We start from the raw sequence: 54,145 nt of genomic DNA, 5'->3' as shown, positions 1-54,145 counted from the left end.
ACTACTTAAAACCGGCATTCCCCGGCTTATTGCTAAAAAATAGACCCGCTGTTCTTATAGAATCGTTCACTGCTGAATATATGTCGATGGTTTTAACATGCACGCAAGACTGGTCTATGCTGGGTGCCTCGTCCTATGGCTGATACTGAGCGCGCTTGCCGCCCTGTCCATCGCCAGCCGCTCCCTGCTGGGCGCCGAACAGCAATTCAACAGCCAGCTCCAGCAACTGACCGAGCAATTGAAGCAGCGCCTGCTCGCCAATGAAACCATACTCGACAGCTACGCCACCTTCAGCGGCATCGACCACCGCACCGAACACCGCCAGAAACACCCCTTCGTCGCGCAGCTGCTGCGCCGCTATCCGCAGATCACCACGCTGGCCCATATCGAGCGCGTGCCGGCCGGACAGGTCGCCGGCTACGACCGCGCGCTGCAGCGCGATTACGGCGCCGCTTATCGGCTGCGCGGCTTCGCAGGCGGCAGCGTCCGCCTGCCGGAACAGGACGCCTACTTCCCGCTGATGTACGCCGAACCGCAGTCGCAGGCCAATCTGCGGCTGGTGGGGAGGGACGCCTGGCAGCAGCCGCGGCTGCGCGAGGCGCTGCAGGACTGCATCAACAGCGGCCGCGCCACGCTGTCGCGCCAGCTGCGGCTGCAGCCGCAGAGCGACCCCGGCTATGTGCTGCTGCGCGGAGTGGACGACCGCCTCGACGACCAGTTGATCGGCCTGCTGCCCCAGCATTTCGTGATGCTGTTCGTCCGCGCCGATTCGCTGCTGCCCACCGACATCGCGTTGCCGCCGGGCATGGAAGTCGGCCTGCGCCACCGCGACGACCCCTTGCGCCCGCCGGAAGGCCAGGCGCTGCACCTGGGCGGCGCCCATCCCAGCGCGTTGGAGAAATTGCTGTTCCCGCGGCTGGAGACCAGCCAGCTGCTGGGCGGCGGCAGCCAGCCGCTGCGGCTGACGCTGAGCTGGCAGCAAGGCTGGGCGCAGATCGGCTTGTTCGAATGGACGGTATGGATGCTGCTGTCGCTGCTGCTGGGCCTGGGCATCGGCCTGGCCGGCTTCAGCTTCGTGCGCAGCAGCGACAATCGCCGCCAGCGCGAAAGCCAGCTGTTCCACCTCGCCAACCACGACCGCCTCACCGGCCTGGCCAACCGCAACCTGTTCTACGACCGGCTGCAGCACGCGATCACCCGGCTGGACCGCAGCGGAAAGCGGCTGGGCCTGCTGTTCCTGGATCTGGACCGCTTCAAGCCGGTCAACGACACCTACGGCCACGTGGTCGGCGACCGGGTGCTGCAGCTGATCGCGGCCCGCATCCGCGACGTGATCCGCAATGAAGACACCGTCGCCCGCATCGGCGGCGACGAGTTCGTGATCCTGATGGAAGACATCGAGTCCAACCGCGAGGCGGACAAGGTGGCGGCGCGGCTGAAGCAGGCGATACAGATGCCTTACCAGATCGACCAGCACCGGGTGCTGGTCGGCGTCAGCATCGGCATCGCCTACTACCCGGAAGACGGCCTGCTGATAGACGAACTGCTGGCGGTGGCCGACCGCAAGATGTACGGCAACAAGCAGTCGCCCAGCCGCCATTCCGAAACCGTGGACTAGCGCTGCGCGCGCAGCAGAAGCCGCGGCAGCGATTTCCAGCACCCCTGCCGGGACAGTGCATGAAACAGCGGGCCGCCCCGAATGCCGGAGCGGCCCGCTGTTTTCCCTTCGCGGCGCTTACGCCAGCGTCAGCTCCACTTCGATATTGCCGCGGGTAGCGTTGGAGTAGGGGCAGATGCCATGCGCGGCTTCGATCAGCTTCAGACCCGCCTCGCGCTCGACGCCCGGCAGCGACACCGCCAGCTTGGCGGCGATGCCGAAGCCGTGGGCGATCGGCCCGATCGACACCTTGCCGGTCACCGACACCTCGGCCGGCAGGCGCACGCCGGCCTGCTGCGCGGCCACCTTGAGCGCGCCGATGAAGCAGGCGGAATAGCCGGCCGCGAACAGCTGCTCCGGATTGGTGCCGTCGCCGCCCGCGCCGCCCAGCTCGCGCGGCGTGCTCAGCTTCACGGCCAGCGCGCCGTCGCTGGATTCGGCCCGGCCGTCGCGGCCTCCGGTGGCGGTGGCTTCGGCGGTATACAGTACTTTCTGCAGTGGGTTCATCTGGCTCTCCTTGGCGTATCGTCGTTGCGATTGAAATAATATGCTATTAAATAGTGCACTACTTAATTATCAAAACCCTGACGGGTTCATTGCAGCAGCTGGTCCCGCAAATCGCACAGCGATTGCCGCAAACCGGCTATCTGATCCAGCTGCAGACCGCTGCGGCACAACAACTGCAACGGAATCCGCTCCGCCTGCCCGCGCAGCGCGCGTCCGGCTTCGGTCAGCTTGACCACCACCACCCGCTCGTCGCTGGACAGCCGCTTGCGCTCCAGCCAGCCGGCCGTCTCCATCCGCTTCAGCAGCGGCGTCAGCGTCGCCGAGTCCAGATACAGCCGCTCGCCGATGTCGGACACCGAGCGCTCGTCCTGTTCCCACAACACCAGCAACACCAGATACTGCGGATACGTGACGCCCAGCGGCTTCAGGCTGTCGCGGTACACCTTGTTCATCGCCAGCGAGGCGGAGTACAGCGCGAAACAGAGTTGCTGGTCCAGCTTCAGCAGCGCGTCCGGCGGCGGACAAATGTTTTCTTGCTCCATGTCCGCATAATAAATAGTGCACTATTTAATTGCAAGCAATTCATTTAGCGAACCAGGCCTTGCTGCGCCCGCCTTAGGCGGGCGCGGAACCGCGCTCAGGCCGCCACCCGCACCGGGCCGCGTCCCAGATCGGCCAGCGAGCGGCATACTTGGTGCCAATCGCCGAGACTGCGCACGCCCTGCAGGATGACGCGCGCCAGCGGCTCGTTGCACACCGCGGGGCCGAACTGCATCAACATCTCGTGCAATGCGAAACGCAGGGTATGGCTGTCCTGCAACAGCGCGTCCACTTCCTCGTGCACTTCCTGGCTGACCCGCATGTCGCCCAGCGCGTCCAGCTGCACCTGGTGGCGCGGACAAAAGCCGGAGCGGATCAGCGCCAGGTCGTCGTTGATGTCCTCGGCGAACAGCAGCGCGCTGTGCTGCAGGTAGCCGCAGGCGACGATCAGGCTTTCCAGCGAATGCGGAGCAACGGTGGGGCCGCCTACCGGAAGGGTGGTCATTGTGGTTCTCCTCTTGTAGTTGGATTTTGCGGCTATTTGAGCATTGCACCCACTGGCATGACAATGGCTCATCGCCTCTGGTTGCAAGCTTTTACTCGAGATTTACAACGAAATTAAGCACTTGCCGCAGAGACAAACCTCAGCCGGCGTCGTACCATCGAGACACTTCACACCGGCGTCCATCATGCACATCGTTTATCTCCATGGCTTCAACTCCGGCCCGCAATCGCTGAAAGCGGGCGAAACGGCGGCCTGGCTGCGCCAGCACGCGCCCGACATCGTCCTGCACTGCCCGCGGCTGTCGCCGCATCCTGCCGAAGCGATCCGCCAAGCCGACGAACTGGTGTCCGGCCTGCCGGCCGACACCCTGCTGATCGGCAGTTCGCTGGGCGGTTTCTACGCCACCCATCTGGCCGAGCGGCGCGGCCGCCCGGCCGCGCTGATCAATCCCGCGGTGCGCCCGGACCGCGATCTCGAGCGCTTTCGCGGCGAACAGACCAACCCCTACACCGGCGAGGTCTACACGCTGGGGGACGACGACTTGCGGGCCCTGCTGTCGCAGCGTGTGGCGGCGCCGACGGCCGGCCGCTACTGGCTGCTGCTGGGCAGCCGCGACGAGACGCTGGACTGGCGCGAAGCGGCCGTCCATTACCGCCATAGCCGGCAGGCTGTATTCAACGGCGACGACCACCGGCTGAACAACTGGCCCAAGGTATTGCCGGAGGTGGTCGCCTGGGCGCGGCGGCGACTGTCCAGCCAGGCTTGACGCCCTGTCGAACCGCCTCCGCTTGCCGGTCCGGCGCGGCCGGGCGCAGACTATGCCATCCACTCGCAAAGGAAACGCCATGAGCCAAGCTATCGTTTTCGCCGAAACCGGCGGCCCGGAAGTGCTGCGCCTGCAGCATGCGGAAATCGGCCCGCCCGGCCGCGGCCAGGCGCGGGTGCGCCATAGCGCGATCGGCGTCAATTTCATCGACACCTACCAGCGCAGCGGCCTGTATCCGCTGCCGCTGCCCAGCGGACTGGGCAGCGAGGCGGCCGGCGTGGTGGAAGCGGTGGGAGAGGGCGTGGCCGGGCTCGCGCCCGGCGACCGCGTCGCCTATGCCGGCGGCCCGCTGGGCGCCTATTCGACCGAGCGGCTGATCGCCGCCGAGCATCTGGTCAAGCTGCCGGACGGCGTGTCCGACGAAACCGCCGCCTGCGCGATGCTGCAGGGGATGACGGTCGAATACCTGGTGCAGCGCACTTTCCCGGTGCAGCCAGGCCAGACCGTGCTGTGGCATGCCGCCGCCGGCGGCGTCGGCCAGATCGCGCTGCAGTGGCTGTCGGCGATGGGGGTCCATGTCATCGCCACCGTGGGTTCTGAAGCCAAGGCCGAGATCGCCCGCGGCCTAGGCGCCGCCCATGTGATCCTGTACCGCGAGGAAGACGTGGCGGCGCGGGTGCGCGAGATCACCGGCGGCAAGGGCGTGCCGGTAGCGTTCGATTCGGTGGGCAAGGATACCTTCGAGGCCTCGCTGAACAGCCTGAGCCCGCGCGGCATGATGGTGACGTTCGGCAACGCTTCCGGACCGGTGCCGGCGCTGGCGCCGCTGGAGTTGACCAAGCGCGGCTCGCTGTTCCTGACCCGGCCCAAGCTGGGCGATTACATCGCCACCCGCGCCGAGCTGGAGGCCTCGTCCGCCGCGCTGTTCCGCCGTCTGCTGGACGGCACGGTCAAGCTCGCGCCGTCGCACCGCTATCCGCTGGCGGAGGCCGCGCAGGCGCACCGCGATCTGGAAGCGCGCCGCACCACCGGCTCGGTCATCCTGCAGCCCTGATTGCGGGCGCTATTCGACCAGCGGCAACGACGGCCGGCCGCAACCGTCCCGGCGGCGGCCGGCGCCGCAGGCCGCGTCGTCCGCCGCGCAGGACCGCAGGCCGCGCGCGGCGCAAGGCGCCGACGGCAGGCGCTCGTCCACGCAGGCGCGGCGTTGCGCGCCCAGCATGCCTTCGCACGACGCTTGCGCCGCCAACAGCGCTTCGCAGCGTTTGGCGTCGCGCTGGCGCTGGCAGCCGAGAGGCGGGGTGTAATAGGCGAGGCACGCCCTGCGCCTGGCATCCGGCAGATCCAGGCAGCTGCGCAGCCCCTGCAGATGCGCCTGGCAGCGCTGGGGCGCGACCGCGTCGGCGCAGTCGTCCTTGGCTCCCCATCCGGCAAGCGGAAAAGCGAACAGCCCGCACAACAGCAAACCCGCCGAGGCCCGCCTTCCCAGGCTTGCGCCGCGCTTTCCCCCTTGCGTCATCGCCCTGTCCTTTCCCCAGCGGACGTCGAAATCAATCGGATTGGTTTTGCATCTGCTCCTGCCGGCGTTTATCCTGCCAAAAATTGGGCTTGCTGGGTACTGATTTGACATGATCGTCCGGCGGAGGCAGCAGACGGCTGGACTGATGCTGGACCGGATCGAAGCCGATGTCGCCGTTGCGCGCGGCTTCGCGCTGACGCAGATTGCGCAGCCGGCGGTTGTTGCATGACTGATCGCCGTCGCACCCGCGCGCCGACGGCCGGCCCTCGGCATGCCTGCCGGGTCCCGGACCGGGGAAATGCTGCGCCAGCGCGGCCTGCTGCGCCAGCAGGCCGCCCAGCGCCAGCATGATCAGATATCGCTTCATGTCGATATTCTATCCTGTCTGTTGACCGCGCTGCCATCACCGCTCAAGGCGGCGAAACGCAGGACCGGCAAGGCATCGGATGCGGGTCGGCGTCGCAGCGATCGATTGTCCGGTAGGGGGAGATTCGGCCAGAGATATGAAAATATTGCATATTTCCCGCTTGAAACGGCTTCCGCGCCGGCCATTTGTTCCAGCTTAAGCGCAAGCGTTTGCGCGGACGTCAACGAGAACGTCACAATTGTTAACGACTGTATCGCGACGTGGCGGCTTAACATCTGTAAAAACAAGGCGCCCCAGCGCGCGCCATGCCGCGCTAAGCTGGCAGCCGGAACACTAAGGAACAGCATATGGAACACAATAAAATCCTGGTCGTCGACGACGACGCCAAGCTGCGCGAACTGCTGACCCGCTACCTGACCCAGCAGGGCTACATCGTGGAAACGCTGCCCGATCCCAAGGACCTGGACCGCAAGCTGGCGCGCAACCGTCCCGACCTGATCGTGCTGGACGTGATGATGCCGGGCGAGGATGGCCTGGCGGTGGTGCGGCGGCTGCGCGCCCAGGGCGAATCGCTGCCAGTGATCATGCTGACCGCCCGCGGCGAGGACATCGACCGCATCCTGGGCCTGGAAATGGGGGCCGACGACTACCTGCCCAAGCCCTTCAATCCGCGCGAGCTGACCGCCCGCATCCAGTCGGTGCTGCGCCGCCATCACACCACGCCGGCGCTGGCCGCGCTGCACGACGCCGACGACGTGGTGGAGTTCGGCGAATTCGTGCTCAACCTCGGCCAGCGCGAGCTGCGCCGCGGCGGCCAGCCGGTGTCGCTGACCAGCGCCGAATTCGCGGTGCTATCGGTGCTGGTCAGCCATCCGCGCCGCCCGCTGACCCGCGAACAGCTGATGGAGCTGGCATTGGGCAAGGGCAACGGCGAATCGCTGGACCGCAGCATCGACGTGCACATCTCGCGCCTGCGCAAGGCGCTGGAAAACGGCGAAAGCGACAGCCAGCTGCGCTACATCCAGACGGTGTGGGGCTATGGCTACGTGTTCGTGCCGGATGGATCGCCCAGGGAGTAAGCCTTGTTACGCAAGCTGTTAGGCTCCCTGTTCTTCCGGCTGGCGCTGCTGGTGGTCACCGTGGTGATCACTACCCAGCTGTTCACCATCTGGCTGGCCAACAACGAGCGCCACAAACTGCTGGAGCGGCAGCTGTACATCCAGGTGCTGGACACGCTGTCCTTTCTCGAGGACTCGATGACCGGCATGGTGGAGGAGGAGCGGCAAGCCTTCCTCGACAACTACAACCGCCCCGGGCTGCCCAGCCTGCTGCCGTTCAACGCCGACCGCGGCCAGCAGTTCAGCGAGGATCTGCCCAAGATCGGCGCGATGCTGGCGCAGCGGCTGTCGCACGACCTGAACGAGCCGGTGCAGGCGCATTACGCGCGCCGGGCCGACCACAGCGAGCTGTGGGTGCACGTGCACGTGCTGGATCAGCCGTACTGGCTGGTGATCCCCTTCGGCCGCTACCGCGACCGCATGATCAGCCCGATGCTGCAGGCGTCGTTGCTGGCGGCGCTGTTCGCCACGCTGCTGGCGTCCTTGCTGGCCTGGCGCATCACCAGGCCGATCAGCCAGGTGGTGCAGGCCAGCCGCCAGCTGGCCAGCGGCTCGATGCCGCAGGCGATTCCGGAAACCGGCCCGCGCGAGATGCAGCTGTTGGCGCACAACTTCAACGGCATGGCCCAGGCGCTGGACAACGCCGCGCGCGAGCGGCGGCTGATGCTGGCCGGCCTGTCGCACGACCTGCGCACGCCGCTGACCCGGCTGAAGCTGACGCTGGAAATGCAGGAAGCCAGCACCGACCAGCACGACATGCTGTCCGACATCGACGAGCTGTCGCGCATCGTCCGCCAGTTCATCGATTTCGCCCGCGCCGAGGAAACCAGCCGGCTGGAGCCGGTGGCGCTGGCCGATCTGGCCGCCAGCGTGGTGGCCCGCTTCCGCCGCGAGAGCATGGACGCGCGGCTGGACATCCGCGACGAGATCGAACTCAAGGCCGACGCGCTGGCGCTGGAGCGGCTGCTGAGCAATCTGCTGGAGAACGCGCGCCGCTACGGCCGTCCGCCGGTGGTGATCCGGCTGGAGAAAGCCGGCGGCGACGCCATGCTCAGCGTGATCGACCACGGCGACGGCATCCCGGCCGCGCTGCGCGAAACCGCGCTGGCGCCGTTCGAGCGGCTGGCCGAGCACCGCGGCACCGACGGCGGCAGCGGCCTCGGCCTCGCCATCGTTTCGCGGGTGGTCAAGCAGCACGGCGGCGCGCTGGAGCTGACCGACGAGGACGGCGCCTTCAAGGTGGCCATCCGCCTGCCGCTGGGCGAGGCGCTCAGCGAAAGCGCAGCATCATCCACAAGCCAGCCAGGCTGAGCCCCAAGCCGGCCAGCCTGCCCGGCGACAGGTTCTCGCGAAACAGCCAATAGCCTATCGGCAGCAGCAAGGCGGTGCTCAGCACATTGGAGCTGAGCGCCGCGTAGCCCAGGTTCCAGCCGGCGCGGTAGGCCAGCAGGAAACCCATCTCGATGCCCAGTATCCCCAGCGCCACGCCCAGGCTGCTCCAGTTCAGCGCCGACATCCCGCGCTGCCCCGCCGGCAGCCACCACATGCCCGCCAGGCACAGCGACATCGCCAGGCCGTAGCTGACCGCCAGCGAAAAGAACGGGTTCAATTCTTGCGGCAGCTGCTTGATCGACAGGTGGTAGACGACGGAGCCGGCCACCGCCAGCAATAACGCGGCGAAAAACATTTTCCTCTCCTTGCGGCGATTCACAGTCGGACCCATGCTAAACATTCGCCGCCGCTATAGGTAGACTGGAAAATCCGGCAACTGCTATAAGCAATTCATATGACCAGCGACATCGATACCGCCTTGCTGCGCGCGCTGGCGGCCGTGGCCCGCCTCGGCAGCATCAACCGCGCCGCCCTCGAACTGGGACGGACCCAGCCGGCGCTGAGCTTGCAGCTGCGCAAGCTGGAACAGCACTGCGGCCAGACCCTGCTGCAGCGCTCCACCCGCGGCGTGACGCTGACGCCGGCCGGCCAGGCACTGCTTCCCTACGCCGAGCGCATCGTCTCTCTGGCCGAACAGATGGTGCCCGGCGCTCTGGCCATGGAGCCAAGACGCTGCCGGGTCGGCCTGATCGAAGATGTGATCAGTCATCATCTGCCTCAGGTGCTAGCCGATTTTTCCGCCGTTCATCCATCGCTGCGAGTGGAAGTGCGGGCCGCGATGGAAACCGAGCTAAGCGAGGCCTATCGCCGGAACGATCTGGATCTGCTGATCGCCAATCCGCTGCAATGCGGCTTGAGTGAAACGCCGAAGTGGGTGGTGGAATGCCCATTGCGCTGGATGGCGCGGGACGGGCGCATGCCGGAAGGAAATACATTGCCCCTGGTGATGTTCTCCGCGCCATGCAGCTGGCGCGACGCCATGCTGGACGCGCTGCGCCTGAGCGCGCGGCCATTCCGCATCGTATTCGAAAGCGCGAGCCAGCTTGCCGTCCAGGCCGCGCTGGAAGCAGGCTTGGGAGTAGGCGCTTTGCTGCCCAATGCTGTCGGCGGCAGGCTGGCGCCGTTGCCGGATGATTATCTGCCGCCCTTGCCCTCGGTGCCGCTTGCCCTGTATCGCCGAAAGGAACGAAGCGACGACTCCGGCCTGGAACGCTTGAGCCGCCTGTTCTTCCACGAGTTGAGCCGGCTATCCGCCTAGCGCCGCCCGTTCAGCGCCAACACGCCGGCCAGGATCAGCGCCGCGCCCAGCAGCATCGCGGCGTCGATGGCTTCGCCGAGGAACAGCGCGCCCCACAGCACGCCGAACACCGGCACCAGATAGGTGACGCCGCTGGCGCGGGTCGCGCCCAGCCGGTTGATCAGCCGGTAGAAAATCAGATAGGCCAGCGCGGTGCAAAACACCGCCAACAGCGCCAGAGCGATCCAGGCTTTCTGCGGCGGCGGGCTCGCCGGCCAGTCATGCCACGCCAGCGGCAGCATCAGCAGCGCGCCGCTGGCCAAGCCGCCGCAGGCGGTCACCAGGGGCGGCATGCCGGGCAGCCAGCGCCTGGCCATATGCCCGGCCCAGCCGTAGCTGGCGGTCGCCCCCAGCATTGCCAGCACCGGCGCCAGCGAGCGGACCTCGAAGCGCGCGCCATGGCCGGCCATCAAGGCCAACACTCCGGCCAAGCCCAAAACCAGGCCCACCGCCCGCCGCGAAGACAGCCGCTCGCCGGCTAGCGGCCACGCCCACAGCGCGGTCATCAGCGGCGTGGTGGCGTTCAGCACCGAGGCCATGCCGGCCGACAAGGACAATTGCGCCCAGGCGATCAGGCTGAACGGCAACGCGGTGAAAAACACGCCGACCACGGCAATGGGCAGCCAGTTGCCGCGCCACAGTTTCCATTGCCCGCGCCACAACAGCAGCGGCAGCAACAGGCAGCCAGCCAGTCCGACGCGCAGCGCGATCAGCGGCAGCGGCCCGAAAGCCGGCGCGGCGACGCGCATGAACAGGAAAGACCCGCCCCACAGCGCCGCCAGCAGCGCGAGCCAGGCGAACTCCCGCCGCTGCCCGCTCACGCCGTCGCCTCCTCGCGGCTGAGCCGCGCGCTTTCCCAGCCTATCAGGTCCAGCTTGCGCTCCTCGCCCCAGCGGTAGCCGCCCAGCGCGCCCTCGGCGCGGATCACCCGGTGGCAGGGAATCAGCCAGGCCACCGGATTGGCGCCCACCGCGTTGCCCACCGCGCGCGCGGCGCCCGCACGGCCCATTTTTCCGGCCAGCTGGCCGTAACTGAGCAGGCCGCCGTAGGGCACGGCCAGCAATGCCCGCCACACCTGGATCTGGAAATTGCTGCCCTGCACCCTGAGCGCCAGCGGCGGCCCGCCCGCCTCGGCCAGCGGATCGAACAAGCGGCCGCACAACGCGCGCCCCTGGCCGGGAACGTGGCGCAGCGCGGCGCGCGGCCATTGCGCGCGCAGCCAGGCCTCCGCCTCCTCGTCTCCGGACACAAACTGCAGCGCGCACACGCCGCGCGCGGTCTGCGCCAGCAGCGCCGGGCCGAAACGGGTGGCTTCGACGCTCCAGGCGATGTCCAGGCCGGCGCCGCCCTGCTGGTATTCGCCGGGCGTCATCGCCTCCAGCGTGACGAACAGGTCGTGCAAGCGGCTGCTGCCGGACAGGCCCAGCTCGTGCGACAGCGGCAGCAGCGGCGCGCCGTCCGCCAGCCGCGCCTTGGCCGCCTCGCAGGTCAGCTGCTGGATGAAGCGCTTGGGGCTGACGCCGGCCCAGCGGCTGAACAGCCGCTGCAGCCGCGATTCCGACAAATAAAGCGCGGCGGCCACATCGGCCAGTTGCGGCTGCTCGCCGGCATGGGCGACCAGGTAGCGGATCGCGTCGCAGACGCGGGCGTAGTCGCGGCCGGCTTCCTCGTCGGCATGCAAAAGGGCGTCCATTTCACTCGCTCCGGTTCAGCCGCAGCGCGTAGCAGCCATGCGCGGGGAAGCGCAGCATCGCGAACGCGATCTCCGGCCGCGCCTCCCAGCGCGCCAGCATCGCCTCCGCCTCGCCAGTCGGCAGCAACGCGGCTTCCAGCATGGTCTGCCCGTCGTCGTAAGCGCGCAGCGCCACGCCGTCGCCGAGGTAGGCCTTATCTCCGGCTCGGCCCAGCAGCGCCGACAGTCCGGGCAAGGCGGACGGCTGCGGCTCGCCGGCCAGGAAAACCGGCCCGTACTCGCGGTAGGGCCCGGTTTGGCGGAACGGGCTGTAGCTCGCCAGGATCAGCGCCTCGCCCCGGCGGGCGCGGCGCAGCGCGTCGCGGCACGGTTCGCCGCCGGCCGCCGTCAGCCGCCGCACCGGCTGGCCGAGCGCGTCGACGCCTTCGCGCCGCGCGCGCTCGACGAAAGCCGGGTCCAGGGTTTCGAGTTGCCAGGCCATGGCGCTCTCCTTCGTATCATTGCGATGTCCGAAGTCTATGGCGGCGCGCGCCCGGCGGCGACCCGATTCTTGCCGTTCCCGCTTCCCTGTCAGCCGGCGTGCAGCAGCGAGTACTGGATCTCCGACAGCGCCTGCGGCACGCGAATGAAGGACAGCGGCTGTCCCAGCAAGCGCGCCATGTGCGAAGTGGAGAACAAGCCGCACAGCTCGTGGTGGCCGTTGGACGGATTCACTTCCACCACCAGCGCGTGCTGGCGGCCCAGATGCTGCATGGTGGCGACCAGTTGGCCAACATTGGCCGCCGCCACGTCGGCCAGGCTCAACGCGTCCAGCCTCCCGCGCGGCGTCATCACATCGGATACCTGGATATCGGCGTAATGCTTGCCGTGCTCCTTCATGCACTGGATGGGCCGTTCGCCCAGCAGGTCGACGGCGGTGACCAGGCCGAGCAGGCTGCCGTCGTCGTCGTGGACGAACAGCAGCCGGATGCCGTGGCTGACCATGCGCTGGTGGGCTTCGCGCAGATCGGCATCACCGCGTATGCCTATCGGATTGACCAGCTTCAGGTCGGTCATCACGCTCAACGCCGGACTGTCCACGCCTATCGGCGGATGGGGCCGCTGGTCCAGTCTCACCAGGTCGGTGGTGCGCGGCAGAGTCAGAGTGGGCAAGGGAGAAAAATCTTTAGCCATGACGGCTCCTCGCAGGGCGACTCGAAAAGGCGACAACGGGCCGGCCCGCCCAGTGCGGTCGACCCTGTTTTCAACTTAGCGGAACTTTGCGTTTACTATTGGCCTCATTAGTATGTTTGTTCTACTTTTGTAAAGATCCATGAAGCATAACGCCACCCACCAACAGCATGCCGTCAGAGTTCGCCAACGGACGCTGGCCTGGATGCTGCCCGCCGCGCTGCTGATGGCCGGCCAGGCCCAGGCCGAAGCCTGGTCCCATCCCGGCTGGCAAGACAGCGCCGACACCCGCGTCAAGGCGCAGGCGCTGCTGCAGACGCTGAACGCCACCCTGCTGAGCAACCCCAGCGCCACCCGCACGCTGCAGCAATGGTGCGGCGAGCACAAGCTGGCCGCCGAGGCCCGCATCCGCGCGCTGCGCGACACCGCCACCCGCAAGCCGGCCGACGCCGAGATCCGCCGCCAGCTGAAGGTGGGCGCCGACGAGCCCATCGGCTACCGCCGGGTGCAGCTGGCCTGCGGCGACCGCGTGCTGTCCGAGGCAGACAACTGGTACGTGCCGTCGCGGCTGACCGCCGAGATGAACCGCCTGCTGGACACCACCGACACCCCGTTCGGCGCCGCGGTCAAGGCGCTGGACTTCACCCGCCGCACCGAAAGCGCGAAGCTGCTGTGGTCACCGCTGCCGCAGGGCTGGGAAACCCGCCCGCTGCCGGCCGGCGACGCCAAGCGCGGCCTGGACATTCCGGAACAGGTGCTGCAGCACCGCGCCGTGCTGTACAAGGACGGCAACACGCCGTTCAGCCTGGTGGTGGAAACCTACCGCCGCGATCTGTTCGCCTTCCCCCTGAACCCGCGCGAAGGCAGCCGATGAAGGCCCCTGCGATCGCCGCCGCCTGCCTGGCGGCGCTGCTGCTGAGCCCGGCCGCCCAGGCCGACCGGCTGGACGACATCCTCGCCCGCGGCGAGCTGCGCGTCGGCACCACCGGCGACTACCTGCCGTTCAGCAGGCTGGACCCCGCCAGCGGCGAATACCGCGGCCTGGACATCGACATGGCCGCGGACCTGGCGCGCGCGCTGGGCGTGAAGCTGCAACTGGTGGCCACCAGCTGGCCGACGCTGATGCGCGACCAGTGCGACGGCAAGTTCGACATCGCGATGAGCGGCATCTCCATCAGCCTGGAGCGGCAGAAACAGGCGCTGTATTCCGCCGCCTACCTGAACGACGGCAAGACGCCGATCGCCCGCTGCGACAACGCGGCGCGCTTCCAGACCCTGGAACAGCTGAACCGCAAGCAAACGCGGCTGGTGGTCAACCCCGGCGGCACCAACGAGCGCTTCGCCCGCCAACGTCTGCCGGATGCCAGCTTGACGGTTTTCCCCGACAATAACCGCATTTTCCAGCAGATCATCGACGGCAAGGCCGACGCGATGGTGACCGATGCGGTGGAAACCCGCTACCAGCAGAAGCTGCATCCGGAGCTGTGCGCCGTCCATCCGGACAAGCCTTTCGATTTTTCGCAAAAGGCTTATCTGCTGCCCAACGACTGGCGCTGGAAAGCCTGGGTCGACCAATGGCTGAGCCAGCGGATGCAGGACGGCGGCTTCGCCCGGCTGTCCGCCAAATGGCTGGGACAATGACGCCAGCCATGAAAAAACCGCCCGGAAGGGCGGTTTTTCATTTTCGGGCCGCACGGTCCGAAAACAGACTATTAGCGGGCGCCAATCAAGGCATGGCCTGGCGCACCAGCGCCAGCATCCGTTCGCTGGCGCCGCGGTGGGCGTCGCGGAAACGCGCGGCGCCCTGGCGCATCGCCTCGCCGGCGGCCGGATCGGCCATCAGCGCCAGGGCCGTCGACACCAGTTCGGCCGCGTCGCCCACCTGGCGGCCGGCGCCGGCGGCCAGCGAATCGGCGGCGGCCTGCTGGAAATTGAACACCGACGGGCCGAACAGCGCCGGCACGCCCATCTGGGCCGGCTCAATCAGATTGTGGCAGCCGTAAGGCAGCAGGCTGCCGCCGATGAAGGCGACGTCGCAGGCGCCCAGGTAGCCGAACATCTCGCCCATGCTGTCGCCCAGCCATACCCGGGCGTCGGCGGCGATGGCGGCGCCGTCGCTGCGGCGCTGCGGCTTCAGGCCACGCTCGGCGGCCAATCTCTCCACCTCGTCCCAGCGTTCTGGATGGCGCGGCACCAGCACCAGCAGCGCATCGCCGACCGCGTCGCCGGCCGACTGCCAGGCGTCCAGAATCAGCGCTTCCTCGCCGTCGCGGGTGCTCGCGCACAGCAGCGTCGGCCGCCCGCCGGCGCGCGCGCGGAAGCCGGCGGACAGATGACGTTGCGCTTCCGGCACGTCGATATCATATTTGCTGCTGCCGCAGACCGAAACATTCCGTGCGCCCAACTTCGTCAAACGCTCAGCATCTTCCGGCGTTTGTGCGGCAACTGCGGTCAATTTCGCCAAGGCCGGCGAAATCAGGCCGGAGATCTTGCGATAGCCGTTCAGCGATTTTTCCGACAATCGGGCATTGGCCAGCAATAGCGGCACGCGCTGCGCCGCCGCCGCGTGGATCAGATTGGGCCAGATCTCGGTTTCCATCAACACGCCGCAGCGCGGCCGGTAGGCGCGCAGAAAATCGGCGGCGGCCTGTGGATAATCGTAGGGCAGGTAGCGGATCTCGGCGTCCGGATACAGCTGCTCGGCGGTGGCGCGGCCGGTCGGCGTCATCTGGGTCAGCAGCAGCGGCGCGTCCGGCCACTCGCGGCGCATCGCGGCCACCAGCGGCTGGGCGGCGCGCGTTTCGCCGACCGACACCGCGTGGATCCAGATCGCGCCGGTGGCCTTGGGCGACAGGGCGCCGCCGAAACGTTCGTCCCAATGCTCCAGATAGGCGGGCGCCTTGCGCGCCCGCTTCTTCAGATAGCGCCGCACCAGCGGCGTCAGCGCGCGCCACAGGCCGTTGTACAGCGCCAGCTGCCAGCTCATGTCCAGTCCCGCCGCGATTGCAGCGCCGCCAGCACTTCGTCCACAGTCGGACACTGGCCGATATTGCCCAGATTGGTCGCCCACGGCGTTTCCACCACGCCGGTCTGCTGCGGATCGGTATCGGTGTAGATGGCGGCCACCGGCACGTTCAGCGCGTTGGCCAGGTGCACCAGGCCGGTATCCACGCCTATCACCGCGCTGGCGTGGCCCAACAACCCGGCGGCTTCGCCCAGGCTCATCTTCGGCGCCACCACCGCGGCCGGCAGCTGCGCGGCCAGCCTCTCGGCGCGCGCCTTTTCCTTGTCGCTGCCCCAGGGCAGCACCGTCACCATGTCGTGATGGGCCGACAACGCCGTCCCCAGCGCCACCCAGCGCGCTTCCGGCCATTCCTTGGAGGCGCGGCTGGTCGCATGCAGCAGCACCGCGTAGCGGCCGCTGAGCATCCAGCTGGGCCGCTCGCCGGGCCGGACGCCGAATCGCGGCTGGCCTTCCGGCTCGTAGCCGAAGCTGAGGCCGAACAGCAGCCGGTTGCGCGCGATCGCCGACAGCTTGCGGGAAACCTTGTGCTTCTTGTCGTAAAACAGGCTGGCCAAGGCTTCGCGCGCGCTGCCCCAACCCAACCCGGCCAGCGGCGCGCGCGCCCAGCGGGCGGGAATCGCGCTCTTCAGCAAGCCCTGGCTGTCCAGCACCAGATCGAAACGCGCGTCGCGCAGCTTTTGCTTCAGGGCCTTCAACTCGCGCCAGGCGGCCGGCTGCCACAGGCGACGGCGCCAACTGCGCCAGCTCAGCGTCAGCACCTCGTCCACCTGCGGGTGCAGGCGGGCGATGTCGGCGAAGCTTTCCTCGGTCAGCCAGCTCAGGCGGATATTCGGGTAATGCGTCTTCAGCTCGGTGATGGCCGGCCAAGTGTGGATAAGGTCGCCCATCGACGAGGTGCGCACAATCAGCACATTCATCATGGCGCGCATTGTACCCGAGCGGGGCTGTGGTTAACCACGTAAAATCCCTCGTGACGGGATGTGGATAAGTGGTTGTGAATAAGTCCGGCCTGATTTATCCACAATCCGCCCTGCCATTGCTCTATGCAATAATCCAATGCCTATCAACAGGACAAACCTATGAAGCAAAGGCTTTTTTAGCAATTGTCCACAGCAAAATGGCACCTTCAGCAGTTTCATCATTTTATAGTTGCGTTAATGAAAAACCGCTGAGGCAGGCCATACTGTTCGCAAAAAAAGTCGTGCACAAGGCAGTCTGCAAAACCGGCCCAACAACTGTGGACAACCATGGGTCTGCAGAAACCGGTGAAGTTATCCACAACTGGCCACCCGATTGCGAGCACGCCTGACAACAGGTTTTGAAATGCTTCAATGTATTGAAAGTTAAAGGATAAATTCACTTATCCACATAAAAAAGCAGCCTTCTACCAGTTTCATCATTTTATAAATGGGAATACATGAACAGATGCGAGTAGCAGTCAGCGCGGTGCTTATCACCAAGAATGCAGGCAAACAATTGGAACAATGTCTGCAGAGCTTGAGCTTTGTGGACGAGATCGTGGTTGTGGATTCCGGCAGCAGCGATAGCACATTGGCAATAGCTTCCGCCTATCAGGCTAAAGTTATCCACCAGGAATGGCTGGGATTCGGTCCGCAGAAGCAATTCGCGGTCAGTCAGGCCAGCCACGACTGGGTGCTGTGCCTGGATGCGGACGAATATCTGTCCGAAGAATTGTCCTTGTCTATCAATAGGATGCTGGTGAATCCACAGGCCGCAGCCTACCGCTTTCCGCGCTGCAACCGTTTCATGGGACGTTTCCTGAAACACGGCGAGGGCTATCCGGACTGGTCGCTGCGCTTGTTCGATCGCCGCCGCGCGCGCTGGTCCGACGACGCGGTGCACGAATACGTGATCTGCGACGGGCCTGTGGAAAAACTGGGGGGAGACCTGATGCACGAGTCCGGCGAGGACATCGCGCTCTATTTATCCAAGCAGAACCGCTATACCTCGCTGCAGGCGGAACAGCTGTACAAGCGCGGCAAGAAGGTGGGCGCCGGCAAGCTGCTGTTCAGTCCGCTGCTGCGCTTCTTCAAGTTCTATTTCGTCCGCCGCGGTTTCCTGGACGGCTTGCCTGGCCTGGTGCACATCTCGATCGGCTGCTTCAACAGCTATATCAAGTACGCGAAGCTGATCGAGCTCCGCCGGCTGAACAACAAGAGCTGACAAGCTTCCGAGCGACTGGCTGGTGCGCGGCGCGAAATGACATTTGGTTTGCTGGTCGGATTCCCTTAGCATGGGGTTTTGCTTTGGAACCGGCCACATGAACCCCATTCTCATCCGCACCATGACGGAAGCCGACATCGACGCGGTGGCGCGGCTGTGCGGCGATCTGGACTATCCGACTACTTCTGAGCAGCTGGCCTCCCGCTACGCCACGGCGCGGGCCGCCGTCGACAACGAGATCTGGGTGGCGGAGCGGGGCGGCGAGGTGGTCGGCTGGATCCACGGCCACGGCGGCCACCTGCTGCAAGCGGACAGCTATGTCGAAATCGGCGGCATCGTCGTCGATCCCGCCTGCCGCGGCCTGGGCATCGGCCGCTTGCTGCTGGAGGCTTGCGAGCAATGGGCGCAGGCGCGCGGTTATCCGCGCATCCGGCTGCGCTCCGGCATCCACCGCACCTGGGCCCATGCCTTCTACCACCGCATCGGCTACCAGCAGAAAAGCACCGGCATCACCTTCGCCCTCGATCTGCCGCGGCGGGATTGAGCGCGGCCGGCCTATCCACACGCTCGAGGACCATACGCATGCCCATCCGTTTTCCCGCCCCGCTGCGGCCCGGCGACGCCATCGCCGTCACCGCCTTTTCCTCCGGCGTCCATCCGCAGCTGCATGGCCGGCTGGACGACGCGCTCAACGAGCTGCGCGCGCGTGGCTACCGCGTGGCGGAGGGCGAGTGCCTGCGTGGCGAGCAACACGACGCCAGCGCGCCCTCCGCGGCGCGGCTGGCCGAATTGCGGCGTTTCCTGTTTGATCCCGGCATCCGCGCCATCCTGCCGCCCTGGGGCGGCGAGCGGGCGATCGAGCTGCTGCCGGGGCTGGATTTCGCCGCGCTGGCCGAGCTGCCGCCCAAGTGGGTGGCCGGCTTCTCCGACGTGTCCACGCTGATGGCGCCGTTGACGCTGCGCGCCGGCTGGGCCACGCTGCATGGCCCCAATCTGATGGATCTGCCCCTGAAGGATCGGGCATTCGGCAACGAGGCGCTGCTGGCGGCGCTGGAAACCGGCATGCCGCCGGCGCAGGCGCAGCATGGCCGTTACTGGCGCTGGGACGAGCCGGGGCGGCAATTCGCCAACCGGGTGCGGCTGCTGGACGGCGGGAGCGGGAAAATGGAGGGCAGATTGATCGGCGGCTGCCTGGACGTGCTGGCGCCGCTGCAGGGGACGCCGTATTTCGATCTGGACGCGTTCAAGGCGGAGCCGGCCATCCTGTACCTGGAAAACTGCGAGCTCGCGCCCTGCGGCGTTCTGAGGGCCCTGGCGGGCCTGCGGCTGTCCGGCGCGCTGGATGGCCTCGCCGGACTGGTGTTGGGCCGCAGCAGCGGCCCGGACGCGTCCGACGGCAATGCCTTGAGCTATGAGGGGGCGTTGCGGGCGGCTTTGGACGGTTTGCCGTATCCGGTGGCGGTGGATGCCGACATCGGCCACGTGCCGCCGCAATGGAGCCTGCTCAACGGCGCCTGGGCGACGCTGGAGGTGTTCGGTGAGGGGGAGGCCAGGCTGGCGCAGCGCGCGGCGCGCTGAGGGCGTTTACAGCGCCATCCGGTAGAACACCACGCGCTCGGTTTCCTCGAAGCCCAGGGCCAGGTGCGCTTGCTGCGAGACCAGATTGTCCAGGCTGGTGTCGGAAGCCAGCTCGGCGCAGCCGCGGCGGATGGCCCAGTCCTTGGCCGCGGTCAGCAGCAGGGCAGCCATGCCGGCGCGCCTATGCTCCGGGGCCACGTACAGGCCTTCGACGAAAGCCACCGGCGAGCTGGACGCGCCGTTGACGTAATCGACGCGCAGCGCGAGCTCGATCAGGCCGACGGCGTCTCCGCGGCCGTCTAGCCCGACGAAGGCCGCGCAGCGGCGGGCATCGGCGTTCTGGGCGTCGATTTCCTCCTGGTGTCCATCTAGCGGGCAGTGCGGCCACAGCGCGGCGCGCAGGGCCAGCCAGGCGTCGGGATGGGAGGCGGCGAGGACGATGCTCATATCGACTCGAACTCCGGCTGCGGCAGGTGATGGCGCTGCACCAGGATCTTGTCCACCCGGGTGCGGTCCATGTCCACCACCTCGAAACTGAAGCCGTTCCACTCGAAACGGTCGGTGACGCTGGGCACGCGGCCCAGCTGGTACAGGATCACGCCGGCCAGGGTGTGGATGTTGCCGCCGGCCTCGCCGGGCAGCTGGGCCTCCAGCTCGAAGAACTCGCGGAAATGCTCCAGCGACACCATGCCGTCCACCAGCCAGCTGCCATCCTCTCTCTGCACGATCTCGTCGCTTTCTCCGCCAATGGCCGGCAGATCGCCGACGATGGCTTCCATCACGTTGTTGATCGACACCAGGCCTTCCAGCTCGCCGTATTCGTCCACCACCAGCGCGCTGTGGCTGCGCGCCTGTTTGAACTGCTCCAGCAATTGCATCAGCGAGCAGGTGGACGGCACGTACAGCGGCGGCGACAGCTCGGCGGCGAAGTCCAGCGGCTCGCCGCGCAGCAGGCGGTCCAGCAGGGTCTTGGCGTTGAGCACGCCTATCACCTGGTCGGTGTCGCCGCGGCAGACCGGAAAATGGCTGAACGGATGGGCCAGCAGCAGTTCGCGGTTGCGTTCCGGGCCGTCTTCCAGGTCCAGGATCACCACGTCCTTGCGCGGCGTCATCACCGCCGACGCCTTGCGGTTGTCGAGCCGGAAGATGTTTTCCACCAGCTCCTGCTCGGCGCGGTCGAACACGCCCTCGTCGGCGCCCTGTTCCATCAGCGTGCGGATCTCGTCCTCGGTGATGGACGGCTCGTCGCTCTTCTTCGCGCCCAGCAGGCGCAGCAGGCCGTCGGTGACGCGGCTGAACACCTGCACCAGCGGCGCGCTGGCGCGCGACAGCAGCAGCATCGGCCGCGCCAGCGCCATCGCCACCCGTTCCGGGTTCAGCAGCGCCAGCCGCTTGGGCACCAGCTCGCCCAGGATCAGCGACAGGGTGGTGATGAACAGCACCATCAGCGCCACCGACAGCGGCTTGCTGTACGGCGCCAGCGGCGGGATGTCCAGCAGCGCGCCGCGCAGGTGCTCGGACAGCGCCGCCTCGCCGTAGACGCCGGACAGGATGCTGATCGAGGTGATGCCGATCTGGACGGTGGACAGGAAACGGGTGGGCTCGGCGGCCAGCGCCAGCGCGGCGCGGGCGCCCTTGTGGCCGTCTTCGGCCTTTTGCAGCAGCCTGACCTTGCGCGAGGAGACGATGGCGATCTCGGCCATCGCGAACACGGCGTTCAACAGGATCAGGCCCAGCAGCAGCAGGATTTCCACGATGAGAGCGGGGGAGCGGAGGAGCTACTAGCTTAGGGCAAGCGGCCCGCCGCGCAAAGCGGCGCGGCGGGTCGGTTTCAGAACAGGGCGCTCTGCGCGGCCGGCATCGCTTCCCAGCGCACCGGCTGGCGGCCGCGGGCGATCAGCCAGGCGTTGACCTGGGAGAAGTGGCGGCAGCCGTGGAAGCCGCGGCTGGCGGACAGCGGCGACGGGTGGGCGGCGGTCAGCACCAAGTGGCGGCCGGCGTCGATGCGCTCGGCCTTGGTCTGCGCCCAATTGCCCCACAGCAGGAACACGCAGCCGGGGTTGTCGCGGTTGACGGCGTCGATCAGCGCGTCGCTGACCGCCTGCCAGCCGAACTTGCCGTGGCTGCCGGCCTTGTCGCGTTCGACGGTGAGCACGCTGTTGAGCAGCAGCACGCCCTGCTGCGCCCAGTGGCTGAGGTCGCCGCAGGCGGGAATGCCGTGGCCGAGGTCCGCCGCCAGCTCTTTGTAGATGTTGCGCAGCGACGGCGGCACGCGCGCGCCGTCCGGCACCGAAAACGATAGGCCCATCGCCTCGCCGTCGCCGTGGTACGGGTCCTGGCCCAGGATCACCACCTTGACGTCGGCCGGCGCGGCGAAGGTCAGCGCGTTGAACACCAGGGGCGGGGGCGGAAAAATCGTCTTGCCGTCGCCTTGCTGCTGGGCCAGCAGGCGGTCGATTTCAGCCAGGCGGGCGGCGATGGCGGGCTGGCCCAGCACCGTTTCCCAGGCAGGGTGGACGCGGGCGAGGGCGGGAGCGAGGTAGGTCAGAGAAGACATATCGGGTTCTTTGCTATGGATCGCCAGGCGGTTAACGTGGCTTGGAAAGATGGCTGCGCGATTCGTTCCAAAACAAAACACCGCCCAGGGGCGGTGTTTGTGGGGCGCGTCATCCCAAGGGGAGACGCGCCGTCCAGTCCAGCATCAATACCGGGCGACCGCCGGGTCCACCTGGGTCGACCAGGCGTCGATGCCGCCCTGCAGATTGATCACGTTGTCGAAGCCGGCGTTCAGCAGGAACAGCGCCACCTGGGCGCTGCGCATGCCATGGTGGCAGATGGCGACGATGGGCGCGTCGTCCGGCAGCTCGCTCATCCGGATCGGGATCAGATTCATCGGGATGTGCACGCTGCCTTCGATGTGCGCCAGCTGGTATTCCCAGCCTTCGCGCACGTCCAGCAGCACCGGGCGCGCGGCTTGCGGATCGGCCAGCTGCGCCGCCAGCGCCGGAGCGGTGATTTCGCGCAGCATGATCAGAAGCTGAAACGGGCGGGTTCCACCGCCTCGAATTTCCGCAGCCGCTCGACACAGGTCTCGAACAGCGCGGTTTCGCGGAAGCTGGTGTCGGTTTCGCGCTCGATCAGCTTGCAGGCCATCACCGGCAGATCGCCGGCTACCAGGATCAGGCGGCCGCCGACGGCCAGCTGGTCCTTCAGTTCTTGCGGCACCACCGGCAGCGAGCCGCCGACCACGATCACGTCGTAAGGCGCTTGCTCGGGCAGGCCCAGCACGCCGTCGCCCTCGACCAGGGTGGCGTTGGCGATGCCGGCCTTCTTCAGGTTGGCGGCGGCGCGCTCTTTCTGCGCCGGATCGATTTCCACGCTGACCACCTGCTTGCCCATCTTGGCCAGCAGCGCGGTCAGATAGCCGCTGCCGGTGCCGATTTCCAGGATCTTGTCGCTAGGCTGGATGGCGGCGTCCTGCACCAGGCGGGCTTCCATCTTGGGCTGCAGCATCTTGCTGCCGTTGGGCAGCGGCAGTTCGGTGTCGACGAAGGCCAGCTGGCGCTGATTGTCGGCGACGAAGTCCTCGCGTTTCACGTGAAACAGCAGATCCAGCACGTTGGTATCCAGAACATCCCACGGGCGAATCTGTTGTTCGACCATGTTGAAACGGGTTTTTTCGAAATCCATCAACTTAAACTCCGGAGGGCTGGGAGTCCGCTCCGCCCATGGAGGACAGCGTCGGCGGCAAGGACTCGTGTGATGACGATAACTTGCGATTATCCCATATTTGCCTTACCTTCACACGGCATCGCTAGGGGTCCTGCGCCTGGCGTTCGGCGCAGATGGCTACCAAAGTGTAGGCCATCGGGCCGGATGAAGGAGCGCGGGTGAGAAATACCCTTGGAACCTGACCCGGATAATACCGGCGTAGGGAAGCGTCACCTGCCATACCGGCCCATTCGGGCCCGCAGCCGGCCATGCCGGACCGCTCCTTGCGCCGCTTCATCGTTTTTGGAGACCCGCCCGATGAACGCGCCCGTGAACAAGCAGATGGTGGTGGACGCCGCCGCCATCCAGCCTTTGCCCAACTCCCGCAAGATTTACGCAGCAGGCAGCCGCCCGGACATTCAAGTGCCGATGCGCGAGATTCGCCAGGCCGACACGCCGACCCAGTTCGGCGGCGAAAAGAACCCGCCCATTTTCGTCTACGACACCAGCGGCCCCTACAGCGATCCGGCCGTCCGCATCGACATCCAGAGCGGTCTGGCGCCTTTGCGCGCCGGCTGGATCGCCGAGCGCGGCGATTGCGAGCAGCTGGATGGTCTGTCCAGCGAATACGGCCGCGCCCGCGAGGCCGATCCCAAGCTCGCCGAGCTGCGCTTCAACCTGCAGCGCAAGCCGCGCCGCGCCAAGGCCGGCCGCAACGTCACCCAGATGCACTACGCGCGCCGCGGCATCGTCACGCCGGAGATGGAGTTCGTCGCCATCCGCGAAAACTTGAACCGCCGCGCCTATGTGGAATCGCTGCAGGCCGCCGGCAACCAGCGCGTGCTGGACTTGATGACGCGCCAGCACCAGGGCCACAGCTTCGGCGCCAACCTGCCGGAGGAGATCACCGCCGAATTCGTGCGTGAGGAGATTGCCGCCGGCCGCGCCATCATTCCGGCCAACATCAACCACCCGGAATCCGAGCCGATGATCATCGGCCGCAACTTTCTGGTGAAAATCAACGGCAATATCGGCAATAGCGCGGTAACGTCGTCGATATCCGAAGAAGTGGACAAGATGACCTGGGGCATCCGCTGGGGCGCGGACACCATCATGGACTTGTCCACCGGCAAGAACATCCACGAAACGCGGGAGTGGATTTTGCGCAACAGCCCGGTGCCCATCGGCACCGTGCCCATCTACCAGGCGCTGGAAAAGGTGAACGGCAAGGCCGAGGACCTGAGCTGGGAAATCTTCAAGGACACGCTGATCGAGCAGGCCGAGCAGGGCGTCGACTATTTCACCATCCACGCCGGCGTGCGCCTGGCTTATGTACCGATGACCGCGGGCCGGATGACCGGCATCGTGTCGCGCGGCGGCTCCATCATGGCCAAGTGGTGTCTGGCGCATCACCGCGAGAACTTCCTCTACACCCACTTTGAAGAGATCTGCGAAATCATGAAGGCCTACGATGTGGCCTTCAGCCTGGGCGACGGCCTGCGGCCGGGCTCAGCCTGGGACGCCAACGACGAGGCGCAGCTGTTCGAGCTGAAAACCCTGGGCGAGCTGACCGAGATCGCCTGGAAGCACGACGTGCAGGTGATGATAGAAGGCCCGGGCCACGTGCCGATGCAGCTGATCAAGGAGAATATGGACAAGGAGCTGGAGTGGTGCCGCGAGGCGCCGTTCTACACCCTGGGGCCGCTGACCACCGACATCGCGCCCGGCTACGACCACATCACCTCCGCCATCGGCGCCGCGCAGATCGGCTGGTACGGCACCGCGATGCTGTGCTACGTGACGCAGAAGGAACACCTGGGCCTGCCCAACAAGAATGACGTCAAGGAAGGCATCATCACCTACAAGCTGGCGGCGCACGCGGCCGACCTGGCCAAGGGCCATCCCGGCGCGCAGATCCGCGATAACGCCTTGTCCAAGGCGCGCTTCGAATTCCGCTGGGAGGACCAGTTCAATCTGGGCCTGGACCCGGACAAGGCGCGCGACTTCCACGACGAGACGCTGCCGAAAGACAGCGCCAAAGTCGCGCACTTCTGCTCGATGTGCGGCCCGCACTTCTGCAGCATGAAAATCACCCAGGACGTGCGCGAATACGCGGCCAGCCAGGGCATAGGCGAGCAGGACGCGCTGCAGCGGGGCATGCGGGAAAAGTCGATCGAATTCGTCAAAGGCGGCGGCAAGCTGTATGACAAAGTCTGATTGCTGAGCGTGTTTTGGTATTTTTTCAGATTTTAGTGGCATAAAATGTCTGCGGGCCGGCTGATTAGCCGGCCCGTTTTTCATTTGGATCGCCAACACATGCTGAAATCGTTTTTTGCCGCCGCCGAAACCGGCGGCGCCACCGTGGCCACCCGTCTGTCGAATCCGCGCCTGAAGCCCGGCGAAACGCTGCGCGGAGAAGTGAGGGTCTGCGGCGGAGCGGTCGACCAGCGCATCGCCAAAATAGAGCTGCTGCTGCTGGCCGAGGCCGCAGGCGATCGCGGCGGCCGGGAAACCCTGCTGTTGGCCAGCCTGCAGGTCAGCGGCCCGTGCCGGATTCCGGCCGGCTGCGAATGGCGCTTGCCGTTTCTGCTGCCCTTGCCGGAGGCGACGCCGGTCAATTGCCATCCGGCCCTGGACGGCGAGCCGCTGGTGTGGGTCCATACCGACCTGGCCTTGGGCCAGGCGCCGGACGCCGGCGGCAGCGACCGGCTGCAGGTGTTGCCGCCGCCGCGCATGGATGCCCTGCTGCAGGCATTTTCCCGGCTGGGATGGGAATTGGCGGACGCCGCAGTGGAAGCCGGCATCGCCTATGTCGGCGGCGTCGCCGGCTCGCTGGGTTGCTACCAGGATTGGGTGCTGAGGCCGCGCGACGCCGGCTGGAACTGGAGCCAGATCCGGCTGACCCTGGTTCCCGACAGCCATGGGGTTGTCCATGTATGGATGGAAATCGCCGGCGATGGCCGGGACTATTGCCTGAGCCTGAGAATGGAGCCGGGTTGGGAGGCGGTGGACTGGACGGCGGAGATTCGCGCCAGGCTGGGCTTGTAAGCGCGGCACACCGGCCGATGGGGCTGGTTTGGCTTTCGCCGCGGAACAGAAGCGGCGGCGGCGGTCTAGCATGAGGAGGTGGAGCCAGCTTAGGGAGTCGATGATGGATACCAGCAATCATTTGTTGCCCGGCCTGTTTCGCCAGCTGGGCTTGCCGGACGAGCCCGCCGCCATTCGGGCCTTCATCTCCAGCCACCCGCTGCCGCCGCGCGTCGCCTTGGCCGACGCGCCGTTCTGGACGCCGGCCCAGTCCGCCTTCTTGCGCCAGGCGCTGGAATGCGACGCCGAGTGGAGCGAGGCGGCGGACGAGTTGGCGGTGCTGCTGCAGCAGGGCGAAGGCTGACGGTTGTGGATAAATCCGCTGACGGGCGGCGGCTTGTGGGTAAGTAGAGATTGTCTGTTTCCTCTGTCTGAGGTAAGAGGCCGGGCGGAAGCTGGCCGCTGGACAGGCTGGCCGCCAAGTCCGCGCCGGCGCCGGTCCTGGGTGGACAGATGGCCAGTTTCGCTGCGGAAAAGGTAGTTGCCGGGATTGAATAGCGGCATACCGGCATATAGCTTTAAGAGATACCGTGGCCTTGGGGAGTGGGATGAAACAGACCGATCAGACCCTGCTGGAACAGTTGCGCATCACCGAGTTCGAGATCGAGCAGCGCAAGCATCTGTTCGCGCTGGAGCCGCGCGACGAAATGCTGCTGCACGCCGCCGGCACGCTGGTGGAGTCGCATCTGGAAGAACTGGTGACGCGTTTCTACGAGCTGCAGACCAGCACGCCGGAGATCGCGCTGCTGATCGGCGACGCCGACACCCTGCAGCGGCTGCGCGCGGCGCAGCGCCGCTACGTGGTCGACCTGTTCAGCGGCATCTATGACCTGGAATACGTCAACATCCGCCTGCGCATCGGCCTGGTGCACAAGCGCATCGGCGTCGAGCCCAAGCTGTACCTGGCGGCGGTGGATTCGCTGAAGTTCCTGTTGTCGGATAAGCTCACCGAGCTGATACCGGAGTCCGAGGTGCGGCGGCATACCCTGCTGGCGTTGGACAAGCTGATGATGTTCGACGTGGCGCTGGTGTTCGAAACCTATATCCGCAGCCTGGTGGCCGAGATCGAAACCTCGCGCAACAAGTCGGAGCAGTACGCGCGCGCGCTGGAGGAAAAGGTGGCGACGCGCACCCGCCAGCTGGAGGAGATGTCGCGCACCGATCCCTTGACCGGCCTGCTCAACCGCCGCTATCTGGACGAGACGCTGACCCGGGTGCTGCGCAGCGCGCAGCGCCGCTACGAAAAGGTGGCGCTGGTGTACCTGGACGTCGACGATTTCAAGCTGCTCAACGACAGCGAGGGCCATCAGCGCGGCGACGAGGTGCTGCGCATGCTGGGCGAAATCATCGCCCGCACCACCCGTCTCGAAGACGGCTGCTTCCGCTACGGCGGCGACGAATTCTGCATCGTGCTGCCCAATTGCGACCGCAAGCAGGCGGAGGAGGTGTTTCTCGCCCGCCTGAGCGAGGAGTTGGCGGCTGTTCTGCCCGGCCTGGCCCTGAGCGCGGGCTGCGCGGAAACCGGGCCCGATGACTTCGTGCTGCCGGAAGAGCTGCTGGGCAAGGCCGACCAGCGCATGTACGAGATGAAGCAGCGCCACCGGATGGATCTGGCGGCCGGTTCGGGCAAGGCCGATGAGCCGGCCCGCGAGGATCAGCCTGTCGTCGGCCGCTAGAGCCGGCGCACCTGGTCGCGCCCGGACTGCTTGGCCAGATACAGGGCCTGGTCGGCCTTTTGCTGGGCGTCGGCGAAGTCCTGCTGCCGGCAATGCCATTCGTGCACGCCGGCGGAGAACGCGCAGCGCAGTTCCGGCTGCTTGGGCAGCGGCGCCAGCTGGCGGAAGGCCTGCAGCAGCCGCTCCGTCGCCTGCATCCCGTCTTCGATGTCCGCGTCCGGCATCAGCAGGCAGAACTCCTCGCCGCCATAGCGGATCAGCATGTCGTTGTCGCGGATGCCGCCCCGCAGCACGGCGGCCAGCACCTGCAGCACCGCGTCGCCGGCCGGATGGCCGTAGCGGTCGTTGATCGACTTGAAATGGTCGATGTCCAGCATCACCACGCAGACCCGCTCCACCGACGCCTCCAGCGTGCGCAGCCAGTATTGCAGCGCGCGGCGGTTGCCGGCGCCGGTCAGCGGGTCGAAGTTGGCCGCGTCCTCCAGCCGGTTGTGCTGGCGCTGCAGCACGATGTTGAGGAAGCCTACCGCGCCGCACACCTGGGCGGCGGCGGCGAAGGCCAGCGCCAGCTGGTGCAACTGGTCCAGGCTGTCAGGCGCGGTGGAGGTTTGCAGCCTGAGGTAGAAATCGCTGGCGTCGCGCCAGACGAACAGCAGCGCGCCCAGCAGGAACAGCAGCGCGGTGGGGCTGAAGCGGTTGCGGCTGACCAGGCGCTCGGCGCGCTGGTACAGCCAGGCCGCGGCCAGATAGAGGATGGGGATCTCGGCGCTTTCCAGCGCCAGCATCAGCGGGGGATAAGGCAGCAGCTTGTCCAGCGCCGACACCGCGCCGAAGGCCAGCCACAGCCAGTTGGGCGGCTTGAGGCCGGTGACGCGGGCGATGATGGTCAGCTGCAGCGCGATGCCGGCGTTGCTCATGCCGCTGCCCAGCGCCAGCCGCAGCATCTCTCCCTTGCCGGGCTCGACATAGCCTTCCACCAGCATACCGGCGGCCAGCAGCAGCGAGGCCTGCAGCCAGCGGCGCCGCGCCCGGATGAGGTCGGAGCGCACGCTGTGCTGCCAGGTGATGAGACCGATGCTGGCGACCGCCAGCGAAACCATGATCAGCAGGGAATTGGACATGCGCGCCTGTTGCGGAAGGATGAGGCCATCGTCTCATCCTAGCAAAGGGGTTTTCGCGCTGTCACGGTCAGAAGCGGGCGGTCACCTTGCGGCGCACGCTGTAATCGGGCCGCAGGCTGGCTTCGGCGTCGAGGAAATAGCGGTTGCTGTCCAGCATGAAATGCGGATCGTTGCTGGGCTCGGGGTCGGACCAGCGCTGGAACAGGCTGTCCACCTGGCCGGGAAGCCGGCAGGCGGCCAATTCGGCGCGGAACGGACGCTCGCCGAATACGCGGGCGATCTCCGCCAGCAGCTGCAGGTGCGGGGCGCGGGTGTCGCGCGGCAGCAGCAAGACCAGCAGGCTGCGCACCGGCTCTCCGTCCAGGGCGTCAAAATCCAGTCCGCGCTTCAGGCCGATGAACAGCGCGCGCACGTCGGCCAGGCCGGCGATGCGGGCGTGCGGCAGAGCCAGGCCGTGGCCCAGCGCCGTGCTGCCGGTTTCCTCCCGCTGCTGCAGCGCGGCCTGCAGCGCCGGCGCGTTCAGCGCGTGGCGCTGGCCCAGTTGGCGGGCGGCGTATTCGAACAGCTGGCGTTTATCGGATATGTCGACGTCCAGTAGGATGTCGCTGCCGCGGCAGATGTCGGCCAGGGTTTGCATGGACCTTCTCCTGATGTGGTGGATGCAGGCTCATGCTAGGTCGGCGTGTCTAAATTGAATCTAAATAAACGGCGGCCGGACATCAAAATCTCGTTAACGCTATTCCTTCTTCGGCAGGATGGCGCCCTTGAGCGCCGATGCCTGCTGCTTCAACTTGTCCACCTGCTGCTGCACCTCGGGATTCTGGGCGGCGGCGGAGGCGGCGAGCTTGGCCGCGCCGATCGCGGCGCTGGCCTGGTCCTTCAGTTGGCCGAGCGGCGCGCTGGCGCTGTCCACGCCCTGGTGCACGCTGCCGATGGCGGCCGACGCGGCCTGCTGCAGCTGAGTGGTCTGTTGCTGGTTGCAGCCGGCGAGCAACAGCGCGCTGCCGGCGACGAGCATCACGATACGCATGGTTTTGTCCTAAGGGTTGAAAGATGCTGTTAAAGAGCGGAATGAGGGGGCGCAAGTTCCATTTTGTCGGACAGCCAGGCCGGAATGACATTGGCAATGCGGGCGTTTGGGTTTAAGTTGATGCCTCCCCTTTACCGCCACGGAGTCCCGGATGATCACCGTCAGCGTCACCTATCCCCAGCGCGCCGGCGCGCGTTTCGATTTCGACTACTATCTGCGGCAGCACATGCCGATGGTGCAGCAGCTGCTGGGCAATGCCCTGAAGGGCGCCAGGGTGGACCGCGGCCTGTCCGGCGCCGAGCCCGGCAGCGCGCCCGATTACGTCGCGCAGGCGACGCTGTTGTGCGAATCGACGGAGGCTTTCCAGCAGGCCTTCGGCCCGGTGGCCGCGCGCATCATGGGCGACATTCCCAACTACACCGACATCCAGCCCGTGATCCAGTACAACGAGGTGGCGCTGTGGGACGAGCGCCAGCCCGGCGTCAGCGGCTGGTACGCCAACGCGCAGTAACTCAGGCCAGGATGCGCGCGGCCAGGTCCCCCGGCGCCTGGCCGACGGCCAGCCGCGGCGCGCCATGCCAGGCGGCCATCCGGCGCAGCGCGGCGGAGAGGTCGTCGGCCAGCCGCTGGCTGACGCGAACGCCCGGCTCCAGGTGCAGCGACTTGACCTCGAACACGCCTTCCTTGCGGTGGGCCTTGGCGTCCAGCCGGCCCACCAGCTTGCCGCGGTTGAGGATGGGCAGGGTGAAATAGCCGTAGCGGCGCTTGGGCGCCGGCGTGTAGCACTCGATCTTGTAATCGAAATCGAACAGCTCCAGCGCGCGCTTGCGATCCCACACCAGCGGGTCGAACGGCGACAGGATGGCGGTGTTGCCGCTGTTGAGCTTGTCCGCCGCTGCCAGCTCCAGCTCGTCGGCCAGGCCGGCGTGGACGAAGGCGTCGTGGCTCCAGCCTTCCACCCTCGCCGGGATCAGCTCGCCCTTGTCGGCCAGCGCGTGCAGCAGCTCGCCGTACGGCGCGCGCTTGAGCCGGTAGTAGTCGGCCACCCAGCCGGGCTTGACCACGCCCAGCGCGCGGCAACTGTTGCGCACCATGTCCAGCCGTGCGTCTTCCGGCGGCAGCAGGTCGCGCGCGTCGTCCCAGCCGGGCAGCACCCGCTCGGCCAGGTCGTAGACGCGCTGGAACCCGCGCCGCTCCTTCACCATCAACCGACCCAGCGTGAACAGCACTTCCAGGTGGCGCTTCTCCGGCTTCCAGTCCCACCAGCCGTTGCCCTTGCCGCCCTTGCGCTCGAAATCGGCCGAGCGCGCCGGTCCGCGGGCGCGGATGTGCTCGACGATGGCGTCGATGTCGGCGCGGTGCTGGTCCAGCCAGCGCTGCGAGTATTTCCAGCCCATGCTTTCGGCGTTCAGCATCCGGTGGCGCAGCAGCCGGTAGTCTTCCGTCGGCACGAAACAGGCTTCGTGCGCCCAATATTCGAACAGCGCGCCCTCGGCCAGCAACTGGTCCAGCCAGGCCGGGTCGTAGGCGCCGATGCGGCTGTACAGCACCAGGTAGGGGCTGCGCGCGACCACGCTGATGGTGTCGATCTGCAGCAGCGCCATGCGGCGGATGGCGGCCAGCGCGTCGGCCTTGGCCGCCTTGCGGCGCGGGGCGGCGAGCAGGCCCTGAGCGGCCAGTTGCAGGTGGCGGGCGTGTTGCAGCGACAGATGGAGAGTCATGGCCGAACCGGGAAGCGATGGGAGAAACGACTATACCAGCGGCGACCATCGCCGCGGAATGCCTAAAGCATGACAAGACGGCGCGCTTGTGGCAGGGTGGACAGCCCGTTTTCCACCCGGAGCAATGGCATGATCAGCCATATCGACCACATCGTTCTGACCGTGCGCGACATCGAGGCGGCGGTGGCGTTTTATCAGCGCGCGCTGAAGCTGGAGGCGGTGACTTTCGGCAACGGCCGCCGCGCGTTGCGTTTCGGCAACCAGAAGATCAATCTGCAGACCCTGGGCCAGGAAACCCGCAATCATGCGGCGGTCGGCTCCGGCGACCTGTGCCTGATCGCCGCCATTCCTTTGCCCGAAGTGATCGAGCACCTGAAGCGCGAGGGCGTCGCCATCGTCGAGGGGCCGATCACCCGCAGCGGCGCGATGGGCCCGATCACCTCGGTGTATTTCAACGATCCGGACGGCAATCTGGTGGAGGTCAGCAGCTACCATTTTTGATCTTGCCGGCGCAGGGCCGCGCAGATGGCGGAGATGGGATGGTAACGATGTCGAATGGTTTGGATACTGTCTTTTTTATGTTATTGAAATGATTTGGCGCTTGTCGTTTAATTCAACGTCATTGCCGGATGGCCGGCGATTCAACCCGGACGCCGGACATGTGCCGGCGCCCATTCCCAGGGCGATTTCATGGACAGCAGCAAGGCAGTGATTCAACGCTTCAACCGCGAGGTGATAGAAAACCGCGACATGGGGGCATTCGCCGAATTGGTGGCGCCCGACTTCGTCAATCACTCGGCCCCGCCCGGCGTCCCCTCGGGACCGGACGGCTTCGCCGGCTTCTTCACCGGCATGCTGCACCCGGCGCTGTCCGACATCCGCGTGCACATCCATGAGCAGATCGAGGAAAACGGCAAGGTGGTGACGCGCAAGACCATAGAAGCCACCCACACCGGCGCCTTCTTTGGCCAGGCCGCCAGCGGCAAACGCATCGCCATCAATGCGATGGACATCGTGGTGGTGCGCGATGGCAAGTACGCCGAGCACTGGAGCTGCGCCGACCTGTACGGCGCGCTGGCCCAGATCCGCGGCGCCTGAGCGCGCTCAATCGTCGCGGCCGGCGTTGAGGGCGTCCCGCACCAGTCTGTCGTAGCTGCCATCCTTGCGCATGCCTTCCAGTGCCAGGTCGAAGCGGGTCAGCAGCGCCTGCTGCTGCGAATGCTTGTTGATGGCGAGATAGGAATGGTTGGCCGCCAGCGCTTCCGCCGACAGAGCGAAGCCATGGTAGCCGCCCTCCCGCAGCGCCAGCTGCAGCGGTTCGCGTATGCCGAGCACCACGTCCAGCCGGCCCAGCTTCAACTGCTGCAGATTTTGCTGGTCGCTGTCGCCGTCGAAGGCGGCGAACTTGCCGTCCTTGCGGGCCTGGTCGAAGGCGTCGCCATAGCTCCAGCCGGCCATCACCCCCACCCTTTTGCCGTTCAGATCCTCCAGCCGGCGGTAGGCTTGGCCGCCGGCGCGGGAATAAGCCATCACCACTCGTTCGGTGAACAGCGGCTGGCTGAAGTCGAACTGCTTTTCCCGGCTGGCTGTCTTGATGATGCCGCCGGCGGCGGCGCTGCCGCCGCGCAATTCCTGCAGCGCCATGCGCCAGGAGACGGCGCGCAGGGTGACGGCGATGCCGGCGCGCTCGCAGGCCTTGGCGACCAGCAGCGGGTACAGCCCGGCCGCGCCCGGCTTGCCGGCGTACATCAGCGGCGGGTTGCTGGCGTCGAAATCGACGATCAGGCCGGGCGGCTCGCCGGCGCGGCCGGCGAGGCAGGCGGTCAGCAACAGCAGCGACGCCAGCGCCTTGCGGAAAAACGTCGGCCGCATCGGAACGGGCTCTCGGTGGTGGTCACTGTTGCAGCATAGTCGCTGCGGCGGCCGGGCAAGAAAAAACGGAACCCGCAGGTTCCGTTGCCGCGATCATGCCGGTGGCGCCTTACGGGTAGACGATACGCAAGAGATTGGTGGAGCCCGGGGTGCCGAAGGGCACGCCGGCGATGATCACCATCGGCTTGCCCTGCTCGGCCAGGCTGAGCTTGGTCGCGCAGAAGGTGGTCTTCACCACCATGTCTTCCAGGTTTTCCGCGTCCGGGCCGTGGTAGGCCACCACGCCCCACACCAGCGTCAGCCGGCGCGCGGTCTCCAGCTTGGGCGAGATGCCGAGGATGGGGGTGGACGGGCGTTCGCGCGCCAGCGACAGACAGCTGGCGCCGCTGGTGGTGAAGGCGACGGCCACGGTGACCGGCAGCAGGGTGCTAACCTTGCGCACGCAGGCGGCGATGGCGTCGGTGCGGTCCGGCTCGTCGGCGGCGCTGTAGTCCAGCGCCATCACCTTGCGGTAGTCGGGGGCGTTTTCCACGCGGCGGATGATGCGGTCCATGATCTGCACCGCTTCCAGCGGATACTGGCCGGCGGCGGTCTCGGCCGACAGCATCACCGCGTCCGCGCCTTCGTAGACCGCGGTGGCCACGTCGTTGGCTTCGGCGCGGGTCGGCGTCGGCGCGGTGATCATCGATTCCAGCATTTGGGTGGCGACGATCACCGGGCGGCCCAGGTGGCGGCAGTGGTGGACGATGCGGCGCTGCGCCACCGGCACGTCTTCCGGCGGCAGCTCCACGCCCAGGTCGCCGCGCGCCACCATCACGCCGTCGGCCAGCGTGGCGATGGCTTCCAGATCGTCCACCGCCGACGGCTTCTCGATCTTGGCGACGATGCCGGCGCGCTTGCCGACGATCTCGCGCAGCGCCTTGACGTCGGCCGCGGTCTGGACGAAGGACATCGCCACCCAATCGGCGCCTTCTTCCAGCGCGAACTCGGCGTCCTTGCGGTCTTTGTCGGTGATGGCCGACAGCGGCAACACGGTGTTGGGCAGGTTGAAGCCCTTGTTGCTGGACAGCTCGCCGCCGACGGCGACGCGGGTGACGATGCGGCGCGTATGCATTTCCGTCACCTCGAACGCCAGCTTGCCGTCGTTGACCAGGATGCGGTGGCCGGGCTCCAGCGCCTCGAACGCCTCCGGGTGCGGCAGGGTGGCGCGTTCGGGGCCGCCGTCGGTTTCATCCAGCGTGAATTCGTAGCGGTCGCCGGTTTTCACCGTGGTCGGCTGCGGGAACTTGCCGATGCGCAGCTTGGGGCCCTGCAGGTCCACCAGCACGCCGATCGGGCGGTCCAGCGCTTTCTCCGCGGCGCGGATGGCGGCCAGGCGGGCGCGATGGTCGTCATGGCTACCGTGGCTCATGTTGAGCCGGAAGATGTTGACCCCGGAGCGGGCCAGTTCCAGGATTTTTTCCGGAGCGCTGGATGAGGGGCCGAGCGTGGCGAGTATTTTGGTGTTGCGAAGCATGACAGTCCTTTGCGGCCGATGCGGCCGATTAGCTTGGAACCATTGCGTGTGTCTTTTTGGCCGGCGGCGCGCCGCTTGCCCGGTTGCGGCGATGATGCCACGCCGCCGCGTCCGCTTCCTTGAGCTGGGTCGAACAGCCGGCGTTTCGCGTCGCGGGCCTGGCGGCGAAACCTGCGCCGGCCTTGCCATTCATGCTGCCATATCTGCGTTGTAGCGGCAGGATTACGTGTTGGCGGCCATTTGTTGGCGAAACAACGTTTTGCGACGATGGTCTGAGCGAAGCATCCGCTTTCTAGTTTCGATTATTTTCTTATTTTTTCGTTTTCAAGCACGCGGCTGTAGCGCATGCAAATGCTTGTTGCAGTGCGAAATAGGCGTTTTTCCCATCCATTTGTCCTGAGGCCTTGCCTGTTCTCGCCGCGCGCGCCGGCATGGCGCGCCGTTTTTCCGGAGCGGCAGCGTAAAAATCGGCGCGTGTGAAAATGTAGCGCGGAGCTACATCTTTCAGTGTGTTGATATTAAAGTATTTATTCTTCGTTACGTTCACAGAAATCTCTGGTTGCAGCGCGGAAAATGTATTTTTTTTTACCGGAAGATTGACAAGGTTCTGTTCGGGCCTAGAATTGTCCGCAAATAAAACGAACGTCATAAGCAAAAAAACAAACATTCGCGCAACGTCGATACCCAGGCATGTCCATCATGCCGCCTTACCGGCAAACAGGAGAAAGTCATGACCGATCAGTACGTGCTGGCCCTGGACCAGGGCACCACCAGTTCCCGCGCCATCCTATTCAACCGCGGCGGCGACATCGTGTCGCTGGCGCAGAAGGAATTCCGCCAGATCTACCCGCAGCCGGGCTGGGTCGAGCATGATCCGCAGGAAATCTGGGGCGGCCAGGTGGGCGTGGCCGCGGAAGCGGTGGCCAAGGCCGGCATCGACGGCCGCAGCATCGCCGCCATCGGCATCACCAACCAGCGCGAAACCACCATCGTCTGGGACCGCGAAACCGGCCAGCCGGTGTACAACGCCATCGTCTGGCAGGACCGCCGCACCGCCGAGTTCTGCGACGAGCTGAAGGCGCGCGGCCTGGGCGAACTGATCCGTTCCAAGACCGGCCTGTTGGTCGACGCCTATTTCTCCGGCAGCAAGATCAAGTGGATTCTGGACAACGTGCCCGGCGCGCGCGACCGCGCCCGCGACGGCAAGCTGGCCTTCGGCACCGTCGACAGCTGGCTGATCTGGAACTTCACCCACGGCAAGGTGCACGTGACCGACGTGTCCAACGCCTCGCGTACCATGCTGTACAACATCCACACCCTGGAATGGGACGCCGAGCTGCTGGACATCATGGGCATCCCGGCCAGCATGCTGCCGGAAGTGAAGAGCTCCAGCGAAGTGTACGGCCACACCCACGCCGCCCATCTGGGCCGCGAAATCCCGATCGCCGGCGTGGCCGGCGACCAGCAGGCGGCGCTGTTCGGCCAGCAGTGCACCACGCCGGGCATGGTGAAGAACACCTACGGCACCGGCTGCTTCATGATGCTGAACACCGGCGACAAGCCGATCGAATCCAAGAACAACCTGCTGACCACCATCGCCTGGAAGGTGGACGGCAAGGTGCAATACGCGCTGGAAGGCTCGATCTTCATCGGCGGCGCGGTGGTGAAGTGGCTGCGCGACGGCCTGGGCATCATCCGCCACTCGGCCGACGTCGGCCCGCTGGCGCAGGAAGTGAAGGACAGCGACGGCGTCTACCTGGTGCCGGCCTTCGCCGGCCTGGGCGCGCCGCACTGGAACGCCAGCGCCCGCGGCACCATCGTCGGCGCCACGCTGGGCACCAAGGCCGCCCACATCGCCCGCGCCGCGCTGGACAGCATCGCCTACCAGACCCGCGACGTGTTGAAGGCGATGGAAGCCGACGCCGGCATGAGCATCGCCGAGCTGCGCGTCGATGGCGGCGCCACCGTCAATGAGCTGCTGATGCAGTTCCAGTCCGACATCCTGGCCGTGAACGTGGTGCGTCCCAAGATCACCGAAACCACCGCGCTGGGCGCCGCCTACCTAGCCGGCCTGGCCGTCGGCTACTGGAAGAGCGTGGACGACATCCAGGGCCAATGGCAGCTGGACCGCCGCTTCCAGCCGGCGATGCCGGCCGGCGAAGTGGCCGCCAACGTCAAGGGCTGGCAACGCGCGGTCAACGCCGCCAAGGTGTGGGCCGACGACCAGGACTGACGGCGCGCGGGCCGGCGCAACCCGCTGCCGGCCGTGCCCGAGCGATGACGGCATGGCCCGCCGCGCCAAGCGGCGGGCAACTCAAGATAAAGTTGGAAAGAGACAATCATGAATCCTTTGATGGGCGAATTCATCGGCACCGCCTTGCTGGTGCTGCTGGGCAACGGCGTGGTGGCCAACGTGCTGCTGAAGAACACCAAGGGCCATAACAGCGGCCTGATCGTGGTGGCCTTCGGCTGGGCGATGGCGGTGTTTGTCGGCGTGTTCAGCGTGGCGGCGATCAGCGGGGCCCACTTGAACCCGGCGGTGTCGGTGGCCTTGGCGGTGGCCGGCAAGTTCCCGTGGGACAAGGTGCCGGGCTACGTCGCCGCGCAGATGCTGGGCGGCATGGCCGGCGCCGGCCTGATGTGGCTGATCTACCGCAAGCACTACGAAACCACCGACTGCGCCGACACCAAGCTGGCCACCTTCTGCACCGGCCCGGCCATCCGCAGCCTGCCGGGCAACCTGGTGTCCGAGATCGTCGCCACCTTCGTGCTGGTGTTCGCCATCCTGTCGATGGTGGCCCCCAAGATGTCGCTGGGCGCGATCGACGCGCTGCCGGTGGCCCTACTGGTGCTGGGCATCGGCGTGTCGCTGGGCGGCACCACCGGCTACGCGATGAGCCCGGCGCGCGATCTGGCGCCGCGCATCATGCACGCCATCCTGCCGATTCCCGGCAAGCGCGACAGCGACTGGGGCTATGCCTGGGTGCCGGTGGTCGGCTCGCTGATCGGCGGCGCGCTGGCGGCGCTGGCTTTCACGCTGCCGCTTTGATGTTCTAGTCGTTTCGACGCCGCCGTGTCCGCACGGCGGCGTTTTCATAAGCCAGCGCAAGACTGGCCCAAGCGGGACCGCCGCCGACAGAGCGCGCGGCCCGCCGGAGCGATCCGCCCCTGGGGCGACGCCTTATGGTTGCGCCCGGGATGGTGGATGGCTGTTGTCCGCACCTCAACTCGGAAAGAAGTCCCATGATCAGTCTGTTCAAACCCGCGCCACACCTTCCTCCGCTGCCCGACGCGCAGCAGCACGGCCTGTACCGCCGGCTGCGCTGGCAGATCTTCCTCGGCATCTTCATCGGCTACGCCGGCTACTACCTGGTCCGCAAGAATTTCTCGCTGGCCATGCCTTATCTGGTGGAGCAGGGCTTCTCGCGCGGCGACCTCGGCTTCGCGATGTCAGGCGTCGCCATCGCCTACGGCCTGTCCAAGTTCCTGATGGGCGCGGTGTCCGACCGCTCCAACCCGCGCGTGTTCCTGTCCGCCGGCCTGGTGCTGTCCGCCGCCGTGTTCCTGCTGATGGGCTTCGCGCCGTGGGCCACCTCCAGCGTCGGCGTCATGTTCGTGCTGCTGTTCCTCAACGGCTGGTTCCAGGGCATGGGCTGGCCGGCCTGCGGCCGCACCATGGTGCACTGGTGGTCGCAGAAGGAGCGCGGCGGCGTGGTGTCGATCTGGAACTGCGCGCACAACGTCGGCGGCGGCCTGATCGGCCCGCTGTTCATCCTGGGCATGGGCTGGTTCAACGACTGGCGCGCCGCTTTCTACGTGCCGGCCGCCGCCGCGATCGGCGTCGCCGTCTTCGCCTGGCTGACCATGCGCGACACGCCGCAGTCTTGCGGCCTGCCGCCGGTGGAGGCCTACCGGAACGACTACCCGGAAGACTACAGCGACACGCACGAGCAAGAGCTGACCGCGCGCGAGATCTTCCGCAAGTACATCCTGCCCAACAAGCTGCTGTGGTACATCGCGCTGGCCAACGTCTTCATTTACCTGCTGCGCTACGGCGTGCTGGACTGGGCGCCGACCTATCTGAAGGAGGTCAAGCACTTCTCGGTCGACAAGTCGTCGTGGGCCTACTTCCTGTACGAGTGGGCCGGCATCCCCGGCACGCTGCTGTGCGGCTGGATGTCGGACAAGCTGTTCCGCGGCAACCGCGGCGCCACCGGCGTGTTCTTCATGGCGTTGGTGACCCTGGCCACCGTCGTCTACTGGCTGAACCCGGCCGGCAACCCGACCGTGGACATGCTGGCGCTGATCGCCATCGGCTTCTTGATTTACGGTCCGGTGATGCTGGTGGGCCTGCACGCGCTGGAGCTGGCGCCTAAAAAAGCGGCCGGCACCGCCGCCGGCTTCACCGGCCTGTTCGGCTACCTGGGCGGCTCGGTGGCCGCCAACGCGGCGGTCGGCTACACCGTCGACCATTTCGGCTGGGACGGCGGCTTCGCGTTGCTGATCGGCTCCTGCGTCGCCGCCATCGTGCTGCTGGCGCTGACCACCTGGCATGGCCATCGACAGGGCAAGCTGGCCTCGGCTTGAAGGTGAGGGGCGCGGCCGGCGACGCGGCGGCCGCGCAAAATAACCATTCACACACCAAAAACGCGCAAAATAAAACGTAAAACGAAAATCTTGTGTTGTATTAAGGTTCGTTATTAATTATTCTGGGTAGTAAAGCTGGCAGGGCCAGCCCGGACTTTAGCGAGGTATGCGGTGGAAACTTACGATCTGGTAATCATAGGCGGCGGCATCAACGGCGCGGGCATCGCGCGCGACGCCGCCGGGCGCGGCCTGTCGGTGCTGCTGTGCGAGAAGGACGATCTGGCCTCGCACACCTCGTCGGCCAGCACCAAGCTGATCCACGGCGGGCTGCGCTATCTGGAATATTACGAGTTCGGCCTGGTGCGCAAGGCGCTGCAGGAGCGCGAGGTGCTGCTGAAGGCGGCGCCGCACATCATCTGGCCGCTGCGTTTCGTGATGCCGCACGCGCGCGACCAGCGCCCGGAGTGGATGATCCGCGCCGGCCTGTTCCTGTACGACCACCTGGCGAAGCGCGAAGTGCTGCCGGGCTCGGAAACCGTCAGCTTCGCCAGGCACCCGTCGGGCGCGCCGTTGAAGGACGCGTTCAAGCGCGGCTTCGTCTATTCCGACGGCTGGGTGCAGGACGCGCGGCTGGTGGTGTTGAACGCGATGGACGCCGCCGAGCACGGCGCGAAAATCCACGTGCGCACCGCCTGCGTCGCCGCGCGCCGCGACGGCGAGCACTGGCTGGCCACGCTGGAGCGCGAGGACGGCGGCCGCTTCGAGGTCCGCGCCCGCGCGCTGGTCAACGCCGCCGGCCCCTGGGTGCAGAGCCTGATCGAGGACAAGCTGGCGATGCCGTCCAGCAAGTCCATCCGCCTGGTCAAGGGCAGCCACATCGTGGTGAAGAAGCTGTTCGACCACCCGTTCGCCTACATCTTCCAGAATCCGGACAAGCGCATCATCTTCGCCATTCCGTACGAGAACGACTTCACGCTGATCGGCACCACCGACGTCGAATACCACGGCGATCCGGCCCAGATGGCGATAGACGGCGACGAGATCAACTACCTGTGCCAGATGAGCAACCGCTACTTCCACAGCCAGATCACGCCCGCCGACGTGCTGTCCACCTATTCCGGCGTGCGCCCGCTGCTGGACGACGCCTCCGACAACGCCTCCAGCGTCACCCGCGACTACGCGTTGGAAATGGACCTGAAGGGCGCGCCGCTGCTGTCGGTGTTCGGCGGCAAGATCACCACCTTCCGCAAGCTGGCGGAAGAGGCGGTGGACAAGATCGCGCCGCTGCTCGGCTGCGGCCAGGCCACCTGGACCGCCGGCGCGCCGCTGCCGGGCGGCGACATGCCGGGCGCCGACTTCGGCCGTTTCCTGCAGGGCCTGCGCCAGCGCCATCCGTGGCTGCCGGAGGCGCTGGCCGAACGCTGGGCGCGCGCCTACGGCACCCGCGTCTCCAAGCTGATCGGCAAGGCGGACAGCCTGGCCGGGCTGGGCCAGGAAGTGCTGCCGGGCCTGTACGAGGCCGAGCTGGCCTACCTGGCGGACGCCGAATGGGCGACCCGCAGCGAGGACATCCTGTGGCGGCGCTCCAAGCTCAAGCTGCACCTGCCGGCCAACGCCGCCGAGGTGGTGGACGCCTGGCTGGCCGCGCGCGCGCGGCCGCCGCGCGAGGCGCTGAGCGCCTGAGCGGTTTTCCCGATCTAATTACAGCCCGGTTCGCCGGGCTGTTTCGTTTTCGGCGCCGGCGCGCTAATGCCCTATTAAAAGCTTTCGTTTCACGGCCTTCCGCGCATTGGCTAGCATGGCGCGGATATCGATGAAGGGAGCGAAGATGCGCATTGCCTTGAGCGAGGCCCTGCTGGGCCGGATGCCGGAAATGGAAGTGAGCGGGCTGTTGGCGCTGGATCTGGACGCGGCCGGCTTGCCGGACGCGGAGCTGGCTTTGCCGACGCATGAGGCCGATCTGGACGCGCTGCTGCTGCGCTGGAAGGAAATCTACCGCGCGCTGCCGGGCGACAAGAAGGCGCGCTGTTCGCTGGAGTATCTGGCGAAAGCGGCGCAAAAGGGCAAGCTGCGCCGCATCCTGCCGCTGGTGGACTTGTACAACCAGGCGTCCTTGCTCAGCCTGGCGCCGTTCGGCGGCGAGGACATCGACAAGCTGGACGGGACGCTGCTGCTGGATCTGGCGCGCGGCGACGAAGTTTTCCTGCCCCTGGGCCGCGTCGAAGCGGAGCGCGCGCTGCCGGGCGAGGCGGCGTGGCTGAACGGCGGCCGCGAAGTGGTGTGCCGCTGCCTGAACTGGCTGGAGTCGGACCGCTTCAAGCTGACCGAATCCAGCCGCAACGCGGTGTTCGTCAGCGAGCGGCCGGATGGCGGCTTTCCGTCCGGCGAAGCAGGCATGGATTGGCTGGAGCGGCGGCTGGCGCCGCATGCCGGCCGGCTGCAGCGGTTCCGGCTGAACGCCGCCGGGCCTGCCTTTTCCGCCTGACGGCGGACGTCACAGGCGGAATTTGCCCACCATCTCCTGCATGTGCGTGGACAGCCCGTTCAGGCTGAGCACCGCGCCGTGCAGCTCGCCGGCGGCCTGGGAGTTGTCCGCCACCATCTGCGCCACGGTTTCGAAATTCCGGGCGATGCTGCCGCAGACGCTCTTCTGCTCGGAAATGGCGTCGCGGATCTGGCCGACGCCGCCGCTGGCTTCCTGTACGCTGTCGTTGGCCGCCTGCAGATTGGCCATCACCGTTTCCATGGTGTCGCGGCTCTGCCGGGCGGCGTCCAGGCCGTTCTGCACCGTCGAGCCCACCGACTGCGCGTTCTGGTTCAGCTGTTCCGTCACCAGCTTGATCTCGCTGGCCGCCTTGGCCGAGTTTTCCGCCAATTTGCGCACTTCGTCGGCCACCACGGCGAAGCCGCGGCCCATTTCGCCGGCGCGCGCCGCCTCGATCGCGGCGTTCAGCGCCAATAGATTGGTCTGTTCGGCGATGTCGCGGATCTGGCTGGTCAGATGGCCGATGGCCTGGGTGCTGTCGCGGAAGGCCTGCGACGCCTGGTCCACCTGGCCCATCACCGTGTCTATGGTTTCCGCTTGGCGGCGCAGCCGCGCCACATCGTCCAGGCCGTCGCGGGTCTTTTGCGCGCTGTTGCGCGAGTCGTCGCTGATGCGCGCGGCCTGGTCGGCGATGGTGTCCACGCTGGTGGCCATTTGTTCCAGCGAGGCGGCGTTGCCGGCGATGGCGTCGTTCTGGGTCTCGGCGCCGCGCGCCAGCGCCTGGGCGGAGCAGCCCAGCTCCTGGCTGGTGCCGCCCACCTGCCTGGCGGCGTTGAGCAGCTCGCCTATCAACGCGCCAAGATGGATGCGGACTTTCTCGCTGCAGGCGGCGATGCGGCCGATCTCGTCCATGCGCCCGGGCTGGAACGGCCGGGTGAAGTCGCCGTCGGCCAGCCGGGTCAGGTCGGCGACCACCTGGCGGGCGCGGCGGATGATGGTGGCGTTGATGTAGTACAGGAAGAAGCCCAGCCCCAGCGCGGTGCCGACGGCCATGGCGACGCCCACCCGCCACAGCGCGGCGTTGGCGCTGCTTTCGGCGGCGGCGGCATTGGCCTGGGCGCGCTTGGCCAGCAATTCGCTGGCCTGGGTCAGCAGCTCGGTCGGCGGACGGTCCATGCCGGCCACCTGCTTGTCGCCCACCTTGAAATCGGCGCCGGCCTGCTTGTACGCGTCCATGCCGCGGCGGTAGTCATCGCCCATCTTCTGGTGGGCGGCGACGAACTGCCGCAGCAGCTGCTGCGCCTGGGGATCGGGCACCGATGCCGCCAGCGCGTTGCCCTCGTCGCGGACCTGTTGCTCCTTCTTTTCGAAATTGCCCCAGTACTTGGCCAGCTTGGCCGGATCCTGGCCGCGCAGCAGCGTGTCCTTCCACTCCTGCACCTGCTTCTTGAAGTCCACCTGCATGGTCAGCACCTGCCGCACGCTTTGCTGGTCGGCCGCCACCTGGTCGCGAAAGGTGCGGATGCTGCCCCACAGCTGGAACAGGGAGAACAGCGACGCGCACAGCAGGATGGCGACGACCAGGCCGACGATGGCGGCCAGTTGCCCGGCCAGCGAAGTTTGACGGTCCATGCGAGACCCCAACAAGAACGATCGTGCTCTAGTTGTAGGGTAGATCAGGATGTCTTACGAATATTTACGTATGCATTTCAAGCACTTTCCGTTAATCAGGCGCGGCGGCGAGGCGCCGGCCGCCAGCTGTGGACAAGTCGGCGCGCTGCCGCTTCCTGTGGATAAGCATGCCCAGCCGCGCGGCTGGCCGATGACGCGCGCTGGAGGGGGATCGCTGTGGATAAATTGGAGGATTGCGCGTGGTTGTGGATAACGCCGGCTCGAGGCTTCCAGGGGCGGGGGACGCCCCCGCCTCCGCCTCAGGCCATCAGCTCGGCCTCAGGGCGCGCCGCCAGGTCCGCCAGCCGCGCGATGGCCAGTCCGTCGCCGCCGAACAGGTGGCAATGGCGCGGGTCCGGCGCCAGGAAGCGGCGCTCGCCCGGGCGCGGCTCGGCCTCGTGACCGGGCAGCTTCAGCGCGATGGTCTCGCCCTCGCCTTCGTGGCGCAGGTAGACGATCTGCTGGTCGCCCAGGTGCTCCACCAGCTGCACAGTCGCCGGCAGGCCGGATTCGGCGAAGTACAGGTGCTCGGCGCGCACGCCCAGCGCCAGCGGACCTTCGCCGGCGTCGGCCAGCGGCAGCGCCAGCCGGAATCCGCCCGGCAGCGCCAGCTCCACGCCGCCAGCGTGCTGGTCCAGCGCCCGCGCCGGGATGAAGTTCATCTTCGGCGAGCCGAGGAAGCCGGCGACGAAGCGGTTGGCCGGGCGGTTGTACAGCTCCAGCGGCGTGCCCACCTGTTCGATGCGGCCGGCGTTGAACACCGCGATGCGGTGGCCCATGGTCATCGCCTCCACCTGGTCGTGGGTGACGTAGATCATGGTGCTGCCCAGCTCCTGGTGCAGCCGCGCCAGCTCGATCCGCATCTGCACCCTGAGCGCGGCGTCCAGGTTCGACAGCGGCTCGTCGAACAGGAACACGCCGGGTTTCCTGACGATGGCGCGGCCGATGGCGACGCGCTGGCGCTGGCCGCCGGACAGGGCCTTGGGCTTGCGCTCCAGCAGGTGCTCGATCTGCAGCGTCTGCGCGGCGCGGCGCACCGCGGCGTCGATCTCGGCCTTGCTGTTGCCGGCCAGCTTCAGGCTGAAGGCCATGTTGTCGCGCACCGTCATGTGCGGATACAGCGCGTAGCTCTGGAACACCATCGCCAGGCCGCGGCGGGCGGGCTCGACGTCGTTGGAGAGTTTGTCGTCTATCCACAATTCGCCGGCGCTGATGTCCTCCAGTCCGGCGATCATCCGCATCATCGTCGATTTGCCGCAGCCGGACGGGCCGACGAAGACCATGAATTCGCCGTCGTGGATGTCCAGGCTGACGTCGTGGATCACGGCGTTGCCGTCGTCGTACACCTTGCGGATGTTTTTCAGCGAGAGTCGGGACATCTCAGTGCTCCTGATGGGGTTGGCCCAGGTTCACCGGCAGCCGGCCGGCGGCGGCGATTTCGCCGGCCAGGCAGCGGCTGGCCGCGAAGAGCGCGGCGTCGGCGAAGCCGTAGCTGATCAAGGCCGGGGCGGCGATGTCGGCGGCGGCGTAGGGGTTCCATAATGCCAGATGCAAGTCCGGTTTCCAGCTTTGCTGTTCGCGCCGGCCGTAGCGCTCGCGGGTGGTGGAGGCCAGCACCGTGAACAGGCCGTCCTGCGGCAGTGTCGACCAGTCAAGAGAGGCGCGGTGCTGGAAGCGAACCACTTCCAGCGCGTGGCGCCGGGACAGCACGGCGATCAGCGCGTCCGCCGCCAGACCTTCCTCGGACACGCCGTCGGACGGCGCCTGGTCCTGCACCACCAGACGCAGCCTTTGGCCGGCGGGCAGCGTCGGCGCCTCGCCATGGGCGGTCAGCGCGCGGGTCCAGGCGTCGGCGAACAGCGCCTCGTCGGCCGCGCGCTGCTGGGCGGCGTAGTCGTAATCGTTGCGGCTGGGATAGCGGCGGATCAGATCATCCACCCGCGCGGCGGCCTCGGCCAGGCGCGGCTCTGCCAGTTCGCCGCTGCGCAAGGCGGCGCGCAGCGCGTCGAAGCTGGCTTCCATCTCGTCGGCGAACTGCAGCACCAGCGCCAGATCGGCCCCGGCTTTCAGCGTCTGCACCGCGCCGGCCGGTTGGCCCCAGCGCTCGCGTATCGCCCGCATGTTCAAGGCGTCGGTGATGGCGACGCCCTGGTAGCCCAGCTCCTGCCGAAGCAGGCCGGTGAGGATGGCCGGCGACAGCGTGGCCGGCCATTCGGCGTCCAGCGCCGGAAAACGGATGTGGGCGCTCATCAGCGCCGGCGCGTGGGCGGACAGCGCCTTGAACGGCGCCAGCTCGTAGTCGCGCAGCTCGGCTTGCGGCTTGTCCACCACCGGCAGGTCGAGGTGGGAGTCGGTGTGGGTGTCGCCGTGGCCGGGGAAATGCTTGACGCAGCAGGCGACGCCCTCGGCCAGGTGGCCTTCCATCCAGGCGCGGGCCAGGGCGGCGGCGCGGGCGGGATCGGCGCCGAAGGAGCGCTCGCCTATCACCGGATTGGCCGGATTGTTGTTCAGGTCCAGCACCGGGGCGAAGTTCCAGTTGACGCCCAGGCTCTTGAGGCCGCGCGCCACCGCGCCGCCCACCTGCCGCGCCAGCGCCGGATCGCCGACGGCGGCCAGCGCCATCGCCGCCGGGGCCTGCGGCAGGAAGCGGGTGCGCATCACCGCGCCGCCTTCCTGGTCGATGCCGATCAGGATGTCGTCGCCGAGCGCGCATTTCAGGTCCGCCGCCAGCCGGCGCGTCGACGCCGCGTCCGGCACGTTGCGGCGGAACAGGCAGACGGCGCGCACGCGCATTTTCTGCAGCCGTGCCGCTTCTTCTTCGCTCAACACCGGGCCTGCCACGTCCACCATCAGGCAGCGGCCGGCCAGCAGGTCCAGTTGTTCGTCGCTCAGGGTCATTTCACCGCTCCATCGAATCCGCGCAGGAAATAGCGCTGGGTGAACAGGAATACGATCAGGATGGGCAGCACGGTCAGCACCGCGCCGGCCGCCACCACCCGCGTCTTGAAGCTGAAGGCGCCGGCCAGGTACAGCACGCCGACCGACAGCGGAAACTTGTCCGGGCTGGACATCACGATGGACGGCCAGATGTACTGGTTCCACGCCGACACCGTGGTCAGGATGGTCAGCGCCGCCAGCGCCGGCCGCGCCAGCGGCAGCATGATGCGCCAGAAAATCTGCCATTCCGACGCGCCGTCGACGCGGGCGGCGTCGATCAGGTCTTGCGGCACCGCCTCGAACGCCTGCTTCAGCAGGAAGATGCCCACCGCGCCGGCCAGCGTCGGCAGCACCACGCCGCTGTAGCTGTCGGTCAGCTGCAGCTTGGACACGGTGATGAAGTTGACCAGGAAGTTGACCTCGCTGGGCAGGATCATGGTGGCGAGGATGGCGCCGAACACCAGCCGGCGGCCGGGAAACTTCATGCGCGCCAGCGGGTAGGCGGCCAGCGCGCTGACCAGCAGCGTGCCGGCCACCGTCAGCGCGGCGATGGCGAAAGAGTTGCGGTAGAAGGCCAGGATGTCGATGCTGGACACCGCCTCGCGGAAATGGTCCAGCGTCGGCGCGGTGGGCAGCAAGGGCGGCGGGAAGGCGAACACCTCGCCGTCGCCGGACAAGGCGGTCGCCAGCGTCCACCAGAACGGGTAGACGGTGATCAGCGCGATCGCCGACAGCGCCAGATAGTGGACGGCCCGCGCGGCCAGCCGGTCCGCCCGCGCGCGGACGGCGGGGGCGGCCAGGGTGGTGGAGTGGTTCATCGCGTCTCCTCAGCGGTCTCGCGGTTGCAGGTAGCGGAAGTTCAGCCAGGCCAGCGCGATGCAGAAGACCGACATCACCAGGCTGGCCGCCAGCGCGCGGCCGAAGTTCAGCGACTTGATGCCGAATTCGTAGGCGTAAAACAGCGCGGTGTAGGTGGATTGCATCGGCCCGCCCTTGGTCAGGATCTGCACTTCCTCGAAGGCCTTCACCGCCGCCAGCACCGACATCACCGAGCACAGCAGGATGGTGGGGGCGAGCAGCGGCACGGTGATGCGCCAGAAACGCTGCCAGCGGCCGGCGCCGTCCAGCTGCGCCGCCTCGTAGACGTCGGCCGGGATCGCTTGCAGGCCGGCCAGGTACAGCACCATGTACCAGCCGATGCCGCGCCAGACGGTGATGAACATCACCGCGAACAGCGCGATGTGGTCGTCGCTGAGCCAGCCCACCGGATCGTTGATCAGGTGCAGCCAGCGCAGCGCGGCGTTGAGCACGCCGTCCTCGGTGTACATGAAGTTCCAGATGATGCCGATCACCGACACCGAGGTGACCACCGGCAGGTAGTAGGCGGCGCGGAACAGCTTGATGCCGGGCAGGCTGTTGTTGACCAGCACCGCCAGCAGCATGGCCAGCAGCTGGATCACCGGCACCACCAGCAGGTACAGCGCCGAGTTCTTCAGCGCCGACAAAAACAGCTCGTCGCCGAACAGTTCGCGGAAATTGTCCAGGCCCACCCACTGCGGCGCGTCGATCAGGTTGTAGCGGGTGAAGGCCAAGAAGGAGCCGAAGCCCACCGGCCAGAACGAGAATATGGCCAGCAGCAGCAATGCCGGCGCCAGGAACAGATAAGCCTGCAGCGTGGTCTTGCGAGGTTTGCGCATGCGGAATGCCACTGTGCGGAGAGTGAAACTGCCCGCCGCCGGAAAGACGGCGGGCGCGAAGAGCGGCCCGGCTTACAGCTTGCCGTTCCAGTAGGCGGCGGCCTCGTCCAGCGCCGCCTTGGCGTCCTGGCGGCCGGTCACCGCTTTTTCCACCGCGGCCGACAGCCTGGCCGACAGCGTGTCGGCGTTCTTCAGCGGCAGGAACAGGGTGCGGGTCTTGTCCAGATTGGCGGCGGCGATGCCGACCGCGCGCTCGGCCGGGCCGGCGTTATTGGCCACTTTCTGGAAGTGCGGGTCCTGCGCCGCCTTGCGCGCGGTGGGCAGGGTGCCGGCCAGCTTGGCGAAGGCGAGCTGGTTGTCGGCGTTGGTCAGGTAGTTGCCGAACTTGCCGATCTCCGGCAGCAGCGCCTTGTCCACGTTGCGGGCCACCGCGAAGTTGAACATCCAGCCGCCGGCGGCGATGCCGGTTGGGCCCAGCGGCGCGGCGGCGACGCGGGTGTCGCGGTAGACCTTGGGCGCTTCGTCGCGGACGCGGGTCAGCGTGGTGGGGGTGGATTCCAGCATCGCCAGCCGGCCGCTGTTGTACGCCGCCATCGCCACCTGGAAGTTGTCCTGGGCGAACAGATTGTCCTTCAGCAGCGCGCCGGCCTTGTAGGCGTCGGCCAGCTTCTTGACGAAGGCGACGTGGGCCGGGCTGTTGAACGCCGGCTTGCCGTCCTTGACCACGTCCAGGCCGTTCTGGATCAGCAGCGCCTCGATCTTGGTCGGACCCAGCGTCGGCGCGAAGCCGGCGACGCCGGTCTTGGCCTTGATGGCCTTGGCGTATCGCAGTTCCTCATCGAAGGACTTGGGCGGCTGGTTCGGGTCCAGGCCGGCCTTCTTCAGCAGCGCGGCGTTGTAGGCGATGACATTGGCGCCGTTGTAGTGCGGGAAGGCGTAGACCTTGCCGTTGAAGGTGACGTCCTTCAGCGCGCCGGCCACGTACTGGCTCTTGTCGATCAGACCGTCCAGCGGCTGGATCAGGCCTTCCTGCTGGTAGTCGTAGGCCCAGGGCACGTTCAGGTTGACCAGCGCCGGCGGCTTGCCGGCGCCGACGGCGGCGGTGAACTTGGCCTGGATCACGTCCCAGGGATAGTCGGTCCACTTCACTTCCACATTCGGGTGCTGGGCGTTGTATTTGCCGACCAGCTCCTTGAAATAGCCGTCGAACTTGGGCGACAGGCTCATGGTCCACACCTCCAGCACCGGCTTGTCGGCGGCGTGGGCGAACAGGGATGCGGATGCGATCAGCAGCGACAGGCTCAGGGTCTTCAGTTTCATCGTGCGTTTTCTCCTTTCGGCTTCGCTTATCGGAACCGATAGGCGAAGCGGCCGGCACTGGCAGACCGGCCACTTGGTGGATCAGAAGGTCTTGCTGTATGAGGCGATCACTTTCACGTCGTTGCGGTTGCTTTTGTCGCCGGTGAAGCCGTGCGTGCGCAACTGCGCCGGGTAGACGCCTAGGCTGGCGCCCTTGAGCGGCCCGCTTTGCACGGTGTAGGCCACGCTCAGATCCACCTCGTTGAAGTGGGTGTCGCCCAGATTGGGACGCGCGCTGTCGTATTGGTTTTTGACCTTGCTGGCGTAATTGGCGGATGCGCCCATGGTCAAGCCGGGCACGCCCAGCTTGGCGAAGTCATAGCTGACGCCGATTTTGACCACTCGCATGCCGTCCCAGACAAAGTCGTCGTCCTGGCCCCAGGTCTGGATGAAATTGCGGTTGTCGGAGTTGCCCCACGGCGTCAGACGGAAATTCAATTCGCCGGAGTCGGGCGCGTGGGTGGCGCCGTAGCCGCCCATCAGCGTCCAGCCGCCGGTGGCGTAGCTGAGGCTGCTGCTGGCATGCCATTCATTCTTGGGGTTGGCGATGCCGGACAGCGCGGTCTGGTATTTGCCGGTGAAGTAGTAGCCGGTGGCGGTCAGCTTGTCGGCGCCCAGGGACCAGGTGTAGGACGCGGCGATCTGCGCGTTGCGGCGGTAGTCCTTGCCTTCGCCGAAACCGATGTCGACGAAGTAGTCGCTGGGCGCGTAGCGGAAGCCGATGCTGTGGACGTAGTCCACTTTGCGGCCGTCATTATACGGCGCCCGGTTCTGGTGCCACTGGTTGGTCATGTCGCGGAAACGGCTATCCCACTCATTGCGGAACTGGTCCGCCCAGCCATAGCCGACTTCGAAGTCGCCCAGCTTGTATTTTCCTTCCAGGCCGCGATAGGCATGCGATTGCAGGCCGCCGGACGTGCCAAGCGTGCCTATGCTGATCGGCGTGTAGCCGGCGCGGGCGGAGAAGCCTTGGCCATCGGCGCTCTGGCGGAATTTCAACGCGGCTTGGCTCAGCACCGCGCCGCTCTTGTCCTTGCCGCCGCCGTTTTCGTCCGGATCGCTGGTGTCGTTCAAGTCGTGGTACAGCACCTCCGACCAGCCTTGTCCTTTGGTGAGGCGGATGGCGGCGTGAGCGGCGGCGTCGAAACCCAGGTGGTCCCAGGCATAGCCGGATTTGAAATTCAGACCCAGGTTCAAGGCGTTGACATGGATGTCATGACGATTGCCCTTGTCGGGAGCGTCCCATTGGGCTTGCCTGTCGCGTCCGTAGTAAAGCGCGCTGAAGGTGGTTTCCGATTTGGTCAGCAGGTCGTAGACGTCGCTTTCCGGAATGGCTTGCGCGGTGCCTTTCAGCGCGGGGCCGTCGCTGCCGGGGGGGACGGACGATTCTTCCGCCGCGAGGGCGTGGCCGGACAGCACGGCCATGATTGCCAGGAATAAGAAGCGTTTCTTGTGCATGAGATTGCTCCAGGTCCGATTGCCGAATTCAGGGGTGGACGTCCTGGAGGCACGTTAGCTGGTCTTATATTGGTCTTCAATTGGTATGAGACAATTCTGGTTGAAATTGAATGTCATGGCGTTGTAATGTTGCCATGCAAGATGGAAATATTAATAAAAATCCAATTAATGATAATTATTGGCAACAAATAAAGTTATAACTAGCAAATAATCGCAATTTAAGACTATTTGGTGATGGATTTGGAATGAGTGATGATTGACTGTGAAAATAAACCAGTGAAATACCAGTCATCAATGTTCTGAATGGAATCACGATGTTCGAATTGCAGATGTTGCAATGCGTCATCCGTACAAAGAAAGACGCCCGCGCGAAGCGGGCCAAAACGAGAGAGGAAGGTTCAAAGGGGAGGCAGGGCTCCCCGGAGGAAAGGTTTGGCGGCGGCTATCAGGCCTGCCAGGCGGTGGCGGTCAAGGATTGCGGCGTCCGGTCCGAGGTTTGCGGCTGGCCGCCGGCCGGCAGCTTGAAGCGGCTGATCGCCGCCTGCAGCGCGCCGGCCATCTGTTCCACCTGGCCGGCGGCCTCGGCGGTTTGCGTCGCGGCGGCGCTGGTTTCCTCCGACATCTGCGCCACTTGCTCGACATTGGCGGCGATGCTGGTGCCGGCCTGCTGCTGCTCGTTCAGCGAGATCGATATCGTGGACAAGGAGCCCTTCACCCGGTCGACATTGCCGGCGATGCCGGTGATCGCCTCGCGGGCGCTGCTGGCCTGGGTCAGCCCGGTTTCCATCTGGTCCACCGTGTGATGGATGTTGTCGACCACGTGCTGGCTGCAGTCCAGCATCTCGCGGATGCTGCCGCTGATTTCGGTGGTGGATTGCGCGGTGCGTTCCGACAGCTTGCGCACTTCGTCGGCCACCACGGCGAAGCCGCGGCCCTGTTCGCCGGCGCGCGCCGCCTCGATCGCCGCGTTCAGCGCCAGCAGATTGGTCTGTTCGGCCACGTCGCGGATCACTTGGATCACGTTGGCGATCTCCTGCGAGCGGCTGCCCATCAGGTCGGCCTGCTGCTGCGAGGAGCGCGCCTGTTCGGCGACGCGGCCTATCGTCTGCAGCGTCTGGTCGATGATGGTCTCGCCTTGATGGGCCAGCTCGCCGCTGGACACCGAATCCTTGGCCACGTCGGCGGCGGTGTCGTTGACCGAGCAGATGCTGACCGACAGTTGTTCCACCGAAGCCGACATCGACGACGCGGCGCGGGTTTGCTCCTCGGCGCTGGTCGCCACCTGTTCCGACGCGGCGGCGAGCTCGGTCGCGCTATTGGACAGCCTGAGCGTGATGTCCTGCATATTGCGCACCAGCTGGATCAGCGCGCTCTGCATCCGCGCCATCGAGGCGACGACGCTGTGATGGTCGTCCGGCTTCACTATCAGCTTTTGGTCCAGGTCGCCTTCGGCGATGCGTTCGGCCAATGCCACCACGTCGCGCGGCTCGCCGCCCAGTTCGGACAGCAGCCCGCGCACGATCACCCAGGCCAGCAGGAAACCCACCACCACGCCGGCGGCGATCAGCGCGATATTGGCGGCGTGGCTGAAGGCGGCGCGCTGCTGCGACTGGGCGAATTCCTCCGCCGCCACCCGCAGCTGCAGGTCCACCAGCGCGGCGATGCGTTGCGATACCGGGTCCAGCGCCGGATACATTTCCCGATCCACATAGTGTTGCAGCGCGGCCGCGTCGCCGCTCCGCACGATCTGCAACAGCTTGTCCACGCTGCGGTTGGCGTTGGCCATCGCCGCCTCGGCCTGGTCGGCCAGCTGTTTTTCCTCCGGGGTCAGATAGGTGGCGCGGTAATCGCCCCATTGCTGCCTGACATCGAGCTGCGCCTTGCGCAGATTGGCGAGGAAGCCGGCGGCGGTCTGGCTCTGGTTGCGAAGCTTCTGCGCGTTGTCGACGATGCCGACCGCGTAGCCGTCGCCGACGATTTTCAGTTGTTTCAGGCAGACCACGCGGTCGTTGTAGGTGGTGGCGAAGTCGCCGAGTATGCCTTCCTGGGTGTGCAGGCCGTACCAGCCGACCAGCAAGGGGATGGTCAGCAGCGCGCAGACCATGACAGCCAGGCGCCGGGCGATGGTGAGGGAATTGAACATGAGGGACTCGCTGCTATGGGCGGGGACCGGGCCCCGATACTCTTCGGAGTAGCAGCCGCCGCGAAGGCAAGCAATCTGGATACAGTATTTTAAGTAGTCGTACCTAGAACGGGGCAACGCAATCGGCTTCTATCTATAAGCCCATGATTCCGTTATAATTCCGCCCCCACCCAACCACGCATCGTATCCATCGATCAGCCCGGAACCGCCATGAGCCTGCTGCCGCACCAAGTCGAACTGCTGTCGCCCGCCAAAACCGCCGAAATCGGCCGCGAAGCCATCCTGCACGGCGCCGACGCGGTGTACATCGGCGGGCCGTCGTTCGGCGCGCGCCACAACGCCTGCAACAGCGTGGAGGACATCGCCGGGCTGACCGCCTTCGCCCGCCGCTACCACGCGCGCATCTTCGCCACGCTGAACACCATCCTGCACGACGCCGAGCTGGAAGGCGCGCGCAAGCTGATCTGGCAGCTGTACGACGCCGGCGTCGACGCGCTGATCATCCAGGATATGGGCATCCTGCAGATGGACCTGCCGCCGATCCAGCTGCACGCGTCCACCCAGTGCGACATCCGCGACGCCGACAAGGCGCGCTTCCTGTCCGACGCCGGCTTCAGCCAGATCGTGCTGGCGCGCGAGCTGAGCATTCCGCAGATCCGGAAGATCGCCGACCGGGTGGCGGATTCCGCCACCATCGAATACTTCATCCACGGCGCGCTGTGCGTGGCCTACTCCGGCCAGTGCTTCATCAGCCAC

General features: G+C 66.5%; 58 protein-coding genes and 1 riboswitch. Of the genes, 25 read left to right on the top strand and 33 right to left on the bottom strand.

Annotated features, from left to right (window positions below):
* Window positions 1-97 precede the first annotated feature (97 nt).
* Window positions 98-1,618 (top strand): diguanylate cyclase domain-containing protein, encoded by a 1,521-nt coding sequence (locus ACY3GB_RS14245; protein ID WP_463089314.1) that lies wholly within the window; start codon window positions 98-100, stop codon window positions 1,616-1,618.
* Between the two features lie 117 nt (window positions 1,619-1,735).
* Here the strand turns inward: ACY3GB_RS14245 and ACY3GB_RS14240 are convergent, their stop codons facing one another.
* From ACY3GB_RS14240 to ACY3GB_RS14230, 3 genes are all read right to left on the bottom strand, one after another.
* Window positions 1,736-2,164: an organic hydroperoxide resistance protein gene (locus tag ACY3GB_RS14240; protein WP_046156035.1), complete on the bottom strand. Its 429-nt coding sequence runs from the start codon at window positions 2,162-2,164 to the stop codon at window positions 1,736-1,738.
* A gap of 86 nt (window positions 2,165-2,250) precedes the next feature.
* On the bottom strand, window positions 2,251-2,706 hold the full coding sequence (locus ACY3GB_RS14235; RefSeq protein ID WP_463089313.1) for a MarR family winged helix-turn-helix transcriptional regulator: 456 nt from the start codon (window positions 2,704-2,706) through the stop codon (window positions 2,251-2,253).
* A gap of 95 nt (window positions 2,707-2,801) precedes the next feature.
* Window positions 2,802-3,209, bottom strand: a complete 408-nt coding sequence (locus tag ACY3GB_RS14230) for a hypothetical protein (RefSeq protein ID WP_463089312.1) — start codon at window positions 3,207-3,209, stop codon at window positions 2,802-2,804.
* Between the two features lie 184 nt (window positions 3,210-3,393).
* On the opposite strand from ACY3GB_RS14230, the gene ACY3GB_RS14225 reads away from it, so the two are divergent.
* Window positions 3,394-3,975, top strand: a complete 582-nt coding sequence (locus ACY3GB_RS14225) for a YqiA/YcfP family alpha/beta fold hydrolase (protein WP_463089311.1) — start codon at window positions 3,394-3,396, stop codon at window positions 3,973-3,975.
* Between the two features lie 79 nt (window positions 3,976-4,054).
* Entirely contained in the window at window positions 4,055-5,029 is a 975-nt protein-coding gene (locus tag ACY3GB_RS14220) for a quinone oxidoreductase family protein (RefSeq protein ID WP_463089310.1), read from the top strand.
* A 9-nt stretch (window positions 5,030-5,038) separates the two neighbouring features.
* Here ACY3GB_RS14220 and ACY3GB_RS14215 read toward each other — a convergent pair whose 3' ends face one another.
* From ACY3GB_RS14215 to ACY3GB_RS14205, 3 genes are read right to left on the bottom strand one after another with little or no spacing between them, the layout of a single operon-like run.
* Window positions 5,039-5,494 (bottom strand): hypothetical protein, encoded by a 456-nt coding sequence (locus tag ACY3GB_RS14215; RefSeq protein WP_463089309.1) that lies wholly within the window; start codon window positions 5,492-5,494, stop codon window positions 5,039-5,041.
* 31 nt (window positions 5,495-5,525) lie between these two features.
* Entirely contained in the window at window positions 5,526-5,861 is a 336-nt protein-coding gene (locus ACY3GB_RS14210; protein ID WP_021474928.1) for a hypothetical protein, read from the bottom strand.
* The gene (locus ACY3GB_RS14205; RefSeq protein WP_463089308.1) at window positions 5,858-6,217 is read right to left on the bottom strand and encodes a hypothetical protein; all 360 of its coding nucleotides are present in this window, start codon (window positions 6,215-6,217) and stop codon (window positions 5,858-5,860) included. The genes ACY3GB_RS14210 and ACY3GB_RS14205 overlap by 4 nt, the downstream gene beginning before the upstream one ends.
* Here ACY3GB_RS14205 and ompR point away from each other — a divergent pair.
* Together ompR and ACY3GB_RS14195 are read left to right on the top strand one after the other, a co-directional pair.
* The gene (gene ompR / locus ACY3GB_RS14200; protein ID WP_046156030.1) at window positions 6,209-6,940 is read left to right on the top strand and encodes an osmolarity response regulator transcription factor OmpR; all 732 of its coding nucleotides are present in this window, start codon (window positions 6,209-6,211) and stop codon (window positions 6,938-6,940) included. The genes ACY3GB_RS14205 and ompR overlap by 9 nt on opposite strands.
* Window positions 6,941-6,943: 3 nt before the next feature.
* Window positions 6,944-8,290: an ATP-binding protein gene (locus tag ACY3GB_RS14195; RefSeq protein ID WP_463089307.1), complete on the top strand. Its 1,347-nt coding sequence runs from the start codon at window positions 6,944-6,946 to the stop codon at window positions 8,288-8,290.
* Here ACY3GB_RS14195 and ACY3GB_RS14190 read toward each other — a convergent pair.
* Window positions 8,250-8,666, bottom strand: a complete 417-nt coding sequence (locus tag ACY3GB_RS14190) for an EamA family transporter (RefSeq protein ID WP_463089306.1) — start codon at window positions 8,664-8,666, stop codon at window positions 8,250-8,252. The genes ACY3GB_RS14195 and ACY3GB_RS14190 overlap by 41 nt on opposite strands.
* 99 nt (window positions 8,667-8,765) lie before the next feature.
* On the opposite strand from ACY3GB_RS14190, the gene ACY3GB_RS14185 reads away from it, so the two are divergent.
* The gene (locus ACY3GB_RS14185; RefSeq protein WP_463089305.1) at window positions 8,766-9,629 is read left to right on the top strand and encodes a LysR family transcriptional regulator; all 864 of its coding nucleotides are present in this window, start codon (window positions 8,766-8,768) and stop codon (window positions 9,627-9,629) included.
* On the opposite strand, the gene ACY3GB_RS14180 is transcribed toward ACY3GB_RS14185, so the two are convergent.
* The 4 genes from ACY3GB_RS14180 to ACY3GB_RS14165 form a co-directional block, all read right to left on the bottom strand.
* Window positions 9,626-10,489, bottom strand: a complete 864-nt coding sequence (locus ACY3GB_RS14180; RefSeq protein WP_463089304.1) for a DMT family transporter — start codon at window positions 10,487-10,489, stop codon at window positions 9,626-9,628. The two genes, ACY3GB_RS14185 and ACY3GB_RS14180, sit on opposite strands and share 4 nt — an antisense overlap.
* Window positions 10,486-11,361, bottom strand: coding sequence for a methylated-DNA--[protein]-cysteine S-methyltransferase (locus ACY3GB_RS14175; protein WP_463089303.1), 876 nt, complete (start codon window positions 11,359-11,361; stop codon window positions 10,486-10,488). The genes ACY3GB_RS14180 and ACY3GB_RS14175 overlap by 4 nt, the downstream gene beginning before the upstream one ends.
* A gap of 1 nt (window position 11,362) precedes the next feature.
* On the bottom strand, window positions 11,363-11,842 hold the full coding sequence (locus ACY3GB_RS14170) for a DUF1203 domain-containing protein (protein ID WP_463089302.1): 480 nt from the start codon (window positions 11,840-11,842) through the stop codon (window positions 11,363-11,365).
* A gap of 89 nt (window positions 11,843-11,931) precedes the next feature.
* Window positions 11,932-12,534, bottom strand: coding sequence for a CBS domain-containing protein (locus ACY3GB_RS14165; RefSeq protein WP_463089301.1), 603 nt, complete (start codon window positions 12,532-12,534; stop codon window positions 11,932-11,934).
* A gap of 139 nt (window positions 12,535-12,673) precedes the next feature.
* Between ACY3GB_RS14165 and ACY3GB_RS14160 the strand changes: the two genes are divergently transcribed.
* Window positions 12,674-13,405, top strand: a complete 732-nt coding sequence (locus ACY3GB_RS14160; RefSeq protein ID WP_463089300.1) for a chorismate--pyruvate lyase family protein — start codon at window positions 12,674-12,676, stop codon at window positions 13,403-13,405.
* Complete coding sequence (locus ACY3GB_RS14155; protein ID WP_463089299.1) at window positions 13,402-14,172, top strand: transporter substrate-binding domain-containing protein; 771 nt, start codon at window positions 13,402-13,404, stop codon at window positions 14,170-14,172. The genes ACY3GB_RS14160 and ACY3GB_RS14155 overlap by 4 nt, the downstream gene beginning before the upstream one ends.
* A gap of 85 nt (window positions 14,173-14,257) precedes the next feature.
* On the opposite strand, the gene waaA is transcribed toward ACY3GB_RS14155, so the two are convergent.
* Both waaA and waaC read right to left on the bottom strand, forming a co-directional pair.
* On the bottom strand, window positions 14,258-15,517 hold the full coding sequence (gene waaA / locus ACY3GB_RS14150) for a lipid IV(A) 3-deoxy-D-manno-octulosonic acid transferase (protein ID WP_463089298.1): 1,260 nt from the start codon (window positions 15,515-15,517) through the stop codon (window positions 14,258-14,260).
* On the bottom strand, window positions 15,514-16,473 hold the full coding sequence (gene waaC, locus ACY3GB_RS14145) for a lipopolysaccharide heptosyltransferase I (RefSeq protein WP_463090942.1): 960 nt from the start codon (window positions 16,471-16,473) through the stop codon (window positions 15,514-15,516). Before waaC ends, waaA begins: the two co-directional genes overlap by 4 nt.
* Window positions 16,474-16,550: 77 nt before the next feature.
* On the opposite strand from waaC, the gene ACY3GB_RS14140 reads away from it, so the two are divergent.
* The 4 genes from ACY3GB_RS14140 (at window position 16,551) to ACY3GB_RS14125 (ending at window position 19,318) form a co-directional block, all read left to right on the top strand.
* Complete coding sequence (locus ACY3GB_RS14140; RefSeq protein ID WP_463089297.1) at window positions 16,551-16,865, top strand: hypothetical protein; 315 nt, start codon at window positions 16,551-16,553, stop codon at window positions 16,863-16,865.
* 98 nt (window positions 16,866-16,963) lie between these two features.
* Window positions 16,964-17,740: a glycosyltransferase family 2 protein gene (locus tag ACY3GB_RS14135; protein WP_463089296.1), complete on the top strand. Its 777-nt coding sequence runs from the start codon at window positions 16,964-16,966 to the stop codon at window positions 17,738-17,740.
* A 97-nt stretch (window positions 17,741-17,837) separates the two neighbouring features.
* The gene (locus ACY3GB_RS14130; RefSeq protein ID WP_463089295.1) at window positions 17,838-18,284 is read left to right on the top strand and encodes a GNAT family N-acetyltransferase; all 447 of its coding nucleotides are present in this window, start codon (window positions 17,838-17,840) and stop codon (window positions 18,282-18,284) included.
* A gap of 38 nt (window positions 18,285-18,322) precedes the next feature.
* Window positions 18,323-19,318 (top strand): S66 family peptidase, encoded by a 996-nt coding sequence (locus tag ACY3GB_RS14125; RefSeq protein ID WP_463089294.1) that lies wholly within the window; start codon window positions 18,323-18,325, stop codon window positions 19,316-19,318.
* Window positions 19,319-19,324: 6 nt separating this feature from the next.
* Here the strand turns inward: ACY3GB_RS14125 and aac(6') are convergent, their stop codons facing one another.
* The 5 genes from aac(6') to ACY3GB_RS14100 all read right to left on the bottom strand — a co-directional run bounded on the left by aac(6') (window position 19,325) and on the right by ACY3GB_RS14100 (window position 23,008).
* Window positions 19,325-19,765: an aminoglycoside 6'-N-acetyltransferase gene (aac(6'), locus tag ACY3GB_RS14120; RefSeq protein WP_463089293.1), complete on the bottom strand. Its 441-nt coding sequence runs from the start codon at window positions 19,763-19,765 to the stop codon at window positions 19,325-19,327.
* Complete coding sequence (locus tag ACY3GB_RS14115) at window positions 19,762-21,072, bottom strand: hemolysin family protein (RefSeq protein ID WP_463089292.1); 1,311 nt, start codon at window positions 21,070-21,072, stop codon at window positions 19,762-19,764. Before ACY3GB_RS14115 ends, aac(6') begins: the two co-directional genes overlap by 4 nt.
* 77 nt (window positions 21,073-21,149) lie before the next feature.
* Entirely contained in the window at window positions 21,150-21,875 is a 726-nt protein-coding gene (locus tag ACY3GB_RS14110) for a uracil-DNA glycosylase (protein ID WP_463089291.1), read from the bottom strand.
* 144 nt (window positions 21,876-22,019) lie between these two features.
* Window positions 22,020-22,346, bottom strand: coding sequence for a rhodanese-like domain-containing protein (locus ACY3GB_RS14105; protein WP_046156014.1), 327 nt, complete (start codon window positions 22,344-22,346; stop codon window positions 22,020-22,022).
* Between the two features lie 2 nt (window positions 22,347-22,348).
* Window positions 22,349-23,008, bottom strand: a complete 660-nt coding sequence (locus tag ACY3GB_RS14100) for a protein-L-isoaspartate O-methyltransferase family protein (RefSeq protein WP_463089290.1) — start codon at window positions 23,006-23,008, stop codon at window positions 22,349-22,351.
* 116 nt (window positions 23,009-23,124) lie between these two features.
* Window positions 23,125-23,272: riboswitch (TPP riboswitch) on the top strand.
* A gap of 99 nt (window positions 23,273-23,371) precedes the next feature.
* Here ACY3GB_RS14100 and thiC point away from each other — a divergent pair.
* The 4 genes from thiC (at window position 23,372) to ACY3GB_RS14080 (ending at window position 27,792) form a co-directional block, all read left to right on the top strand.
* A complete protein-coding gene (gene thiC / locus ACY3GB_RS14095) occupies window positions 23,372-25,246 on the top strand; it encodes a phosphomethylpyrimidine synthase ThiC (RefSeq protein ID WP_463090941.1) in 1,875 nt (624 codons plus the stop codon).
* Window positions 25,247-25,345: 99 nt separating this feature from the next.
* Entirely contained in the window at window positions 25,346-26,077 is a 732-nt protein-coding gene (locus tag ACY3GB_RS14090; RefSeq protein ID WP_463089289.1) for a sporulation protein, read from the top strand.
* Between the two features lie 70 nt (window positions 26,078-26,147).
* Window positions 26,148-26,420: a DUF2789 domain-containing protein gene (locus ACY3GB_RS14085; protein ID WP_463089288.1), complete on the top strand. Its 273-nt coding sequence runs from the start codon at window positions 26,148-26,150 to the stop codon at window positions 26,418-26,420.
* 244 nt (window positions 26,421-26,664) lie between these two features.
* Window positions 26,665-27,792: a GGDEF domain-containing protein gene (locus ACY3GB_RS14080; protein ID WP_463089287.1), complete on the top strand. Its 1,128-nt coding sequence runs from the start codon at window positions 26,665-26,667 to the stop codon at window positions 27,790-27,792.
* Here ACY3GB_RS14080 and ACY3GB_RS14075 read toward each other — a convergent pair.
* From ACY3GB_RS14075 to ACY3GB_RS14065, 3 genes are all read right to left on the bottom strand, one after another.
* Window positions 27,789-28,913: a GGDEF domain-containing protein gene (locus tag ACY3GB_RS14075; RefSeq protein ID WP_463089286.1), complete on the bottom strand. Its 1,125-nt coding sequence runs from the start codon at window positions 28,911-28,913 to the stop codon at window positions 27,789-27,791. The two genes, ACY3GB_RS14080 and ACY3GB_RS14075, sit on opposite strands and share 4 nt — an antisense overlap.
* Window positions 28,914-28,980: 67 nt before the next feature.
* Entirely contained in the window at window positions 28,981-29,550 is a 570-nt protein-coding gene (locus ACY3GB_RS14070; protein ID WP_463089285.1) for a PTS sugar transporter subunit IIA, read from the bottom strand.
* 99 nt (window positions 29,551-29,649) lie between these two features.
* Window positions 29,650-29,943, bottom strand: coding sequence for a hypothetical protein (locus ACY3GB_RS14065; protein WP_463089284.1), 294 nt, complete (start codon window positions 29,941-29,943; stop codon window positions 29,650-29,652).
* Between the two features lie 151 nt (window positions 29,944-30,094).
* On the opposite strand from ACY3GB_RS14065, the gene ACY3GB_RS14060 reads away from it, so the two are divergent.
* Window positions 30,095-30,454 carry an EthD family reductase gene (locus tag ACY3GB_RS14060; RefSeq protein ID WP_021474956.1) on the top strand — a complete coding sequence of 120 codons (360 nt, stop codon included), beginning with the start codon at window positions 30,095-30,097 and terminating at the stop codon, window positions 30,452-30,454.
* 1 nt (window position 30,455) lies between these two features.
* On the opposite strand, the gene ACY3GB_RS14055 is transcribed toward ACY3GB_RS14060, so the two are convergent.
* Window positions 30,456-31,664, bottom strand: a complete 1,209-nt coding sequence (locus tag ACY3GB_RS14055; RefSeq protein ID WP_463089283.1) for a winged helix-turn-helix domain-containing protein — start codon at window positions 31,662-31,664, stop codon at window positions 30,456-30,458.
* Between the two features lie 129 nt (window positions 31,665-31,793).
* Between ACY3GB_RS14055 and ACY3GB_RS14050 the strand changes: the two genes are divergently transcribed.
* Window positions 31,794-32,165 (top strand): VOC family protein, encoded by a 372-nt coding sequence (locus tag ACY3GB_RS14050; protein ID WP_463089282.1) that lies wholly within the window; start codon window positions 31,794-31,796, stop codon window positions 32,163-32,165.
* A 189-nt stretch (window positions 32,166-32,354) separates the two neighbouring features.
* Entirely contained in the window at window positions 32,355-32,762 is a 408-nt protein-coding gene (locus ACY3GB_RS14045) for an ester cyclase (protein ID WP_021474959.1), read from the top strand.
* Window positions 32,763-32,768: 6 nt separating this feature from the next.
* On the opposite strand, the gene ACY3GB_RS14040 is transcribed toward ACY3GB_RS14045, so the two are convergent.
* The 3 genes from ACY3GB_RS14040 to ACY3GB_RS14030 form a co-directional block, all read right to left on the bottom strand.
* Window positions 32,769-33,536 carry a substrate-binding periplasmic protein gene (locus ACY3GB_RS14040; protein ID WP_463089281.1) on the bottom strand — a complete coding sequence of 256 codons (768 nt, stop codon included), beginning with the start codon at window positions 33,534-33,536 and terminating at the stop codon, window positions 32,769-32,771.
* A gap of 109 nt (window positions 33,537-33,645) precedes the next feature.
* Complete coding sequence (pyk, locus tag ACY3GB_RS14035) at window positions 33,646-35,052, bottom strand: pyruvate kinase (protein ID WP_463089280.1); 1,407 nt, start codon at window positions 35,050-35,052, stop codon at window positions 33,646-33,648.
* A gap of 310 nt (window positions 35,053-35,362) precedes the next feature.
* Window positions 35,363-35,719, bottom strand: a complete 357-nt coding sequence (locus ACY3GB_RS14030; RefSeq protein WP_463089279.1) for a hypothetical protein — start codon at window positions 35,717-35,719, stop codon at window positions 35,363-35,365.
* Window positions 35,720-35,782: 63 nt separating this feature from the next.
* Here ACY3GB_RS14030 and glpK point away from each other — a divergent pair, with 63 nt between their 5' ends.
* The 5 genes from glpK to ACY3GB_RS14005 all read left to right on the top strand — a co-directional run bounded on the left by glpK (window position 35,783) and on the right by ACY3GB_RS14005 (window position 42,124).
* Window positions 35,783-37,285 carry a glycerol kinase GlpK gene (gene glpK / locus ACY3GB_RS14025; protein WP_463089278.1) on the top strand — a complete coding sequence of 501 codons (1,503 nt, stop codon included), beginning with the start codon at window positions 35,783-35,785 and terminating at the stop codon, window positions 37,283-37,285.
* A 108-nt stretch (window positions 37,286-37,393) separates the two neighbouring features.
* On the top strand, window positions 37,394-38,101 hold the full coding sequence (locus tag ACY3GB_RS14020; RefSeq protein ID WP_021474963.1) for an MIP/aquaporin family protein: 708 nt from the start codon (window positions 37,394-37,396) through the stop codon (window positions 38,099-38,101).
* Window positions 38,102-38,295: 194 nt separating this feature from the next.
* Entirely contained in the window at window positions 38,296-39,639 is a 1,344-nt protein-coding gene (gene glpT / locus ACY3GB_RS14015; RefSeq protein WP_463089277.1) for a glycerol-3-phosphate transporter, read from the top strand.
* A 171-nt stretch (window positions 39,640-39,810) separates the two neighbouring features.
* Window positions 39,811-41,322, top strand: coding sequence for a glycerol-3-phosphate dehydrogenase (glpD, locus tag ACY3GB_RS14010; RefSeq protein ID WP_463089276.1), 1,512 nt, complete (start codon window positions 39,811-39,813; stop codon window positions 41,320-41,322).
* 145 nt (window positions 41,323-41,467) lie between these two features.
* Window positions 41,468-42,124 carry a B3/B4 domain-containing protein gene (locus tag ACY3GB_RS14005; RefSeq protein WP_463089275.1) on the top strand — a complete coding sequence of 219 codons (657 nt, stop codon included), beginning with the start codon at window positions 41,468-41,470 and terminating at the stop codon, window positions 42,122-42,124.
* 9 nt (window positions 42,125-42,133) lie between these two features.
* On the opposite strand, the gene ACY3GB_RS14000 is transcribed toward ACY3GB_RS14005, so the two are convergent.
* The 8 genes from ACY3GB_RS14000 to ACY3GB_RS13965 form a co-directional block, all read right to left on the bottom strand.
* Window positions 42,134-43,756: a methyl-accepting chemotaxis protein gene (locus tag ACY3GB_RS14000; RefSeq protein ID WP_463089274.1), complete on the bottom strand. Its 1,623-nt coding sequence runs from the start codon at window positions 43,754-43,756 to the stop codon at window positions 42,134-42,136.
* Between the two features lie 299 nt (window positions 43,757-44,055).
* A complete protein-coding gene (locus tag ACY3GB_RS13995; protein WP_463089273.1) occupies window positions 44,056-45,174 on the bottom strand; it encodes an ABC transporter ATP-binding protein in 1,119 nt (372 codons plus the stop codon).
* A 1-nt stretch (window position 45,175) separates the two neighbouring features.
* On the bottom strand, window positions 45,176-46,693 hold the full coding sequence (gene nagZ / locus ACY3GB_RS13990; protein WP_463089272.1) for a beta-N-acetylhexosaminidase: 1,518 nt from the start codon (window positions 46,691-46,693) through the stop codon (window positions 45,176-45,178).
* A complete protein-coding gene (locus ACY3GB_RS13985; protein ID WP_463089271.1) occupies window positions 46,690-47,550 on the bottom strand; it encodes a carbohydrate ABC transporter permease in 861 nt (286 codons plus the stop codon). Before ACY3GB_RS13985 ends, nagZ begins: the two co-directional genes overlap by 4 nt.
* Window positions 47,551-47,559: 9 nt before the next feature.
* The gene (locus tag ACY3GB_RS13980; RefSeq protein ID WP_463089270.1) at window positions 47,560-48,429 is read right to left on the bottom strand and encodes a carbohydrate ABC transporter permease; all 870 of its coding nucleotides are present in this window, start codon (window positions 48,427-48,429) and stop codon (window positions 47,560-47,562) included.
* A 72-nt stretch (window positions 48,430-48,501) separates the two neighbouring features.
* Entirely contained in the window at window positions 48,502-49,749 is a 1,248-nt protein-coding gene (locus tag ACY3GB_RS13975) for an ABC transporter substrate-binding protein (protein WP_463089269.1), read from the bottom strand.
* Between the two features lie 81 nt (window positions 49,750-49,830).
* Entirely contained in the window at window positions 49,831-51,246 is a 1,416-nt protein-coding gene (locus tag ACY3GB_RS13970) for an OprD family outer membrane porin (RefSeq protein ID WP_463089268.1), read from the bottom strand.
* Between the two features lie 445 nt (window positions 51,247-51,691).
* Entirely contained in the window at window positions 51,692-53,389 is a 1,698-nt protein-coding gene (locus ACY3GB_RS13965) for a methyl-accepting chemotaxis protein (RefSeq protein ID WP_463089267.1), read from the bottom strand.
* 210 nt (window positions 53,390-53,599) lie between these two features.
* Between ACY3GB_RS13965 and ACY3GB_RS13960 the strand changes: the two genes are divergently transcribed.
* The coding region (locus ACY3GB_RS13960; RefSeq protein ID WP_463089266.1) for a peptidase U32 family protein at window positions 53,600-54,145 on the top strand (546 nt) is incomplete at its 3' end.

The sequence above is a fragment of the Chromobacterium sp. Ag138 genome (assembly GCF_055181315.1).
This window is presented reverse-complemented; position numbering and strand designations above follow the sequence as displayed.

Bases quoted from the DNA above. Each gene is read 5' to 3' on its own strand.
- ACY3GB_RS14245 (WP_463089314.1), top strand. From the start codon at position 98: ATGCACGCAAGACTGGTCTATGCTGGGTGCCTCGTCCTATGGCTGATA.
- ACY3GB_RS14240 (WP_046156035.1), bottom strand. From the start codon at position 2,164: ATGAACCCACTGCAGAAAGTACTGTATACCGCCGAAGCCACCGCCACC.
- ACY3GB_RS14235 (WP_463089313.1), bottom strand. From the start codon at position 2,706: ATGGAGCAAGAAAACATTTGTCCGCCGCCGGACGCGCTGCTGAAGCTG.
- ACY3GB_RS14230 (WP_463089312.1), bottom strand. From the start codon at position 3,209: ATGACCACCCTTCCGGTAGGCGGCCCCACCGTTGCTCCGCATTCGCTG.
- ACY3GB_RS14225 (WP_463089311.1), top strand. From the start codon at position 3,394: ATGCACATCGTTTATCTCCATGGCTTCAACTCCGGCCCGCAATCGCTG.
- ACY3GB_RS14220 (WP_463089310.1), top strand. From the start codon at position 4,055: ATGAGCCAAGCTATCGTTTTCGCCGAAACCGGCGGCCCGGAAGTGCTG.
- ACY3GB_RS14215 (WP_463089309.1), bottom strand. From the start codon at position 5,494: ATGACGCAAGGGGGAAAGCGCGGCGCAAGCCTGGGAAGGCGGGCCTCG.
- ACY3GB_RS14210 (WP_021474928.1), bottom strand. From the start codon at position 5,861: ATGAAGCGATATCTGATCATGCTGGCGCTGGGCGGCCTGCTGGCGCAG.
- ompR (WP_046156030.1), top strand. From the start codon at position 6,209: ATGGAACACAATAAAATCCTGGTCGTCGACGACGACGCCAAGCTGCGC.
- ACY3GB_RS14190 (WP_463089306.1), bottom strand. From the start codon at position 8,666: ATGTTTTTCGCCGCGTTATTGCTGGCGGTGGCCGGCTCCGTCGTCTAC.
- ACY3GB_RS14185 (WP_463089305.1), top strand. From the start codon at position 8,766: ATGACCAGCGACATCGATACCGCCTTGCTGCGCGCGCTGGCGGCCGTG.
- ACY3GB_RS14175 (WP_463089303.1), bottom strand. From the start codon at position 11,361: ATGGACGCCCTTTTGCATGCCGACGAGGAAGCCGGCCGCGACTACGCC.
- ACY3GB_RS14170 (WP_463089302.1), bottom strand. From the start codon at position 11,842: ATGGCCTGGCAACTCGAAACCCTGGACCCGGCTTTCGTCGAGCGCGCG.
- ACY3GB_RS14165 (WP_463089301.1), bottom strand. From the start codon at position 12,534: ATGGCTAAAGATTTTTCTCCCTTGCCCACTCTGACTCTGCCGCGCACC.
- ACY3GB_RS14160 (WP_463089300.1), top strand. From the start codon at position 12,674: ATGAAGCATAACGCCACCCACCAACAGCATGCCGTCAGAGTTCGCCAA.
- ACY3GB_RS14155 (WP_463089299.1), top strand. From the start codon at position 13,402: ATGAAGGCCCCTGCGATCGCCGCCGCCTGCCTGGCGGCGCTGCTGCTG.
- waaA (WP_463089298.1), bottom strand. From the start codon at position 15,517: ATGAGCTGGCAGCTGGCGCTGTACAACGGCCTGTGGCGCGCGCTGACG.
- waaC (WP_463090942.1), bottom strand. From the start codon at position 16,473: ATGAATGTGCTGATTGTGCGCACCTCGTCGATGGGCGACCTTATCCAC.
- ACY3GB_RS14135 (WP_463089296.1), top strand. From the start codon at position 16,964: ATGGGAATACATGAACAGATGCGAGTAGCAGTCAGCGCGGTGCTTATC.
- ACY3GB_RS14130 (WP_463089295.1), top strand. From the start codon at position 17,838: ATGAACCCCATTCTCATCCGCACCATGACGGAAGCCGACATCGACGCG.
- ACY3GB_RS14125 (WP_463089294.1), top strand. From the start codon at position 18,323: ATGCCCATCCGTTTTCCCGCCCCGCTGCGGCCCGGCGACGCCATCGCC.
- ACY3GB_RS14110 (WP_463089291.1), bottom strand. From the start codon at position 21,875: ATGTCTTCTCTGACCTACCTCGCTCCCGCCCTCGCCCGCGTCCACCCT.
- ACY3GB_RS14105 (WP_046156014.1), bottom strand. From the start codon at position 22,346: ATGCTGCGCGAAATCACCGCTCCGGCGCTGGCGGCGCAGCTGGCCGAT.
- ACY3GB_RS14100 (WP_463089290.1), bottom strand. From the start codon at position 23,008: ATGGATTTCGAAAAAACCCGTTTCAACATGGTCGAACAACAGATTCGC.
- thiC (WP_463090941.1), top strand. From the start codon at position 23,372: ATGGTGGTGGACGCCGCCGCCATCCAGCCTTTGCCCAACTCCCGCAAG.
- ACY3GB_RS14090 (WP_463089289.1), top strand. From the start codon at position 25,346: ATGCTGAAATCGTTTTTTGCCGCCGCCGAAACCGGCGGCGCCACCGTG.
- ACY3GB_RS14085 (WP_463089288.1), top strand. From the start codon at position 26,148: ATGAGGAGGTGGAGCCAGCTTAGGGAGTCGATGATGGATACCAGCAAT.
- ACY3GB_RS14080 (WP_463089287.1), top strand. From the start codon at position 26,665: ATGAAACAGACCGATCAGACCCTGCTGGAACAGTTGCGCATCACCGAG.
- ACY3GB_RS14075 (WP_463089286.1), bottom strand. From the start codon at position 28,913: ATGTCCAATTCCCTGCTGATCATGGTTTCGCTGGCGGTCGCCAGCATC.
- ACY3GB_RS14070 (WP_463089285.1), bottom strand. From the start codon at position 29,550: ATGCAAACCCTGGCCGACATCTGCCGCGGCAGCGACATCCTACTGGAC.
- ACY3GB_RS14065 (WP_463089284.1), bottom strand. From the start codon at position 29,943: ATGCGTATCGTGATGCTCGTCGCCGGCAGCGCGCTGTTGCTCGCCGGC.
- ACY3GB_RS14060 (WP_021474956.1), top strand. From the start codon at position 30,095: ATGATCACCGTCAGCGTCACCTATCCCCAGCGCGCCGGCGCGCGTTTC.
- ACY3GB_RS14055 (WP_463089283.1), bottom strand. From the start codon at position 31,664: ATGACTCTCCATCTGTCGCTGCAACACGCCCGCCACCTGCAACTGGCC.
- ACY3GB_RS14050 (WP_463089282.1), top strand. From the start codon at position 31,794: ATGATCAGCCATATCGACCACATCGTTCTGACCGTGCGCGACATCGAG.
- ACY3GB_RS14045 (WP_021474959.1), top strand. From the start codon at position 32,355: ATGGACAGCAGCAAGGCAGTGATTCAACGCTTCAACCGCGAGGTGATA.
- ACY3GB_RS14040 (WP_463089281.1), bottom strand. From the start codon at position 33,536: ATGCGGCCGACGTTTTTCCGCAAGGCGCTGGCGTCGCTGCTGTTGCTG.
- pyk (WP_463089280.1), bottom strand. From the start codon at position 35,052: ATGCTTCGCAACACCAAAATACTCGCCACGCTCGGCCCCTCATCCAGC.
- ACY3GB_RS14030 (WP_463089279.1), bottom strand. From the start codon at position 35,719: ATGTTTGTTTTTTTGCTTATGACGTTCGTTTTATTTGCGGACAATTCT.
- glpK (WP_463089278.1), top strand. From the start codon at position 35,783: ATGACCGATCAGTACGTGCTGGCCCTGGACCAGGGCACCACCAGTTCC.
- ACY3GB_RS14020 (WP_021474963.1), top strand. From the start codon at position 37,394: ATGAATCCTTTGATGGGCGAATTCATCGGCACCGCCTTGCTGGTGCTG.
- glpT (WP_463089277.1), top strand. From the start codon at position 38,296: ATGATCAGTCTGTTCAAACCCGCGCCACACCTTCCTCCGCTGCCCGAC.
- ACY3GB_RS14005 (WP_463089275.1), top strand. From the start codon at position 41,468: ATGCGCATTGCCTTGAGCGAGGCCCTGCTGGGCCGGATGCCGGAAATG.
- ACY3GB_RS14000 (WP_463089274.1), bottom strand. From the start codon at position 43,756: ATGGACCGTCAAACTTCGCTGGCCGGGCAACTGGCCGCCATCGTCGGC.
- ACY3GB_RS13995 (WP_463089273.1), bottom strand. From the start codon at position 45,174: ATGTCCCGACTCTCGCTGAAAAACATCCGCAAGGTGTACGACGACGGC.
- nagZ (WP_463089272.1), bottom strand. From the start codon at position 46,693: ATGACCCTGAGCGACGAACAACTGGACCTGCTGGCCGGCCGCTGCCTG.
- ACY3GB_RS13985 (WP_463089271.1), bottom strand. From the start codon at position 47,550: ATGAACCACTCCACCACCCTGGCCGCCCCCGCCGTCCGCGCGCGGGCG.
- ACY3GB_RS13980 (WP_463089270.1), bottom strand. From the start codon at position 48,429: ATGCGCAAACCTCGCAAGACCACGCTGCAGGCTTATCTGTTCCTGGCG.
- ACY3GB_RS13975 (WP_463089269.1), bottom strand. From the start codon at position 49,749: ATGAAACTGAAGACCCTGAGCCTGTCGCTGCTGATCGCATCCGCATCC.
- ACY3GB_RS13970 (WP_463089268.1), bottom strand. From the start codon at position 51,246: ATGCACAAGAAACGCTTCTTATTCCTGGCAATCATGGCCGTGCTGTCC.
- ACY3GB_RS13965 (WP_463089267.1), bottom strand. From the start codon at position 53,389: ATGTTCAATTCCCTCACCATCGCCCGGCGCCTGGCTGTCATGGTCTGC.